The organism is Stenotrophomonas sp. YJH_SMC_6 (assembly GCF_059371335.1).
On sequence record NZ_JCAFUM010000015.1, the window covers coordinates 111,089 to 168,132 of the forward strand.

Sequence of the window (57,044 nt, forward strand, 5' to 3'; positions counted from 1 at the left end):
GCCGAGGATGGACTGCAGCTGGTCCGCGACCAGGTGCCGCAGCTGGTGCTGATGGACGTGGTACTGCCCGGCATGAGCGGCTTCCAGGCCACCCGCGCGATGGCCCGTGATGCGGCGATCAAGCACATCCCGGTGATCATCGTCAGTACCAAGGCGATGGAAACCGACAAGGCATGGGGCCTGCGCCAGGGCGCGGCCGATTACATCGTCAAGCCGCCGCGCGAGGATGAACTGATCGCGCGGATCAACGAACTGGTGGCCTGATGCGCTCGCCCTTCGACATTCTCGAAGCCTACGAACGGCGCAGCCTGGCCCATGCGGTGCAGCTGCCCGAGCGGCAGTTCGCCCAGGACCTCTGGCGTGGCGTGGGTTACCGCGTCGGCCAGCGCCGGCTGGTGTCCGATTTCCGCGAAGTGGTGGAAATCGTGCCGATGCCGCCGGTGACCCCGGTGCCGTGCGCGCAGCCGTGGCTGCTGGGCGTGGGCAATCTGCGCGGCAACCTGTTCCCGGTGGTCGACCTGAAGTACTTCCTGGAAGGCACGCGTACCGTGCAGCAGGAAGGCCAGCGCGTGCTGATCATGCGCCAGGCCGGCGGCGACGTCGCCCTGACCATCGATGAACTGTTCGGCCAGCGCAGCTTTGAACTGGACCAGCAGATCGCGGCCGGCACGCTGGCCGAAGGGCGCTACGGCCACTTCGTCGATCGCGCCTTCCACGCCGACGGCCACGACTGGGGCGTGTTCTCCCTCTCGCTGCTGTCGCGTACCCCTGAATTCCGGCAAGCCGCGGCCTGAGGCCGGGCATTGCCCCCTGCATTGAAGATCGAGGTTGAACGATGAGTACTGCTTCGGACGCCACCAAGACCGGCAAGCTGCGGCTGGGCGGCAGCAACCTCTGGCTGTTCCTGCTGCTGGCATCGATGATCCTGTTCGGCGTCAACACCGGCGTCGCCACCTGGCAGGGCAGTCGCCTGGCCGATGCCGGTTCCAAGGCGGCCGACCTGCAGGTGCTGTCGCAGCAGCTGGCCAACCAGGGCCGTGACGCGGTGGGCGGCAACGCGCAGGCGTTCACCGCCTTCAAGGCGACCCGCAACGCGATCGAACAGAACGTGTCGACACTGCAGGGGCGCTACGGCAAGGAGCCGGGCGTGTCCGGTGCCATCGCCACCCTGGGCGAGACCTGGGCGCCGCTGGGCAAGCAGGCCGGGCAGCTGGTCGCCAGTGAACCGGCGGTGCTGGCGCTGGCTGGCAACGCCAACAACTTCACCGGTGCGGTGCCGGGCCTGCAGGCCCAGCTGAACGAGCTGGTGCGTGCGATGTCGGCCTCCGGCGCGCCGTCGTCGCAGGTGTACAGCGCCCTGCAGCAGGTGGTGGTGGCCGGCTCCATGGCCCGTCGCGTGACCGAAATGCGCGCCGGTGGCAGCGCCGCAGCGACGTCCGGCGATGCACTGGCACGCGACATCACCGTGTTCTCGCAGGTGCTCGACGGCCTGCGCAACGGCAACGAGGAACTGGGTATCACCGCCGTGCGCGGTGCTGCCGCCGTGGCCGCGCTGGAGCAGTCGCAGCAGAAGTGGGAAGCGATGAAGCAGGACGCCGACGCGATCCTGGCCAGCTCGCGCCAGCTGTTCGCCGCGCAGTCCGCAGCCACCGCGCTGGGCCAGGGCTCGGCGCACATGCTGGACGACAGCCGCAAGCTGTTCGACGCGTTCTCCTCGTTCGGCTCGGTGTCCGATACCCGCCTGTTCCCGAACTTCTGGATCGGCGTGGTGTCCGGCGCACTGTCGCTGATCGCGATCATCGGCTTCGTCTCCACCAACGTGCGCAGCCGCTCGCGCGAGCAGGAACTGCGCTACCAGACCCAGGTGGAGTTCAACAGCCGAAACCAGCAGGCGATCATGCGGCTGCTGGACGAAATCTCCTCGCTGGGTGAGGGCGACCTGACTGTGAAGGCCTCGGTGACCGAGGACATGACCGGCGCCATCGCCGACGCGATCAACTACGCCGTCGACGAGCTGCGACACCTGGTGACCACCATCAACGACACCTCGGCCAAGGTCGCGCTGTCCACCCAGGAAACCCAGGCCACCGCCATGCAGCTGGCAGAGGCGGCGGGCCACCAGGCCAACCAGATCACCTCGGCGTCGGACCGCATCGGCGAAATCGCGGCGAGCATCGAACAGGTGTCGCGCAACTCGGCCGAGTCGGCCGACGTGGCACAACGTTCGGTGGTGATCGCCGCCGAAGGTGCCGGCGTGGTGCGCGAGACCATCCAGGGCATGGACCAGATCCGTGACCAGATCCAGGAAACCTCCAAGCGCATCAAGCGCCTGGGTGAGTCGTCGCAGGAAATCGGCTCGATCGTGGAACTGATCAACGACATTTCCGAACAGACCAACATCCTGGCGTTGAACGCGGCAGTGCAGGCGGCGTCGGCAGGTGAAGCAGGCCGCGGTTTCGCGGTCGTGGCCGACGAAGTGCAGCGCCTGGCAGAACGTACCTCCGGCGCGACCCGACGCATCGAGAACCTGGTGCAGGCCATTCAGGCCGATACCAACGAAGCGGTCACCTCGATGGAACAGACCACCGCCGAAGTGGTGTCCGGTGCACGTCTGGCCGAGGACGCCGGCACCGCGCTGACCGAGATCGAGCGCGTGTCCAATGCACTGAACACCCTCATCAAGAACATCTCCATCGCCGCCCAGCAGCAGTCGGCTGCGGCCTCGGACATCACCCGCACCATGGGCGTGATCCGGCAGATCACCGGCCAGACCTCGCAGGGTGCCGGGCAGACCGCCGAATCGATCGGCCACCTCGCGCAGCTGGCGGCCGACCTGCGTCGTTCGGTCGCCGACTTCAAGCTGCCGGCGTGACGCGGGCAGGGCGGCGAGCAAGGAACCAGTCGATGAAGCATTTCCATTCCCCACGCCAGAACTCGCGCGGCTTCCGCGCGGCGGCGAACGGAGCGCGTCCATGAGCAGTCTGCGCGATGCGATGAGCCACGCAGCGCTGGGCTGGGTCAAGCCCGAGCTGGACGAGACCCTGCGCCAGGTGCGCAACGAAGTCGAGTACTACGCGGAAGACCCGACCGACGCCAGCCGCATGCGCATCTGCGCCGGCTACCTGCACCAGGTACAGGGCACCCTGCGCATGGTCGAGCTGTACGCCCCGGCCATGGTGGCCGAGGAGCTGGAACAGCTGGCCAATGCCATCGGCGCCGGTGGCGTGGCCGATCGGGATGAAGCCTGCGCGACCCTGATGCGTGGCAGCGTGCTGCTGCCCGATTACCTGGAGCGCCTGCAGAACGGTCACCGTGACATCCCGATCGTGCTGATGCCGCTGCTGAACGAGATCCGTGCCGCACGTGGCGAAGAGGGCGTGCATGACAGCGTGCTGCTGGCATTCGCACCGGACAGCGTCACCGCCACCGAGGCCGAGCTGGACCATGCCCGTGGCAGCCTGAGCGGGCGCAACCGCGAGCTGCTCGATACCGTGGGCAGTGCAGTGAAGGAAGAATTGCTGCGCATCAAGGATGCGCTGGACCTGCACCTGCGTACCGGCGGTGCGCCGGAGCAACTGCAGACCCAGGCCAACGAGCTCGGTGCGGTCGCCGATACGCTGGGCATGATGGGCCTGGGCGTGGCCCGCGGCGTGGTCGTGCAGCAACGTGATGCCCTGCGTGGCGTGGTCGAGGGCCGCCAGCAGATCGACGAAAACCTGCTGCTGGATATCGCCGGGGCGCTGCTCTACGTGGATGCGTCGCTGGATGACCAGGTCGCCCACCTGGGCGCCGGCGGCAGTGGCCAGGACGATCCGAGCGCAGTGGAGAACCGGCGCACGGTAGAGGTGCTGGCGCACGAGGCCATCGCCAACTTCGCCGCCGCGCGCGAGCACTTCGTCGCGTTCATTGAAACCAGCTGGAACCATGCCGAGCTGCACGACGTGCCGCGCCTGCTGGGCGATGTGTCCGGTGCGCTGCGCATGCTCGACCTGGGTACCGCCGCCGATTACCTGCGCGGTGTGCAGCAGTACATCGAAGCCGAGCTGATCGGTCGCCAGCGCGTGCCGAGTGGCCGCCAGCTGGACACGCTGGCCGACGCCATGGCCAGCCTGGAGTACTACCTGGAAGCCCTGCGCGACCGTCGTCCGGGTCGCGAGGACATCCTCGACATCACCCGCAGCAGCCTTGAGGCGCTGCGCTATTGGCCGTTGCCGGACCACGATGCGGCTGAGCCGGCAGCGTCCGTGCCGCAGTCGATCGAGCGTGAGCCGGTCGTGCTGCAGGGCGAGGCACTGCAGCCAGAGCACATCGAGATCCCGGTACAGTCGGCCGCGCCGGCACCCGGTGAGGTGCCGGTACCGCTGCCGGACTTCACCTTCGATCCGCCACCGGCCACGCCTTCGCCGGCAGCGGCGGACAACAGCTTGATGTTCGGTGGGCTGGGATCCGTCGCCTCCGCGCCGCTTGCGCTGCGTGACGAGTCGGATGCACCGCTGGTCTTTGCCGCCTCCAGTGCACCTGCACCCGAGGTCCCGCAATGGGATCTGGCACCGTTCCATCCTGAGACCGATCCGCTCGCTCCAGCGGACGATGAGCGCAGTCCGACGTTTGCCAGCTTCGATCCGGTCAGTTTCGAACAGCTCGATGCAGGGCAGGGCGCCGCCGCCCATTGGACGCTGTCGGAGGCGGCTCTGCCAGTGCAGTCCGATGCGACAAGCGGCCTGGACGTAGAGGACGCCGCCGATGCCTCGCTGTCCATCGAGACCGGCGCGCATGCCGCACCGGGGTTCGACCCGGTGGCCGCCGAACATGACGCGGTTTCTGCAAGTGACGACGTCGTGTTCCGTTTCGATGCCGATGCGCTGGACAATGCCGACGACGTGTTGTCGCTGCATGCGATGGAGGCATTGTCGCTGGAGGACGCTGCCGGGCTGCATCCGTCGCTGGAGAGCGTCGATGCCACTGCCCCTACGGTGGTGGAAGAGAGCCCGGCTGCCGCAGAACCGGACATCACCCCCGTGGATGTGCCGGTGGAAGCGCCCGCACCGCTTGCCGATGTGCCGGCAGCGGCGGTGTCGATGATCGACATCGACACCATCGCACCGATTGATTTCAGCGAAGCCGACGCGCAGTTCTTTGCCGAGCTGAGCGCTGCCGCCGCGGACTTCAATCCGCAGGCGACCCCGACGCCGGCCGATGCGGAAGCGCCAGTCGCCGTGGGCAGCGCGGAAGATGCAGACGCCGGCTTCGAGGCCGGCTTCGACGACGATGCCGAGAACATCGACGAGGACATCCGCGAGGTGTTCCTGGAAGAGTTCGACGACGAACTGGCCAACCTCGGAACGTTGCTGCCGGCATGGCGCATGCAGCCGGACAACATGGACCGTCTGCGTCCCATCCGCCGCATCTTCCATACGCTCAAGGGCAGTGGCCGACTGGTCGGTGCACGCACCCTGGGCGAATTTGCGTGGAAGATCGAGGGCATGCTCAACCGCGTGCTCGACGGCAGCCGCCCGGCGACGCCAGCCGTGCTGGCCATGGTCGACAACGCGCATGCCGCGCTGCCGCAGCTGAACGCCGCGTTGCGTCATGGCCAGCGGATCAGCGTGGACCTGCAGGCGATGCAGGCCATTGCCGATCGCGTCGGCGCGGGTGAGGAAACCTATTACGTACCGCTGCCGGTTGCGGCCGCTCCCGCCGCACCGGTGGTCGAAGCCGATGGCGAGGACGAGATCAGCCGCATCCTCGAAGCCGAAGCAATGGCGTCGGTGCAGGCTGAAGCCGATGCGGACCCGGCGCCCGAAGCACTGGGCACGCCGGCCAACATCGACAGCGTGCTGCGCGAGATCCTGGAAGCCGAAGTGGAAGTCCACCAAGCGACCCTGCAGGACTGGCTGCGCTCGGCGCAGCAGGCGCCGCAGCCGGTCAGCGACGCACTGCTGCGTGCGGTGCACACCATGAACGGCGCCTTCGCGATGACCGAAGTGCCGGAAATCACTGCCGTTACCGGCGGTGCCGAGTCCTACATCAAGCGCGCGCTGGCTGCAGACGTGGTGCCGGGCGACGAGGGCGTGGCCGCGCTGGATGCGACCGCGCAGGCGATCACCGCGACCATGGAAGCGCTGCAGGCCGAGCAGCCGCGCATCACGCCACAGGAAGCGCTGGTACAGCGCCTGCAGGCGCTGGCCGGTGAACTGCCGGAAGCGCGCTGGCCGATGGTCGGGCTGGAGGACGAGGATGAAGAGGGCATCGAGCTGGCGCCCGATGTCGGGCGGGCATCCGAAGCCGAAGCGCCGCTGGCCGGGCTGGACACGCTGGACGAAACCAGCATGGCGTCCGCTTTCGATGTGGCGCCCGATCTCATTGCCGAGCCGCAGCCGCTTGCCGAAGATGCGCTGGAACCGGTTCCAGCTGCAACCGACAGGCAACCGCTGGACATCGCGGCCGACAGCGGCCTGGACGTGGGCGAGCTGACCGCCAGCGACGATCTTTCGCGTTACTTCGACGCCGGCTGGCCGTCGGTGCCGGGCGAAGGTGAACCTGCCGTGGCGGACACCGGCGCGATTAAATCGATCCAGCCGGTCGAGAGTGCGCCTGTTGTCGAAGTGGCCGAAGCAGATGCCGTGCCCACGATCGCGACGGTCGACGACGCTGATCTGACCATGGCCGACGATCTGTCGCCCTACCTCGACGCCAGTGCGCTGCCGGTGGATGACCGCGACGCGGAAGAGCGGCCGGTATCTGCGGAAGTTGACGCGATCGACCTGAATACGCCGTTGTCCTTTGATTCGGGCAGTGGCGATGACAGCGTCATTGACGCCGCTGCTGCACTGCCACTCGACAGCGGGCTGTCGAGCCTGCAGGATGAAATGGCTGCGCCGGGTTTTGCAGAACCGGTCACGCTGGCAGCCGCGCTCGAGGCCGGCCTGCACGTGATCGAAGAAGAGCAGACCCTGGACGACGACGGGCAATGGCCCGTGCTCGGCCTCCAGGCCAGCGAACTCGCGCCGGGCGAGGCGGAAGCCTTTGCCGAGGATGCGGACGTCGGCGGGGAGGCGGCGGTCGGCGAAGGAGAGAGCGCCGATCAGCCGTCCCCGGCGACGGTGAACGAGGTGAGCGCTGCCGAAGCACTGCAGGCCACCGCCGAGCCGGTGCGGTTCTTCGAACTGGAAGAAGCGCCGGGGCAGGGCACGGCCGACGCCGATGCCGAACCTGCCGAGGCCGACGCCGGGGAGCGGGCGCCGCTCCACGATGAAGCCTCCACCCTGGAAGACACCGCGGATGGCGCCGATGCGCTCGACTTCAGTGTGTACGACCGCGAACTGGTCGACATCTTCGTCGAGGAAGGCAAGGACCTGCTCGACCACTGCGATGGCCTGATCAGCGAGCTTCGCAATGCGCCGCAGGATCGCGAGGTGCTGGCCGGCCTGCAGCGTGACCTGCATACCCTGAAGGGTGGCGCACGCATGGCCGGCATCAATGCCATCGGCGACCTTGGCCACAGCATCGAATCCCTGCTGGAAGCCGTGGCGGCCGGCCGCACCGAGATTGATCGCCGCGACGTGCAGCTGCTGGAGCGCGGCTTCGACCGCCTGCACCAGCTGCTGACGCGGACCGGTGCCCACCGCGTGGTGGCGCCTGCACAGGACCTGGTGGAGGCCTTTGAGCTTCGCACCACCACCGATATCGCGGCGGCCGCTGCGGCCGCGCGTGCGGCCAGCGAGGCCGAGGCCGTGCCGGCACAGGCTGTGGGCCCGCTGACGACGCCGGCCGATGCCCCGCTGTCGGCACCACTGCCGGCCGAAGGCGTGGCCGACGAAGATCCGCTGGCGCGTCCGCAGCAGGAGCAGGTGCGGGTGCGCGCCGACCTGCTCGACCGCCTGGTCAACCATGCCGGTGAAGTGGCGATCTATCGCTCGCGTCTGGAACAGCAGCTGGGTGCCTTCCGTGGTGCCATGGCCGAACTGGAGCGCACCAATGCGCGACTGCGCGACCAGCTGCGCCGACTCGACCTGGAAACCGAGGCGCAGATCGTCGCCCGCTACCAGCGCGAGCAGGACCAGGCGGACCAGAAGTTCGATCCGCTGGAACTGGACCGTTTCTCCACCCTGCAGCAGCTCAGCCGTGCGCTGAACGAGTCCGCCGCCGACCTTGGCGGCCTGCAGGGCGTCCTGGACGATCTGTCGCGCCAGTACGACTCCCTGCTGCAGCAGCAGTCGCGCGTAAGCTCGGAACTGCAGGATGGCCTGATGCGCGCGCGCATGGTGCCGTTCGACGGTCTGGTGCCGCGCCTGCGCCGCGTGGTCCGCCAGTCCGGCATGGATACCGGCAAGCAGGTCCACCTGACCCTGGAAGGTACCCACGGCGAACTGGACCGCAACGTCCTCGACCGCATGGTCGCGCCGCTGGAACACATGCTGCGCAACTCCGTGGCCCATGGCCTGGAGGCGCCGGAACAGCGCCGCGCCGCCGGCAAGCCGGAGGAGGGCGAGATCGCCATCCGCCTGCACCGCGAAGGCTCGGAAATCGTGCTGGAAGTGGCCGACGACGGCGCCGGCCTGGACCGCGAGGCGATCCGCCGCCGCGCCATCGACCGTGGCCTGCTGGCTGCCGATGCGCAGCCGAACGAGCAGGAACTGGACAACCTGATCTTCGCCTCTGGTTTCACCACCGCCGACCAGGTCAGCCAGCTGGCAGGCCGTGGCGTGGGCATGGACGTGGTGCGCAACGAAGTGCGCCAGCTGGGCGGTTCGGTCGATATCCAGTCAGTGCGTGGCCAGGGCGTGCGCTTCACCCTGCGCCTGCCGCAGACGCTGGCGGTCACCCAGGCGGTGTTCGTGCAGATCGGCGAAACCACCTTTGCGGTGCCGGTCGCATCGGTCAGTGGCATCGGCCGCCTGTCGCGCGAGCGTTTCGAAGCGGCCGACAGCAGCTATCGCTACAGCGGCGAGGACTATCCGCTGTACGACCTCGGCAGCCTGGTCGGGCAGGCCCCGGCGCGTGCCGATGGCCAGGACCAGGTACCGCTGCTGCTGGTCCGTGCTGGTGACCTGCGTGCCGCCGTGGCGATCGACCAGGTGCTGGGCAACCGCGAAATCGTGGTCAAGCCGGTCGGCCTGCAGATCGCTTCGGTACCGGGCATCTACGGTGCAACCATCACCGGCGATGGCCGCGTGGTGGTGATCCTGGACGTCGCGCCGCTGGTGCGCCGCTTCCTCGCCAACCCGACGCTGCCGGTGCTGGCCAACGCGCCACGCCAGGAGCGCCAGGTGCCGCTGGTGATGGTGGTGGACGATTCGCTGACCATGCGCAAGGTGACCGGGCGCATCCTCGAACGCCACAACTTCGAGGTCAGCGTCGCCCGCGACGGCGTGGAAGCACTGGAGCGCCTGGAAGAACGCGTGCCCGACCTGATGCTGCTGGACATCGAGATGCCGCGCATGGATGGCTACGAACTGGCCACCGCGATGCGTGCCGACCCGCGCTACAAGGACGTGCCGATCGTGATGATCACCTCGCGCAGCGGCGACAAGCACCGCCAGCGCGCCTTCGAGATCGGCGTGCAGCGCTACCTGGGCAAGCCGTACCAGGAGCTGGACCTGATGCGTAACGTGTACGACCTGCTGGGGATCGCCCGTGTCCGTGAGTGAAGCCCAGGCGGCCCCGGCCGTCGCCCTGCTGGCCCGTCCTGGCGCGGCGCGCGAGCGCCTGCGCGAGGCGTTGTCGCATGCCGATGTGCAGCTGGTGCTGGAAGACGATCCTAACGGCCTGGAGCCGCAGCTGCTGCAGGACGCGCGTCCACAGTTCGTGGTGATCGCGCTGGAAGCGGCCATCGAGGATGCTCTGGAGCGGCTTGAAGCGGTGCTGTCCGCACCAGGCCTGACCCTGGTCTTCGACGAAGCCGAGCTGGCGGCGCGCCGTGATGGCTGGGAGGCACAGCGCTGGGGCCGCCACCTGGCCGCCAAGCTGCACGGCCACCAGCAGGTGCTGCCGCCGGGTGCGGAAGACGAACCCGCCCTGCAGCTGGAACCGGGCCACCCGGCACCGCCGCCGGCACCACGGGAAGAAGCGCTCCAGCCGCATCTGGACCAGGCATTGAGCTGGGCCGACGAGGTACCGGCGGACAGCCTGTATGCGCCACCGGCGCACCTGCACGAACCGATCGCGCTGGAGCAGGCACTGGCCGCGCTGCAGCCGGTGGTGGCGGAGCCGCTGGAGGCAGCGCCGATGCAGCCGGTTGCCGCACCGGCAACGCCGCCGGTGTCCTTCGACCACACCGCGTGGTCGCTGGTCGAGGACGTAGCAGACGCACCCGCAGCCACCGGGTACAGCGCCGCGATGGAAGCCCCGCTGCCGTCCTTCGATACCGATCACCTCAGCCTGGTGGACCTGGACACTGCGGCGCCTGCGGGCGCACGTGCCGGCTCGCTGCTGGTGCTGGCCGGCATTGGTGGCCCGGATGCGCTGCGCCGCCTGCTCGGTGCGCTGCCGTCGTCGCTGAGCGTGCCGGTGCTGGTGCACATGCGCCTGGACGGTGGCCGCTACGGCAACCTGGTCAAGCAGATGGCACGCGTGTCGCCGCTGCCCGTGCAGCTGGCCGAAGCCTGCCAGCGTGCAACACCCGGTGAAGTGCACGTGCTGGCCGATGACATCGGCGTGCAGGCAGCCAGCGATGGCCTGCATTTCGTCAGCGACGCGCAAGGCATTTCGATTGCCGGGCTGCCGGCCGACCACACTGCGCTGGTCCTGCTCAGCGGCGCCGACCTTGCGCATGTGGGTCCGGCGCTGGATCTGGCCGCCGCCGGTGCCTGGGTGGCCGGGCAGGTCGGCGAGGGCTGCTATGACCCTGCCGCAGCCACGGCGGTGGTCGCCGCTGGCATGGTGGCGGGTGAGCCACAGGAACTGGCGCAGGCCATCGCCGCGCGCTGGGGCGTGGAAAACGATAACGGAGAGGCACCATGAGCTATGCCAGCAATGACGAAATCCGCGGCGTCCTGATCCAGGCCGGCAACGAGCGCGTGCTGCTGCCCAATGCCACCGTGGCCGAAATGATGTCGCGGGTGCCGGTGCAGCCGGTTTCCGACGCCCCGCGCTGGCTGGTCGGCGAAATCGGCTGGCACGGCTGGCAGGTGCCGCTGGTGTCGTTCGCGCGCCTTTCCGGCCTGGGCGAGGAAGCCGTGGGCGGCCACAACAAGGTCGTCGTGCTGAAGGCCCTCAGCGGCAACGCGCAGCGCCCCTACTACGCGCTGCTGACGCAGAATTTCCCGCAGTTGATCTCGGTGCCGCGCGATGGCCTGCTGGCCGATGCTTCCGAGGAAACCCTGCCGCAGATCGTGCACATGCGCGTGCTGCTGGGTGAGCAGAGCGCGCTGCTGCCGAACCTGGATGCGCTGGAAGCCGCGCTGGATTCGCTGGCGGCCTGATCGGCAATCCGCCGGTCGGGTTCCCGGTAGTGCCGGCCGCTGGCCGGCAACCTCATGATCCCTTGGATGCCGGCCAGCGGCCGACACTACCACCAATCAACCTTACCCCAGGTCGCCCAACCGCGCCTGCAATGCCGCGATCGCGGCCAGCCCGGCGGTCTCGGTACGCAGGATGCGCGGCCCCAGCTGCAGGCCCTGGAATCCTGCCGCTGCCAACTGATCCCGGTCGCGCGGCGACCAGCCCCCTTCCGGGCCGATCGCGATCACGATGCCGCCCGTCGGCGCCGCATCGAGCGTCGACAGGCGATGGGCACCGTGCGGGTCCAGCGTCAGCCGCAGCGTATCGGCTGGCAGCGTCGTCGCCGCCTGCGCCAGTGACACCGGCGAGGCAACCTGCGGAATGCGCGCGCGCCCGGACTGGCCGCAGGCCGAAGTCACCACGTTGTTCCAGTGCGCTACGCGCTTCTCCGCGCGCGCGGCATCCAGCTTCACTTCGGTGCGCTCGGCATTCACCGGAACGATGGCGCTCACGCCCAGCTCGGTGGCCTTCTGCAGGATCAGGTCCATCTTCTCGCCTCGGGCAATGCCCTGCAGCAGAGTGATCGCCAGCGGCGATTCGTTGTCCACCGCCTGCACCGCACCGATGCGCACCTGCACCTCGCGCTTGCCGGCGGCGGTCAGCGTGGCGCTGTAGTCGTGGCCATCGCCGTTGAACAGCACGCAGGTATCACCCTCGCGCAGGCGCATCACCCGCACCAGATGGTTGGCCGTCTCTTCCGGCAGGGTCACGGTCTGGCCGCTGTGCAGCGCCAGGTCGATGGGGCAGCGGGTCACGCGCATGCAATCGCCTCGTCAATCGCCGCCAGCGTGGTATGTGCCAGCAGCTCCAGTTGTTCGTCATCCACGCAGTAGGGTGGCATCCAGTACAGCACGTCGCCCAGCGGACGCAGCACCACGCCACGTTTCAGCGCAGCCTTGTAGGCGTGCAGGCCCAGTCGCAGCGCTGGATCGAACGGCGTGCGCTTGTTGCCATCACGCGACAGCTCGAAGGCCACCACCATGCCGGCCTGGCGGACGTCGGCCACGTGCGGATGGTCGCTCAATGGCGCAGCCAGCGCGCCCATCACCGAGGCGATGCCACGGTTACGGGCGATCACATCGTCGTCGCGGAAGATGTCCAGCGTCGCCAGCGCAGCCGCACAGGCCAGCGGGTTGCCGGTGTAACTGTGCGAATGCAGGAAGGCGCGCTCGCGCGAGTCATCAAGGAAGGCGTCGTACAGCGCCTGCGTGGCCAGCACCGCGGCCAGCGGCAGGAAGCCGCCGGTCAGGCCCTTGGACAGGCACATCAGGTCCGGCATCACCCCGGCCTGCTCGCAGGCGAACAGGGTGCCGGTGCGGCCGAAGCCTGTGGCGATCTCGTCGGCGATCATGAATGCGCCGTGCGCATCACACAGTTCGCGCACCCGCTGCAGGTACACCGGGTCATGCATGCGCATGCCGCCGGCGCACTGCAGGCGCGGCTCCAGGATCACCGCGCAGATCTCGCCGGGATGCTGGTCAAACAGGGTGGCCAGACCATCAGCGGCCTGGCGTGCGCGATCAGCCGCACTCTGGCCCGGCTCGGCCAGGTAGGCATCGGGCGAGGGCGCGAACAGGCCTTCGGCCAGCAGCGGCGCGTAGACGCGGCGGTACAGCGGAATGTCCGCCATCGCCAGCGCTCCAAGGGTCTCGCCGTGGTAACCGTTCTCCAGCGCGATGAAGCGCGTGCGCCGCGGCTCGCCGCGGTTCTGGAAGTACTGGAAGGCCATCTTCAGCGCGACTTCAACGCCGGCCGAGCCGTTGTCGGCATAGAACACCTTGGCCAGCGGCTCGCGGCCGGGCTGGCGTGGCGCCAGCGCCAGCAGGCGCTCGGCCAGGGTGATCGCCGGCTCATGGCCGAAGCCAGCCAGCATCACCTGTTCCAGCTGCCCGGCCTGCGCCGCGATGGCGCCGCCGATGCGCGGCTCGGCATGGCCGAACAGATTGGTCCACCAGCTGCTGACGGCGTCCAGATAGCGGTTGCCGTCGTGATCGATCAGCCATGCGCCTTCACCACGGGCGATCGGCACCAGCGGCAGGGTATGCGGGTGCTCACGCATCTGCGTGCACGGATGCCACAGCACCTGCAGGTCGCGTTGCCGCCAGTGCTGGGCCAGCGGGGAGGGGGTTGGGTCTGCTAGCATTTCGGGCTCATGAACATGTTGCTGCCTGCACATTCTATCGGCCCCGGCGCTGGCGCCGGCCGCCGCGGAGATTCCGCATGAACGATGACCGTGCCGGCCGGCGCTTGCCGATCATCCATCGGATCACCGATGAGGAGAACGGCCCCTTCCAGCGCCAGCACCTGGACCTGGAGTTCTCCAACGGTGAACGCCGCCGCTTCGAACGCCTGGTCAGCCGTGGCCATGGTGCGGTGGTGGTGGTGCCGATGCTCGATGACGAGACGGTGCTGCTGGTGCGTGAATACGCCGCCGGCATGCACCGCTATGAACTGGGCCTGGTCAAGGGCCGGATCGACGCCGGCGAAACCCCCGGGGAGGCCGCCGACCGCGAGCTGAAGGAAGAGGCCGGGTACGGTGCACGCCGGGTCGACGTGCTGCGCGCGATGACCCTGGCCCCCACCTACATGAGCCACCAGTCGTGGCTGGTGGTGGCACGCGACCTGTATCCGGAAAAGCTGGCCGGCGACGAGCCGGAAGAACTCGAGGTGGTGCCGTGGAAGCTGGCCGAACTGGACCAGCTGATGCTGCGCGAGGACTTCTCCGAGGGACGCTCGCTGGCGGCGCTGTTCATCGCTCGCCAGTGGCTGCAGGGAACGCGATGATCAAACTGACAACGGACCTGCGCGAGACCGCCATCGCCATCGCCCAGGAAGCCGGACAGGCCATCATGCAGGTATACGCCGATGGCTTCGAGGTGCAGATCAAGGACGACGACAGCCCGGTCACCGCCGCCGACCTGGCCGCCAACCAGGTCATCGAACTGGGCCTGCGCCAGCTGACCCCGGACCTGCCGATCCTGTCGGAGGAATCGGCGCAGGTGCCGTGGGAGCACCGCCGCCACTGGGGCGCGTACTGGCTGGTGGATCCGCTCGACGGCACCCGCGAGTTCGTCAAGCGCAATGGCGAGTTCAGCGTCAACATCGCGCTGATCTACCAGGGCGCACCTGCCTTCGGCGTGGTGTTGGCCCCGGTGACCGGCATCGTCTGGCATGCCATGCGTGGCGAGCTGGCCTATCGCCGGCAGGGCCTGCACGACACCGTGCTGCGCACCCGCACGCCGGCCACCGCCCCGCTGCGCGTCGCCGCCAGCCGCTCGCACCGCTCGCCGGAAACCGAGGCGCTGCTGGCGAGGATGGGCCGCATCGAGACCATCGCGCAGGGCTCGTCGCTGAAATTCTGCCGGATCGCCGAAGGTGGCCTGGATGTCTATCCGCGGCTGGGCCCGACCTCCGAATGGGATACCGCCGCCGGCCAGTGCGTACTGCACGCCGCCGGCGGTGCGGTACTGTCGGCTGCGACCGGCAAGCCGTTCCGCTACAACCGCCGCGAAACCCTGTTGAACGGCGATTTCATTGCCCTTGGTGATACCAGCCTGCCGTGGCGCGACTGGTTGTCCGACTGACCCTGGAGGCCGCATGAGCGCGCACGACACCCCCACCACCGGCAGCGCCGCCGCCCACGAGCTGGAGCGCCTGCTGGCGATCATGGCGCGCCTGCGCGACCCGCAGGGCGGCTGCCCGTGGGATCTGGAGCAGAACTTCGCAACCATCGCGCCGTATACCATCGAGGAAGCCTACGAGGTGGCCGATGCGATCGACCGTGGCGATCTCGACGATCTCTGTGACGAGCTGGGCGACCTGCTGCTGCAGGTGGTGTTCCATGCGCGCATGGCCGAAGAGCAGGGGGCCTTTGCCTTCGCCGAGGTCGCACGCGCGATCAGCGACAAGATGCAGCGCCGTCACCCGCACGTGTTCGCCGACGTGAGCGTCGACGATGCCGACGGCGTGACGCGCAACTGGGATGCGATCAAGCGTGCCGAGCGTGCCGCCAAGGGCGAGCAGGACACCTCCGCGCTGGCCGGCATTTCGCGCGGGCTGCCGGAATGGCAGCGGGCGGTGAAGCTGCAGTCGCGTGCGGCCAAGGTCGGCTTCGACTGGCCCGGCCCGTTACCGGTGCTGGACAAGGCGGCCGAGGAACTGCAGGAACTGCGCGAGGAGTTCGAACGCGGCGATATCGCCGGCAACAAGGCGCGGCTGCAGGAAGAACTGGGCGACCTGCTGTTCGTCTGCGCCAACCTGGCGCGCCATGCCGACATCGACCTGGGTGCGGCGCTGCGCGGGGCCAACCACAAATTCGAACGCCGCTTCCGCGCGATGGAAGCGCAGGCCGACGCGCAGGGTGGGGCGCTGGCTGCGATGGGCCTGGATGCGCAGGAAGCGTTGTGGCAGCACGCCAAGGCGGCGGAGAAGGCGTGAAGACACTCGGCCTGTTCCTGCTGACGGCGCTGGCCGAGATCGTTGGCTGCTACCTGCCGTGGTTGTGGCTGCGCAAGGGCGGCAGCATCTGGCTGCTGCTGCCGGCGGCCGCCAGCCTGGCCCTGTTCGCCTGGCTGCTGACCCTGCACCCGACCGCCAGTGGACGGGTCTATGCCGCCTACGGTGGCGTGTACATCGGCACCGCGCTGTTCTGGTTATGGCTGGTCGACGGCATCCGCCCCAGCCGCTGGGACCTGCTGGGCGCTGCGCTGTGCCTGGCCGGCATGGCGGTGATCATGTTCGGGCCGCGCACCTCATCAGGGTAGCGCCGGGCCATGCGTGGCTGCGCCTCCTTCCGACCGCGCTGGCGCGCGCAAGCCGGGCACGGCTCGGCGCCACAAGGTCAGCGATGGTGCATGATGGCGACGCCCCTGGTTCCCGGAGCACGCGCATGTCCCGCTTCGCCAGCTTCCGCGAGTTCTATCCGTTCTACCTCAGCGAGCATCGCCACCCGGTATCGCGCCGGCTGCACTTCATCGGCAGCTGTGGGGTACTGCTGCTGGTCGCGGCGGCGATCCTGCGTGGGCAGCCGGTGCTGCTGCTGGCTGCCCTGTTCTGCGGTTACGGCTTCGCCTGGGTTGGCCATTTCTTCTTCGAGAAGAACCGCCCGGCCACCTTCCAGCACCCGCTGTACTCGTTCATGGGCGACTGGGTGATGTTCGCCGACATCCTGCGCGGGCGCATGCCCTGGTAGCTCCGCTGTGCATGCGGCCTTCACGCGCTATGCTGGGGCCTGGACGTCATAGATAAGGAAAGCAAGATGTTCCCGACCATGTTCTTTACCGTGGTGCTGGCCTTCGTGGCCGTGGTGATCCTGTTCAAGGCGGTACGGATGGTGCCCCAGGGCTACGAGTGGACCGTCGAGCGCTTCGGGCGCTACACGCACACCATGACCCCCGGCCTGCACTTCCTGATTCCGATCGTGTACGGGGTCGGGCGCAAGGTGAACATGATGGAGCAGGTGCTGGATGTACCCAGCCAGGAAGTGATCACCAAGGACAACGCCGCCGTGCGCGTGGACGGCGTGGTGTTCTTCCAGGTACTGGATGCCGCCAAGGCTGCCTATGAGGTGGCCAACCTGGAAGTGGCGATGATCGCCCTGGTGCAGACCAACATCCGTACCGTGATCGGTTCGATGGACCTGGATGAATCGCTCAGCCAGCGCGAGGTGATCAATGCCCAGCTGCTGAGCGTGGTCGACCATGCCACCAACCCGTGGGGTGTGAAGGTCAACCGCATCGAGATCCGCGACATCCAGCCACCACGCGACCTGCTGGACGCGATGGCGCGGCAGATGAAGGCCGAGCGCGAGAAGCGCGCGCAGATCCTAGAGGCAGAGGGTTCCCGCCAGTCGGAGATCCTGCGCGCCGATGGCGAAAAGCAGGCCACCGTGCTGGAGGCCGAAGGCCGTCGCGAAGCTGCGTTCCGCGATGCCGAGGCGCGCGAGCGCCTGGCCGAGGCCGAAGCGATGGCGACCAAGGTGGTGTCGGCGGCGATTGCCGAGGGCGACGTGCAGGCGATCAACTACTTTGTTGCGCAGAAGTACGTGGAAGCGTTCAAGGAGCTGGCCAGTTCGCCGAACCAGAAGCTGGTGCTGATGCCGATGGAGGCCAGTGGCGTGATCGGTTCGATCGCCGGCGTGGCCGAACTGGCGAAGCAGGCGCTGGCCAGCCAGGACATCAAGGCCGCCGGCAAGCGGCCGCCGCCGCTCGGAGGCTGACATGCGCTGGGAAGTCGTCGGTTGGGGCGCGCTGGCGCTGCTGCTGTTTGCCGCCGAGGCGTTGGCGCCCGGGGCGTTCATGCTGTGGATCGGCATTGGCGCGGCGGCGGTGTTCGTACTGGTTGCGGTGTTCAGCGGCATTCCATTGCTGTGGCAGGTCGTTGCCTTCGTCGTGCTGAGCGTTGTCTCGATCCAGTGCTACCGGCGCTGGGGCAAGGCAAGGGCGCGACCCAGCGATGCACCGTTGCTCAACCGCCGCGCCGAACAACTGGTCGGACGGGTGGTGCCGTTGCAGCAGGGTATCGTTGGTGGGCAGGGCCGGGTCAGCATCGACGACGCGTACTGGCAGGTCAGCGGCCCGGAGTTGCCTGCAGGTACGTGGGTGCGGGTGCGCAGCGTGCAGGGCACGGTGCTGGTGGTCGAGGCGGTGGCCCAGGGCTGAGGCTGCGGTGGTTTGGCCGCGTCCGCGGGTCGTCAAGGCCAGCGGGCGCGGTCGCATGAGGTGTGCTTGCAGATGGCCGCTGCGCTGCGGCGCGACCTGCGGGCGACCGATCTGGGATAATGGGGATTCTTGTTTCCTCTGCTGCCGGACCCGGTCATGACCCAGAAGACGCTGCTCAACGATACCCACCGCGCCCTTGGCGCCAAGATGGTCGATTTCGGGGGTTGGGACATGCCCATCCACTACGGCTCGCAGCTGGACGAGCACCACCTGGTGCGTCGCGAGTCGGGTGTGTTCGACGTCAGCCACATGACCGTGGTCGACCTGCGCGGTGACCAGGTCAAGCCGTTCCTGCGCCGCCTGCTGGCCAACTCGGTCGACAAGCTGAAGGTGCCGGGCAAGGCGCTGTACTCGTGCATGCTGAATCCGCGCGGCGGCGTCATCGACGACCTGATCGTCTACTACCTGGGCGACGATTTCTTCCGCATGGTGGTCAACGCCTCCACCCGCGAAAAGGACCTGGCCTGGCTGCGCGAGCAGGCCGCGCCGTTCGGCGTCAGCGTCGAGCAGCGCCCGGACCTGGCCATCCTGGCCGTGCAGGGCCCGCAGGCGCGCGCGATCGTGATCGGCCTGGCCCGCGAATCCGAGCGCGAGGCGCTGACCAAGCTGGGCCGCTTTGCCGCCCTGCAGGTGCAGTCCGACGACGGCGTCGAGCTGTTCGTCGCCCGCACCGGTTACACCGGCGAAGACGGCTTCGAAATCCTGCTGCCGCAGGACGCGGTGGTCGCGTTCTGGAACCGCCTGCTGGCGGCGGGCGTGAAGCCGGCCGGTCTCGGCGCACGCGACACGTTGCGCCTGGAAGCCGGCATGAACCTGTACGGCCAGGACATGGACGAAGAGATCAGCCCGTACGAAGCGGCGCTGGCCTGGACGGTGTCGCTGGACGAAGGCCGCGACTTCATCGGTCGCGACGCGCTGGAAGGGCAGAAGGCTGCCGGCACAGCACGCCAGATGATCGGCCTGGTGATGGACGAGAAGGGCGTGCTGCGCCATGGCCAGGCGGTGACCACCGCTGGCGGCCAGGGCGAGATCCTGTCCGGCACCTTCTCGCCGACCCTGGCCAAGGGCATCGCTTTTGCCCGCGTGCCCGCCGGTGAACTCGGCGAGGTCACCGTCGACATCCGCGGCCGGCAGGTGCCGGTGCGCGTGGTCAAGTTCCCGTTCGTGCGCGAAGGCCAGGCCCAGCCCGGCGTGCTCGCCGACGCCTGATCCGGACATGCCGGTCGTCACTGACAGCAGTGGCGGCCGGTTGGTTACACTAGCCCCGTTTTTTCCACCCCTGCATATCTCTGGAGCAGTCCCATGAGCGAGATCCCCGGCGACCTCAAGTTCCTCAAGTCCCATGAGTGGGCCCGTGTCGAAGGCAACGGCCGCGTCACCGTCGGTATTTCCGACCATGCCCAGGGCCTGCTGGGTGACCTGGTCTACGTCGAACTGCCGGAAGTCGGCGCCGACGCCAAGGCCGGCGAACAGATCGCCGTCGTCGAGTCGGTGAAGGCCGCCTCGGACGTCTACAGCCCGATCAGCGGCAAGGTTGTCGAGGTCAACTCGGCCCTGTCCGACAAGCCGGAAACCATCAACGAAGATGCCTACGGCGAAGGTTGGATGTTCGTGGTCGAACTGACCAACGCTGAAGAGGTCAACGAGCTGCTGGACCCGGACGCGTACGCCGAAGCCCTGGAGAACGACGACCACTGAGTCGTCGTTTCCGGGTTCTGCAACGGCCACCTTCGGGTGGCCGTTTTTGTTTTGGCGAGTACGTCGGCTCATGACGCAGGGTTTGCTGCGCGCCCTCGACGCGGCATCAGCAGACCCGCGAACGGTACCGAGGGGCGTGCGCAGTTTTGCGCAAATCCGCGTTTCCGCCCCGCGCCGACGCGTCCGGATGTGAAAACTTTTCGCCCCCCGTTGCGGTGCCGTTGTGCTGGCGCTGATGCCGGCGCCGGCCGGTGCCGGCGTTGCGTGCATGCAGTGGCCGCCAACATGCATGCATCTGCGCAGAGTGCCTATTTCAAGTGGTTTTTGTTCAACGCTTGCGTTGTTGTTGCTGCAGGCAACGCGCGTGCGTGGTGCATTGTTGGTCGTCGAGGGCGGAGCGTCGCGACCGTGCAGGCAACACCGCGGATGGCGCGGATGTGAAAATTTTTCGCGGGGGTTGTTGACAGTAAAAAAAACCGTGATTAGGTTTCGCCTCAGCAGACCTTGCCTGCCAAACCGAGTGCGCAGAATCAATCGTCCGATGCGAAGCAGCCCCTTCAAGACCACCGCGACCCAGATGACGGTGGACATGGCCCCGCTTCCCCCGGAGAAATGCAAGGCACCTCCCGTTCCGATGCCCGCTCCGCCGATCGAGGCGGGCATTGCCGCATCCGTAACGGCGCGCTTGACGCGCCGGCGGTCCCCGCACGCAGCATCCGCGGGTTTGATCCACCTGGGCGTTTCAACTCCCTATCACTGACGAGGAGCCATCCCATGGCAACCAAGAAAGCTGCGAAGAAAAAGCCCGCCGCCAAGAAGGCGGTGAAGAAGGTCGCGAAGAAGGCCGCTGCCAAGAAGGCAGTGAAGAAGGTCGCGAAGAAGGCGACCGCCAAGAAGGCAGTGAAGAAGGCTGCGAAGAAGGTCGCCAAGAAGGCCACTGCGAAGAAGGCAGTGAAGAAGGCGGCGAAGAAGGTAGCCAAGAAGTCTCCTGCCAAGAAGACCGCGAAGAAGGCCGTCAAGAAGGTAGCCAAGAAGGCCACCAAGAAGACTGCCAAGAAGGCAACGGCCCGCAAGCCGGCCAAGAAGGTCGCGAAGAAGGCGACTGCCAAGAAGGCCGTCAAGAAGACCGCCAAGAAGGCAGTGAAGAAGACCGCGAAGAAGGCCACCAAGAAGGCTGCCCCGAAGAAGGCAGCGAAGAAGGTTGCCAAGCGCAAGCCGGCCGCCCGCAAGAAGAAGGCCGCTCCGGTCGCTCTGCCGGCAACCCCGGCGCCGCTGATCTAAGTACTTCCCGATAGCCGCATCCTGAAACCCCTTCCCTGGCTGCCCAGCGGGGAGGGGGTTTTTTTATGGGCCATTGGTAGCGTCGAGCCATGCTCGACCGCCTTGCTGACGGTCGATGCTAGCGGTGCGGCGCCGGTGGAAAGCGCTCCACCAGGAAATCGATGAAGCTGCGCAGGCGGGTCGATGGGTAGCGGTCGTGGGCGTAGACCACGTGCATCGGCCGCCCCGCGTGGCCGTGTTCGGGAAACAGCTGCACCAACCGCCCAGCCTCGACATCCGCGGCCAGAAGCAGTGCCGATTGCAGCACGATGCCCAGCCCATGCAGCGCCGCTGTACGCAGCGCTTCGCCGTTGTTGATCTGCAGCCGACCTGTGGGCACATGGCCGAGCCCGCCAGCATCGGCCTGCAGCCACTGCGCCAGCGCGCTGGGTTCGAAGGACAGGCATTGGTGCCGGGCAAGCGCCAGCAGGTCGGAGGGCGTACCGTGCCGGGCGAGGTATCCGGGCGAGGCGCACATCATCAAGCGATACGGTGCCAATGCACGCGCCACCAGCACGCTGCTGTCGGCCAGCGTGCCGATGCGCAGGGCTGCTTCGAAACCCTCCTCTGCGAGGTCGACCACGCGGTCGGTCAGCACCGCGTCGACACGCACGTCGGGGTAGCGCGCCATGTAATCGGCCAACGCCGGTACCAGCGCATGCGTGCCGAAGATCACCGGCGCGCTGATGCGCAGCGTGCCTGCAGGTGCAAGGTGCTGGTACTGGGCCTGAGCATCGGTTTCCTCCACCAGCCGCAGGATCTCCCGGCAGCGGGCGTAGTAGTCCTCCCCGAACGGCGTCATGTGCTGGCGCCGGGTGGTACGACTGAGCAACTGCATGCCCAGCCGCGCCTCCAACGCACGCAGGTGCTTGCCGGCCATCGTCGGGGAGATGGCCAGTGCTGCCGCCGCAGCGCTGAGGCTGCCCTTGTCCACGATCAGCACGTAGACCTGCATGCTTTCCAGCAGGTTCATCTGACACTCCGGGTGTTGAATGCTGAAACTTTTGCGGAGTTTATCAATCACGGGTGATCAAACAGCATGCACTGCAGGGGCCGGATCCACCGGCCGTGCTGAAAGGAGAACACGATGGATTTGAATCTTGAGGGACGCACAGCGCTGGTCACCGGGGCGGGCAGTGGCATCGGTGCCGCTGTCGCCAGGCAACTGGCCGCGCAGGGCGTACGTGTTGCCATCTCGTCACGGCGGCAGGCACCGCTGCAGGCGCTGGCGGCAGGGATCGAAGCGGCGGGCGCACCCGCGCCGATCATCCTGCTGGGCGATGTCACTGACGCCGGGGACGTGCGACGCATTGCTGACGCGTCGCTGGCGGCGTTGCAGCGGGTGGACATCCTGGTCAACGCGGCTGGCGGTTCGCGGCCAACGACCGTCGATGCAGCCGACACGATCTGGGAGGAGGCATTGGCGCTGAACTTCTCTGCCGCACGACGGCTGACCCAGGCACTGCTGCCGGCGATGCAGGCGCAGGGATGGGGGGCGGGTGATCAACTTCAGCGGTTCGATGGAGCCCCGTTCGGTGAATGCCGCCACCGCGGCGAAGGCAGCGCTGCATCTGTGGAGCAAGGGGCTGTCGTCGGAGGTGGCTGGGCAGGGCATCACGGTGAATGCCATTGCGCCGGGTCGGATCAACAGCCCGCAGATCCTGGACCGCCTGCATCCCACCGAGGAAAGCCGACGCGCGTTCATCGCCAGTAACATCCCGAGCGGGCGCTTCGGTGAGCCGGAAGAAGTGGCGCCGCTGGTGGCATTCCTCGCCTCGCCGCTGGCCGGTTACATCACCGGTGCGGTGATTCCGGTGGACGGCGGCATGCACTACTTCGCGCATTAGCCCTCCGTTTGTAGAGTCGAGCGCGGCTCGATTCCACAACAGCCAACAAAAAGGGCGGCCTGCAGGCCGCACTTCATGCTCACGGTCGCGCCCGCCTGATCAGCGCGGCGACGCCACCGCGCGGTTGCTCGAAGCGCCCTTGCCCTTGCGCTTGTCCTGCTGCGCCGGGCTCGCGCCTTCGGCCATCAGGTTGTCGCTGCCGAAGTCGGTGTCCACATCCAGCCAGCGCTGTGCCGGCAGGCCGAGCGCGGAATCGAGCACGGTCGGCAGCAGGCCGCTGGGCAGGCCGCTCTCGCCATTCCACATGATGGCGATGCCGAGATCGCGTTCGGGGACCAGCGCGACCAGGCCGCGGTAGCCCTGTACGGCACCGGCATGGAACACCACGTCGTGGCCGGCGTAGTCGAAGGTGCGCCAGCCCAGCGCGTAGCCGGCCGAGTGCAGGCGCTCGCGGCGCCAGCCCGAACGCATCTCGCCGGGGGTGTTGATCAGGCTCGAATGCAGGGTAGCCAGCAACGGTGCCGGCAGCACATCGGGGCGATGGCCGGTGTGCGCCAGCAGCCACTGCGCCATGTCGCTGGCGCTGGCGTTGACGCCGGCCGCCGGGGCAACACGGTAGTAGGTCGGCTTCGGTGTCAGCGACACCCAGCCGTTGCGGCTGCGCACGTGCGGGCGCGCCCAGCGCGAGCTGGCCTGGATGCCGGCCAGGCCGAGGCTGGCATCGTTCATGCCCAGCGGCTTGAAGATGCGGCGCTCGACCGACTGCTCGTAGAAGCTGCCGGAGGCGGCATAGACGACGTCGCCGATCAGGCTGAAGGCCACGTTCTGGTAGGCGTAGCAGTCGCCCGGCAGGCACTTCAGGCTGGTGTTGGCCAGCTTCTGGGTCAGCGCGTAGTACTCGGCGTTGCCTTCGATGTCGCGGTCGTAGGCGTTGTAGGGCAGGCCGACGCGGTGGCTGAGCACATCGGCCACGGTCAGGCGGTCGGTGGCTTCGGGCGAGTTGAGGCGGAAGCCCGGCACGTAGTCGGTGACCTTGCTGTCCCAGCGCAGCGTGCCGTCGTTGACCAGCAGTCCGGCCATGGTGCCGGCGAAGGCCTTGGACAGCGAAGCCAGGCGGAACACGGTGTGGGCGTCGACCGGCAGCGGATTGTTGACGTCAGTGACGCCATAGCCGCGCGCGCTGAGGATGCGGCCGCCCTGCACGATGGCCACGGCCATGCCCGGCACGCGCTCGCCATAGGTGAGCTGCTGCGCCATCGATTCGATATTGGCGACGTTGAAGCCTGCGGCGGGCGCCTGCACCTGCGGCACCAGCCCGGTACGGTAGGCCGCCGGCTGGGTGTGGGCAACGGCGGTGGCCGCAGCGGACTCGATGTTGGCCGGCATCGGCGGCAACGGCGGCGGGGTCTGCGCGGTGGTGGACAAGGCAACAGGCATCAACATGCCCAGCAAACCGGTGGCCGCCGAACGGATCGGACGACGCAGGCTGTTCTTTTTCATCGGTGGGACCCGTGCGCGACTGCTGATGGCGATTCTAGCGCCGCTTTTCCTCTGTGCACAAACAAAGCGAAGATGAATGCGCATCTCGTTGAAAAAGTTGGGATTTTGAGGCCTCGAAAGCGTGTATCGGAACGTGTCATCCGGACCCGGTCATGACACCGCGTTGCGGCCTTCAAACGGCTACCTGCTGGCGATGTTGCAGTGCATTGGATAACGTACGCGCTTCACCGCCCCGGAGCCTGCCATGCCGCTGTCCAACCGCCGTCATCTGGCGAGGGACGCCGCGTGAGCGCGGTACGAGGGAAAGGCCCGCTGCAGGGGCTGATGGCGGCACTGCGCGAGTCCCCGGCGCTGTGGTGGTCGTTCCTGTACTTCTTCTGCCTGCTCAGCGGCTACTACGTGCTGCGTCCGGTGCGTGAAGCCATGGCCGCCTCGGCGGACCTGGAAACGGTGTTCCCGCCCGTGCTGATTGCCTGGTTCGCCAGTCACGGCGTCGCGCTGAAGGACTTCGTCCTGCAGTTCCTGTTCTCCTGCGTGTTCGTGATCATGCTGGTGCTGCAGCCGGTGTACGGCTGGCTGGTCAGCCGCTTCCCGCGACGGGTGTTCCTGCCGGCGGTGTACGGGTTCTTCATCGTGACCCTGCTTGGCTTCTACATGATGTTCGACAGCGGCGTGCCTGGCCGCGGCATGGCCTTCTTCTTCTGGATCACCGTCTTCAACCTGTTCGCGGTGGCGGTGTTCTGGAGTTTCATGGCCGACGTGTTCTCCAACGCGCAGGCGCGGGCGTATTACGGCTACATCGGCGCGGCGGGCACCGTCGGCGCGTTCCTTGGTCCGGTCATCACCAGTGCGCTGGTGCAGCGTGTGGGCATCGCCAACCTGATGCTGGTGTCGGCCGGTTTCCTGGCGATCTGCTTGTTCTGCATCTGGCGCCTGCGGCACTGGGCGGTGCTGCGCGAGCAGGAGCAGCAGTTGGTATCGGGTGAGAAGCCGATGGGCGGCAGCGTGCTGGATGGCCTGAAACTGATCGTGCGCGAGCCGTTGCTGCGCTGGCTGGCGATCATGGTGGTGTTCGGCGTGGGCGTGGGGACGCTGCTCTACAACCAGCAGGCTGCGATCGTGCGTGCGGCGTTCACTGACCCGGCGGCCAGTACCGCGTTCTTCTCGCGCATCGACCTGGCGGTGAACGCGCTGGCGCTGCTGATGCAGGTGGGCCTGACCCGCTGGCTGCTGTCGCGCCACGGCATCGCGCCGGCGCTGCTGATTCCCGGTTTCGCGATCCTGATCGGCTTCTCGGTGCTGGCAGCCTCGCCGATGCCGTTGATGGTCGCGGTGGTGCAGGTGATGACCCGCGCCAGCGAATTTGCACTGGCCAAGCCGGCGCGCGAGACCATCTACACGCGCGTGGACCGGCAGTGGCGCTACAAGGCCGGCGCAGCGATCGACACCGTGGTCTACCGCGGTGCGGACCTGAGCTTTGCCTGGGTGCACAAGGGCCTGTCATTGTTCGGCTCGCACGTGGTGTTCATCGGCGGCATGCTGGTGGCCGCGTGCATGACCGCAGCCGCGTTCGGTGTACTGCGCGAAGAAAAGAAACTGCCGCGCGACCGCTGATTTTCCGGGGCCCGATCCCCATCCCTGTCCAAGGAACTGCCCATGTACTGGATCGCACTCACCCTGACGTTGCTCGTCGCCTTGCTGCACGTTTATTTCCTGGTGCTGGAGATGTTCCTGTGGACCCGCCCGCTGGGCCTGAAGACCTTCCGCAACACGCCGGAGAAGGCGGAGACCACGCGGGTGCTGGCGGCCAACCAGGGCCTCTACAACGGCTTCCTGGCGGCGGGCATCGGGGTGGGGCTGGTGATCGGGCAGCCGGTGCTGGTGACGTTCTCGCTGGCCTGCGTGGTGGTGGCAGGGTGCTATGGCGCCTACAGCGTGAGCCGCCGCATTTTCATGATCCAGGCGGTGCCGGCGATCCTGGCGCTGGTGTTTCGCGCGCTGGCGTAGTTTCCAGCCAACGGCGCAGCCCCTCGTGGGTTGGTCGCGGAATGCTTGTCATGGGGTTGGGCGGGCGGGTTGGGTTCGCGGGGGACGCCGCAAGTACGTCCCTGTAGGCTTGGCCGCGGCATCCATGCCGCGGACACCCCCGCGAACCCAACCCGCCCGGCCCCTGACAGGTTCCGTGTGCGGCCAGCCCACGGAGAAGGAAAAAGAAGATCAAGGGCAACAGCGGGTCGCTGCGCTCGTGGGTTCTGCGCGCATGAAAAAAGCGGCCGAAGGGCCGCTTTTGCTTTTGCTCTTGCTCTTCTTTTTCTCTTCCGTGGGTGGACCCCACAGAGATCTGTCAGAGGTCGGAGGGGTGGGGCCGGGCGGGGTATCCGCGCCATGGATGGCGCGGCTAAGCCTACACGGACGTACTTGCGGCGTCCCCGCCCGGCCCCACCCCTCCGGCCCAGCCGATAAACCGCATTTCGCGACCCACCCACGAGGGGCTGCGCCGTTCGCGGGAACTTACTTCGCCGGCGACATCCACATGTCGATGACCGCGCTGAACACCTCCGTCCCCGCGCGGTCGCGCACACTCACCGTCACCGGCAGTGCATAGCCCTCGGCAGCGGCCACGATCGGCTGGGCCGGCAATGCCACCGCCTGCAGCGTGCCCTGTGCCTTGGCCAGGTACTGCACCTGCATCCCCTTCGGAATCCAGCGCATGCCCTTCGGCAGCGAGGCGTCGACCATCAGCCCGGCGGTCAGTTCGGCCAGGTTGCACATCGCGATCGCGTGCACCGTGCCGATGTGGTTGCGCACCCTGCGGCGGTCGGCCAGCGTGCCTTCGCAGCGGCCGTGTTCCAGGCGGGTGATGCGCGGCGCGATGCTGGCGAAGTAGGGCGCCTTGAAGCAGACCGCGCGCGAGAACAGCCAGGTGCCGGCAGGCCAGCGTTGCAGCCGGTGGTAGAGCGAGAGCAGAGGCGTGGACATGGTCGATGTTCCGGTCGTCGGATAGAGCGACGGCGGGCCGAGGCCCGCCGTCGAAGGCAACGCGTATCGCGGGCGATCAGGCGGCCTGCGAATGCGGATCCTTGTGCTGGCGGTCGTAGTAGCTGGCCGCCCGCAGTTCGTGGGTGTCGAAGTCGTCCACGGTGATCGTATCCAGGGTCAGCGTGCGCAGCTCTTCCAGCAGGCTGCGCTCGTCCTGGGTGATCACGCCCTCGGCCACGGCTTCGTCCAGCTGGCTCTTGAAGTCCAGCGCCTCGATGCCCTTGCTCTTCAGCGCCTTCAGGAACTTGCGTTCCACCGGCTCGGCCATGATCGCCTTGCTCAGGTAGCTGTTGATGCGGCCACCCGGGTTGTTCTCGCACGGGGTCAGGAACACGCCACTGGCCAGGCGGTCGCGGGCTTCGTTCGGCGCCATCAGCAGGGCGGCGACGCGGCGGCTCAGGCGGTCGCCCGGGGCCTCGGCACGACGGCCCAGCGGGAAGATCAGCGCCCACATCAGCCAGCCGATCGGACGGATCGGGAAGTTGCGCAGGGCCGCCGACAGCGATTCCTCGATCTTGTGCACGCTGTCATGGAAGGCCCAGGCCAGCAGCGGCTGGTCGGCCTGCGGTGCGCCCTCGTCGTGGTAGCGCTTGAGCATGGCGCTGGTCATGTAGACGTGGCTCAGCACGTCGCCCAGGCGGCCGGACAGCGATTCCTTGAACTTCAGCTTGCCGCCGAGGGTCATCATCGAGATGTCGGCCATCAGCGCCAGGTTGGCCGAGTAACGGTCCAGCTTGCGGAAGTAGCGGCGGGTGTAGGCGTCACCCGGGGCGGCACCGAAGCGTGCCCCGGTCAGGCCGAACCAGAACGAACGCACGGCATTGGAGATGCCATAGCGGATGTGGCCGAACAGGCTGCGGTCGAAGTCCTGCAGGCCGGCACGGGTATCCGGATCCTGCGCGGCCTTCATTTCCTTCAGTACCCATGGGTGGCAGAGGATCGCACCCTGGCCGAAGATCAGCAGGCTGCGGGTCATGATGTTGGCGCCTTCCACGGTGATCGCGATCGGCGCGGCCTGCCAGCTGCGGCCGGCGAAGTTGCGCGGCCCCAGGATGATGCCCTTGCCGCCGATCACGTCCATCATGTCCGAGATCACTTCGCGGCTCATGGTGGTGCAGTGGTACTTGGCGATCGCCGACGGTACCGACGGCACGTCACCACGGTCGACTGCAGCAGCGGTGGCCTGCGACAGCGCGCTGATCTTGTACGCCTTGCCGCCGATGCGGGCCAGCGCTTCTTCCACGCCTTCGAAGCGGCCGACCGACAGACCGAACTGCTTGCGGATGCGTGCATAGGCGCCGGTCACGGCGGCACCGGCCTTGGCACCGCCGCTGGCGGTGGACGGCAGGGTGATCGAACGGCCCACGGCCAGGCACTCGTTGAGCATGTTCCAGCCCTTGCCGGCCATGGCCGCGCCACCGATCAGCTGGGTCAGCGGAATGAACACGTCCTTGCCGCGGATCGGGCCGTTCTGGAACGTCGAGTTCAGCGGGAAGTGGCGACGGCCGATTTCAACGCCGGCGGTGTCGCGCGGCAGCAGGCCCAGGGTGATGCCGATGTCGCGGGTGTCGCCGATCAGGCCATCCGGGTCGTACATGCGGAAGGCCAGGCCGATCAGCGAAGCGACCGGGGCCAGGGTGATGTAACGCTTGTCGAAGGTCAGCTTGACGCCGAGCACCTGCTCGCCGTTCCACTCGCCCCTGCAGACGATGCCGTAGTCCGGAATCGAGGTGGCGTCGGAGCCGGCGAACGGACCGGTCAGGCCGAAGCAGGGCACTTCGCGGCCATCGGCCAGGCGCGGCAGGTACTGGTCCTTCTGTTCCTGGGTGCCGTAATGCACCAGCAGTTCACCCGGGCCCAGCGAGTTGGGCACACCGACGGTGGAGCTGACCACCGAGGACACCGAGGCCAGCTTCTGGATCACCTTGTGGTGGGCCAGCGCAGAGAAGCCCAGGCCGCCATATTCCTTCGGGATGATCATGCCGAAGAACTTGTTCTTCTTGATGAAGGCCCACAGCTCCGGCGGCAGGTCAGCGTGGACGTGGGTGATTTCCCAGTCGTTGACCATCGTGCACAGCTCTTCGACCGGGCCATCGAGGAAGGCCTGTTCTTCGGCGGTCAGCTGCGGCTTGGGGTAATTGAGCAGGATGTTCCAGTCCGGATCACCGGTGAACAGTTCGCCCTCGAAGCCAACCGAGCCGGTTTCCAGCGCGATGCGCTCGGTCTGCGACAGCGGCGGCAGCACCTTGCGGAACACCTTCATCATCGGGCCGGTCAGCAGCGGCTTGCGGATGAACGGCAGCAGCAGCGGCACGGCGATGACGGCCAATATGGCGGCAGCCACGATCGTGGCGGTCTGGTTGACGTAGGGAATGAACCAGCAGGCGACCAGCAGGGCCACGCTGATCAGCGTCCAGGTAACCAGCCGCATGCGGTGGTAGGCGACGAACGCGCCTGCCAGCAGCAGGGCGAGGAAGGGAAGAACGATGCTCATGAGCGTGCTCCGGTGACGTGCTCGTTTGTGGCGGACGAAGCTGCAGCATCCGCTGCGGGCAACACGTCCAGATAGTCCAACACAGTAGCGGTAAAGGCGTCGTTGTCATCGCCGGCGACCATGTGCGTGGCCTGCGGCAGCTGTACATGACGCGCGTGCGGCGCCAACGCCAGGAATTCGGCCACGGTCTGTGGCGTGACCAGGTCGCTTCGGCCGCCGCTGACCAGCAGCAGCGGGCACTTCACCTGGCGTGCGGCCTCGGCCAGTGCATCCTGGTGCTGCTCGCTGTCGCGCGCCAGTTCGGCCACCAGGCGCGGGTCCCAGTGCCAACGCCAGCGGCCGTGGCCGTCCTCGCGCAGCAGTGCGCGCAGCGACTGCTCGGATTTGCGCGGACGGTGCGGCATGTAGGCCGAGATCACATCGGCGGCCTGGGTGAGCGAGGCAAAGCCGTCGGGATGGGCGGTCATGAAGGCCAGAATGCGTTCAACACCGGCGGTATCCCAACGCGGGGTGATGTCCACCAGCACCATCGCCGAGAACAGGCCCGGCCAGCGCGATTCGGCCAGCAGGCCGAACAGGCCGCCCATCGAGGCTGCGACCAGCACCGGCGGGCGTGGCTGTTCCCCGGCCAGCACGATCAGGTCATCAGCGAACTGCTCGCCGTGATAGGGCAGTTCGGCAGAATTCCAGTCCGAATCGCCGTGGCCACGGGCGTCGTAGGCCAGCGTCTGCAGCCCCGCCGCAGACAGGGCCCGCGCGGTGGCGTTCCATGCGTGCCGGGTCTGGCCGAAGCCGTGCGCGAACAACACGCGGCCACGGCGGCCGTGGTCGCTGGCGGTTGCGGCCAGGCGTGCGCCATGGGCGGCCTCCAGGCGAAGATCATGGAACGCAGCGGGAGTAGGGGACGTAACCATACTTGCTAGTATGGATCGCTTGTGAGGGAAGTCAATACTGCACGGTATGGTGCGCTGCGGCAGGTGCCCAGGCGGGCGTCGCGACGGTTTCGGCCGCAACCGCGTACTGCAACGAACCCCGGCGTATGGTTAAATCAGCCCATGAATCAACCTGACGCTTCCGCCGGCGAACCGCGCGCCGGCCGCAACAGCCGCCTGAGTGCCGAAGACTGGGCCCAGGCCGCTCTCGATCTGATTGCTGAACAAGGTGTGGGGGCCGTCGCGGTGGAACCGTTGGCGCGGCGCCTGGGTGTGACCAAGGGCAGTTTCTACTGGCACTTCCCCTCGCGTGATGCACTGCTGCAGGCGGCGCTGGAACGCTGGGAACTGTTCGAACAGGAACAGGTGTTCGGCAGCCTGGAGGACGTGCCGGATCCGCGCGTGCGCCTGCGCCAGCTGTTCCAGATGGTCGCGCACGAAGTGCAGCCGCACATCATCTACAGCGAACTGCTGAAGGCGCTGGACCACCCGATGGTGCGCCCGGTGATCGACCGCGTTTCGCAGCGCCGGCTCGACTATTTGGTTGCTTCGTTCCGCCAGGCCGGGCTCAGCTCCACCGATGCACGGCATCGCGCGCGCCTGGCCTATGCCGCCTACGTCGGCTTCCTGCAGCTGTCGCTGCAGCTGCAGCAACCCAAGCAGGCCCGCGAGGATTTCGAGGCCTATGTCGAGCATCTGATCGAGACGCTCATTCCCAGCTGAATGGGAGAATGGCGCCCTGCAAGTGCCGAATGCGCCTTGCAGGCGACCTCAATGCGCCAACGTATGTCGTGGTGAGGCTGGTTTCACGCGATTTGGGCATTTTCTTAACGACTCTTTAATTCCAGATCAAGTGTGGCTACTATCGGGTCACCAGCCGTTTTTTGTGCCTCCCTTTTGGGGCACGTCGGTTGGACTCAGCACACAACCCAAGATCCATGGAGAGAGAGCCCATGAAGTTGAACAGCAACAAGCTGCGCGATGCAGTGTGCGTTGCGCTGGCCGCCAGCGCCGCATCCGTTGCCGGTACCGGGGTGGCGTCTGCCCAGACCGCCACCAACCTGGACCGCATCGAAGTCACCGGTTCGCGCATCCGTACCGTCGACGTCGAAACCGCCCAGCCGGTCCTGACCCTCAACCGCGCTGACATCGAGAAGCAGGGCTTCTCGTCGGTCGCTGACATCCTGCAGAACATCAGCGCCGTGGGTACGCCGCCGATCAGCCGTGCCCAGCCGCTGTCCTCGGGCGAAGCCGTCGGCGGCACCTACATCAGCCTGCGTGACCTGGGCGCCACCCGCACCCTGGTGCTGCTCAACGGCAAGCGCCTGGGCATCACCACCGGTGGCCTGCAGGACATCTCGACCGTGCCGGTCTCGGCCATCGAGCGCATCGAAGTGCTGAAGGACGGCGCTTCGTCGATCTACGGTTCCGATGCCATCGCCGGCGTCATCAACATCATCACCCGTACCAACTTCGAAGGCGCCACCGGCAGCGTCTACTACGGCCAGTACAGTGAAGGCGACGGTGCCACCCGCACCATGGACTTCACCATGGGCGTGAAGGGTGAGCGCGGTTCGCTGACCATCGGTGCCGAGTACGCCAAGGAAGACAAGGTGCGGGCGGCCGATCGTCCGTACGGTGCGTTCCCGCGCAGCTCCAACCACCCGGACTTCGGCTGGACCACCGTCGGTGAGTTCGGCGGTTTCGTCAGCCGTCCGGCCGATGGCCTGCCGGGCGTCACCTATCCGGCCGCCAGCGCATCCAACCCGAACCGCGAAGTGCGCGTGATCCTGCGTGAGGGTGGCAACGCGAACAACAAGGCCGACTACGTCGCGCAGAACGTCAACAGCTTCTCCACCAAGGACAAGACCAACACCAACCTGCAGACCGACCTGCGTACCCCGCAGGAACGCCGTGCAGTGTTCGTCGATGGCATCTACGACCTGACCGACAACGTGCGCCTGCGCACCAACATGCTGTACAGCTTCCGCGATTCGAACCGCCAGATCGCCGGCTACCCGTACGGCGCACTGGCCTTCGGTTCGCCGATTTCGGCCAGCAGTGCGTTCAATCCGCTGGGTGCTGACATCGCCAACTGGTGGCGTCGTACTTCGGAAGTGCCGCGCAACACCCGCGCCGAGCTGACCACCTTCCGCTTCAGCGGCGGCCTGGAAGGCAGCTTCGAGTTCTCCGACCGCCTGTTCGACTGGGATGTCGGCTACCTGTACAACAACAACAAGCTGGTCCAGACCAGCACCGGCGACCTCAACCTGACCGCGCTGCGTGCGGCGGTGGGTCCGTCCTTCATCAACAGCAGCGGCGTGGCGCAGTGCGGTACCGTGGCCAACCCGATCGGGCTGAACCAGTGCGTGCCGTACAACCCGTTCCTGCACGCCGGCATCCAGAGCAACGGCGCCAACGGCGCATTGACCGGCAACACCGCCCTGCAGAACCTGCTGTTCCCGTCCGCGCACTCCACCGCCGAGACCACCACCAAGGTCATCACCGCCAACCTGGCCGGCAGCCTGTTCACCCTGCCTGCCGGCGACCTGGGCTTCGCCGTGGGTGTCGAGCACCGCAAGGAAACCGGCAGCTTCAGCCCGGACGCGCTGGTGCAGTCGGGCAACACCTCCGGCCTGGCCAACTTCCCCACCGGTGGTGGCTACAAGGTTGACGAAGTCTATGCCGAGTTCAACGTGCCGATCCTGGCCGACCTGCCGGGCGCCCGCGAGCTGAGCCTCAACGCGGCCACCCGCCATTCGGACTACGACACCTTCGGCACCACGCTGAACAGCAAGTTCGGCTTCAAGTGGAAGCCGATCGACTCGCTGCTCATCCGCGGTACCTGGGCGGAAGGCTTCCGTGCCCCGACCATCGCCGACCTGTACAGCGGCGGTTCGCAGTCGTTCGACTTCTTCACCGATCCGTGCGACGTGGTCTACGGTGCTTCGCGCACCAACGCTGCGGTGCGTGCCCGTTGCGCCGCCGCACTGCCGGCCGGCGTAAATGCAGCCAACTTCCGCCAGCAGCAGCAGGGCTTCACCCCGACCACCGCTGCATCGTCGCAGACCCCGCTGGCCTTCGTCTCCGGCTCCAACGACCAGCTGACCCCGGAAACCTCGACGTCCAAGACCCTGGGCTTCGTCTGGAGCCCGGGTTTCATCCAGAACTTCAACATGTCGCTGGACTGGTGGGAAATCCGCGTCGAGAACACCATCATCTCGGACACGGCCAACCTGATCCTCAACGACTGCTACATCAACGACATCGCGGCACGCTGCTCGGCGTTCACGCGTGACCCGGTGACCGGCATCGTCAACAACCTCAAGCGCACCGGCATCAACGCCGGTTACCGCGAGGTGGAAGGCTTCGACCTGGATGTCAGCTACCGCCTGCCGACCGATCGTTTCGGCAACTTCAGCGCGCAGTGGACCAGCACCTACACCTCGCGTGATGACCTGGTCACCACCAAGAACGCGGTCACCCACCCGAACCCCCGCACCGGCGTGGGCTGGGCTGGCTACGCCTTCCGCGTGCGTTCGAACCTGAACCTGGGTTGGGAAATGGGTGACTTCGGCGCCAGCTGGACCGTCCGTTACTTCTCCGGCATGAAGGAAGCGTGCCTGAGTGCCGTGACGTTCCCGGAAGAGTGCAACCTGCCGAACTACGCTTCGCCGAACAACCAGGGCGTGGCGGTGGGCAGCGCGACCAACCAGCGTGGCGCGACCGTGTTCAACGACGTCCAGCTGCGCTGGAACGCACCGTGGAATGCGACCGTGGCCGTGGGTGCCAACAACGTGTTCGGCCGCGTGGGCCCGACCATGTACAGCCAGCCGAGCGCGAACGTCTCCTACTACGGTGGCTTCGACATCGGTCGCTTCCTGTACATGAAGTACACCCAGCGCTTCTGATCGCGGCGTAATATGTATGTGTGACATGGCCACGCCCCGAAAGGGGCGTGGCTTTTTTCATGGGGCAGCCAGGCTTGATGGCGCAGGCCTTTGCGCAGCCGTGCTGGACCAGGCCGCGCACAGGCGCTTGCGCATCGCCGCGTGGTGGCGGCGAGGTGTCATTACGGGGATGGGCGAAGGGAGCGCGCGCGGAAACGTCGCGGTGAGGCAGCAGGGAGCTTACAGGTCCTGCTCGTAGCGCACGTACGGCACGGTGCCGTCGTCGTTGCTTTCGTTGCGTGGCGAGAACGGATTCTTGCCGCGGCTGATCACGTTCTCGGCGCCCACGGTGAGCTGGCCGGACCATGGCGTGCGCCAGGTCAGGCCGATACCCAGGCCTTCCCACTTGCCGGGCTTGCCGGGCACGTCGATGACGCGGCCGATGATGCTGCCGGTGAAATTGCCGTAGCCGGCGCCGATGCTCAGGCTCTTGCTGTCCCAGCGGTCGGCAATGGCCGGCGAGGCGTCGGCCAGCGGTACCAGGCGGGCCTTGGCGTAGGTGCCGGCGATGGACACGAAGCCTTCGCGGCCGATGTTCTTCTGTGCGAACACGGTCAGGTCATTCTGCTCGGCGCGCAGCGAAGGGGTCTTGTTCGGGCCTGTCAGCCATGCCGGCAGGGTTTCACGGCCGGTGCCGGCGGTGATGCCGAGGCGGCTGCTGCCACGGTTCAATGCGGCGGTGCCGGTGAAACGCCGGCTGTTGAGGTCGTCCTCGTCGCCGAGGCTGGCCAGCATGCAGTGGCTGGCCAGACCGCTCATGCTGGTCCCGCTGCTGCTGCAGAGCAAGCCCAGCGAATCGCCGGAGGACAGGCCAAAGGCCGCATCCAGCGAGTTGCGGCCGAAATGCCAACGCGCCCCGGCCGCCTGCTCACCGGTCGGCTCCAGGTACAGCAGAGCCTCGACCTTGCCGCTGCCCTTGTTCCATACCGGCAGCACGGTGCGGGTGTCCTTGCTCTGCGCATGCACGCCCGTGATCGCGCCAAGGGCGATCATCATGGCCAGCGGTAGACGCAGGAAGGTACGCATCGGACCAGTTCAGACAGGGACGGACAACGGAAGTTCCCGTGGGGACGGGAACTTGATGCTAGGGTGTTTATGAATTCTTAACAAGCCTTGATCCTCCCCAGGTACAAGACTGCCGTTCATTGAAGCCGTTCAGGCGCCGGTACAGCCCCCTGGGCGCCGTGGAACAGTATGCCGAACTCCGTCAATGGAAAGTGATACTCACGCCCGCAGAATTCGCAACGGACCTCGACGGCGCCGGTGTCTGCAGCCGCTGCACGGGCCTCTTCCTCACCCAGCGACTGCAGCATCGCCGCCACCCGCTCGCGGGAACAGGAGCAGGCAAAGGACAGCGGCTTTTCGCCCATCAGCGCCGGCTTCTCCTCGTGGAACAGGCGGTGCAGCAGCTGCTCGGCCGGGGTGGCCAGCAGTTCAGCCTTGCCAAGGGTCTCGAACAGGGCGCTGGCGCGCGCCCAGCCGTCCTCGTCGCCCTCGTCGCCCGGCAGCTTCTGCAGCAGCAGGCCGGCGGCACCATTGCGGTCGGCCGCCAGCAGCAGGCGGGTCGGCAGCTGCTCGGACTGGCGGAAGTAGTCCTCGAAGGCCTCGTCCAGTTCCGGTGCGGTCAGTCCGACCAGGCTCTGGTAGCGCTGCGGTTCACGCGGGTCCAGGCCGGGGTTCTCGATGGTGATGGCGAGGATCGCGTCATCGCCCAGGCTGGACAGGTCGCGCGGCGCGTCGCCGCCTTCGCTGAGCTGGGCGATGCCGCGCAGGGTGCCGGCGGCGGTGCATTCGGCGAACAGGGTGCGCAGGGCAGTGCTGCTGCGCAGCTGGATCGACAGGCGTCCATCGATCTTGGTATGGCCGGTGAACAGCGCCGAGGCCACGCAGGCCTCGCCGAGCAGTTCGGCGGCGGTATCCGGGTACTCGGCGTGGGACAGGATTTCCTGCCAGGTGGCCTGCAGGTGCACGTGGACGCCGCGGACGCCGGCGTCGGGGAGCAGGAAGCGGATCAGGGAATCGGAGTTGGCGGTCATCGGCTCACATCGCGCGTAAACGGGGGCAGTTGCCGGATAATGCGCCGACAACCAGATAGAAGAAGGATGCACCAGTAATGGGGGCAGGGGGAGAGCAGCACAAGGTGGAAGCTGTCGTAGAAGGCCCGCGCCGCAGGCGCTGGCGCTGGAAACGGCTGCTGTGGCTGCCGGTGCTGCTGGCTGCTTTCAGCTGCCTGCAGGTCCTGGTGCTGCGGTTCATCGACCCGCCCGTGTCCATGGTGATGCTGTGGCGCTATGGCGAGGCGCTGGGCGAGGCCGATTGGTCCTATCGCCTGCATTACCAGTGGCGCGACCTTGACCAGATGGCGCCGAGCCTGCCCATTTCGCTGGTGGCCGCCGAGGACCAGCGTTTCCCCGACCACAACGGCTTCGACCTGCAGGCCATCGAGAAGGCCCGCGACCACAATGCCAAGGGCGGGCGGCTGCGTGGCGCCAGCACGATCAGCCAGCAGGTCGCCAAGAACCTGTTCCTCTGGCAGGGCCGCAGCTGGATCCGCAAGGGGCTGGAGGTCTGGTACACCGTGCTGATCGAAGCGCTGTGGCCAAAGGAGCGCATCCTGGAAATGTACGCCAACATCGCCGAGTTCGGTGATGGCGTGTACGGAGCTCAGGCGGCGGCGCAGAAGTTCTGGGGCAAGGACGCGGCCAGGTTGGGCCCGGCCGATAGCGCGCGGTTGGCGGCGGTGCTGCCGGCACCGCGGCGCTACAACGCCGCAAAGCCAGGGCCGTACGTGCAGCGGCGCGCCGCCTGGATCCAGCGCCAGGCACGGCAGCTGGGCGGGGCCGCGTACCTTTCGGAAGAGTGAGCGCGCGCCGCCTGATCTACGGCCGGCGGCAACGTACAATCCGGGCATGACCCGCGAACGGCTCACTTTTGTCATCGCCGCCTACAACGAGGCCCTGGCACTGCCGTTGCTGTATCCGCGGTTGTGCGCGGTGCTCGACGCGCTGCCCGACATCGACGGCCACATTCTGTACGTGGACGACGGCAGCCATGACGGGACCTGGGAGGTGATCGCCCGCCTGGCCCAATCCGACGCGCGGGTCTCCGCGCTGAAGCTGTCGCGCAATTTCGGCAAGGAAGCCGCACTGACCGCTGGCCTGGACCTGGTGCGCGAAGGGGCGGCGATGATCCTGGATGCCGATGGCCAGGACCCGCCGGAGCTTGTGCCGCAGTTCGTCGCGCGCTGGCGCGAGGGCCATGACAACGTCTATGGCACGCGTCTGGCGCGCGATGGCGAGGCCTGGATCAAGCGTGCCACGGCGGCGATCTTCTACCGGGTGATGGGGCGCCTTTCGCGTACGCCGATCCCGGCCGACACCGGGGATTTCCGCCTGCTGTCACCACGCGCGCTGAGTGCGCTGCGCGAGATGCGTGAGCGCCATCGTTTCATGAAGGGGCTTTTCAGCTGGGTGGGTTTCAAGCGCGTGGCGGTGCCCTATCACCGCCACGCACGCGTGGCCGGCACCAGCAAGTTCAGCCTGTGGCGGCTGTGGAACTTCGCCCTGGAAGGCATTACCGGGTTCTCGACCGTGCCTCTGCGCGCGGCGACCTACCTGGGGCTGGCAACCGCGGCGGTGGCCTTCGTGTTCGGCATGTGGGTGATCGTCAAGGCCGCGCTGTACGGCGACCGGGTGGCGGGCTGGCCGACGATGATGGCGGTGATCCTGTTCCTGGGCGGGGTGCAGTTGATCGCGCTGGGCCTGATCGGTGAGTACCTGGGGCGCCTGTACGAAGAGTCCAAGCAGCGGCCGTTGTACCTGGTTGACGCGTGGCTAGCATCCGCCGTGGCAGACTCGGCCCTGCAACCCACCCTCGGAGGGCAGGCAGATGACCACGGTACGGCAACTGTTGGACGGCAAGTCTCCTGAAGTACATGCGGTCGCGCCGGATGCGGCGGTGATCGATGCGATCCGGTTGATGGCGGAAAAGGGCATTGGCGCGGTCCTGGTGATGGATGGGCCGCGGTTGGTCGGGATCCTCTCGGAGCGCGATTACGCGCGCAAGATCGTGTTGCGTGATCGTTCTTCGCGCGATACGGCGGTGGCCGAGATCATGACGACGCAGGTGGTGACGGTGTCGCCGGGCGAACAGGTGGAGCATTGCCTGCAGCTGGTGACCGACTACCGCATCCGCCACCTGCCGGTGGTGGAAGGCGCGCAGGTGCTGGGGGTGATTTCCATTGGCGACCTGGTGAAGTCGGTGATCGATGCGCAGCGTAGGGAGCTGGATCAGCTGCAGCAGTACATCGTGGCGGGATGAATTTTTTGCTGGCGGGCCTGCGGCCCGCCAGCCCGCTTTTCGAGGCTCAAAGCCAAAGCCAAAGCCAAAGCCAAAGCCAAAGCACCGCCTTCCTGATGCGGGGGGAGGCTGAGGGCATGGGCGTGTCCTGCCTGGGTCACCCGTCCCCCTCAAACCACGATCAATCCAGGCGCCACGAACGAACGCTCCTACTTCGCATACTGCCCACCGCAGTCGGCATCCTTGCCCGGCCCCAGTTCAATCGTAGCCAGCAGCGCTGCCGGCGGGACAATGCTGCCCAGTGCCAGGGCCACCGCGCCGCGAATACCCAACGCCTTGAAGTCCGGGCGGAACGACGGGTCCTTGAACGTGCCGCTGATATGCAACGGTGACCGCAGTACCAGGATGCTCTTGTCCTTCGGGCGCGGTTTCAGCAGCAGGTCCAGGGTCTCGTCGCGCAGGCTGACCGTGCCTTCGCCGATGAGGATGGTATCGGTGGTGTCCACCGCCAGTGCCTGGCTGGTCATCAGGCCGTCCTGCACACCGAAGTCGGCGAAGGCGCAGCGCAGCGGAATCTGCTTGTCACCGGTCACCAGGAATTTCAGCGACTCGGTGATATCCAGCCCGGCCAGTTCCATCACCAGGTTGCCGACATGGCCACGGCCCATCGCCAGCCCGACCTTGCCGCTGCTGCTGCCGAGCATGGCGGCGATCGAGTTGCCGCGCCCGCTCAGGTCCACTTCGCCGCCGATGCCGCCCTTGGCCTGCTCGGCCAGCTTCGCATCCGGGAAAAGCTGGCCCAGCTGCACGCCGCGTACGCTGGCCCTCAACGCAGTGCGAATCTGCGCCTGGCGTGCATCCATGCGGATCGTGCTGCGGATATCGCCGCCGGCCACGCCGAAGTTCAGCGGGTCCAGCCGCAGCACGCCGTCATCCAGCAGCAGGTGCGCGTCCATGTCGTCCAGTGGCAACGAGGGCGCGTTGATGCGGTGGGCCTTCCAGCGCACGTCGGCATCCATCGCACGCAGTTTGCCCAGATTGTAGGGCGTGTCGGGCAATACCCGGCTGCTGGCGGCGATGCGGGCGGCCTGTGCCTTTTGTTCCGCATTCGCGGTTTCGCCGCCGCCGGTCTTCGGTGGCGCTCCCACGAAGCCGGCCAGGTCATCGAAGTCCAGGCGCCTGGATTCCAGTGTCGCGGTCAGCCGTGGACGGTCGCGTCCCACCTCGAACTGCAGGTTGCCAGCGAGGTCGCTGTCACCGACCTTCCCGGTGAAGCTGTCGTAGCGCCAGACGTTGTGGTCGCGCTTCAGCCGTCCGTCCAAGGCGTAGGGCGGTGAGGGCGGGATGGCAATGCCGAGCAGCGGGTACAGGTCCGACAGGTCCTGCCCGCTGAGTGCGAACTGCAGGTCGAACACCCGCAGCTGGAACGGATTGGTCAGCGTGCCACTGGCCACCGCGTGGGTAGCGCCGGCGCGACCGTCGAGGTGGATGCGGAACGGGTGGTCGCTGTCGGTCAGTTCCAGCGGAGATTCGGTGCCACCGCGCAGGGTGAACGGGTTGCCTTGCCAGTGGCCTTTGCCCTGCACCAGCAGCGGCAGTGAGGCATCGGCCTGTTTCGGCTGACCGCTGCGCACGCCCACGCGGATGTCGGTGCGGCCCAGTGCATCGATGAACTGCAGCCGACCATCGTCGATGCGCAGGCGTTTGAGCTGCGGGCTTGTGCCGCCGGCGCTGTCACCGAGGAAGTCCCAGTTGCCCGGCTCGCCCTTGCGCGGGGCGGTTTCCAGCAGCACGTCCGGCCGGGTCAGGCGCACCTCGGGCAGCTGCACGCTGCCGCGCAGCAGGGGCCAGACCCGCACGTCGATCTCGACGCGGTCTGCGCTGGCCATCTCAGGTTGTTTCGCCCAGCTGGCATTGGCGAAGGTGATCGCATCGGCGCGGATCGTGCTGGTGCGGCCGAGGTCGACATCAAGGTTCCCGATGCGCAGCACTCGGCCGGTGCGTGCCTGTACCGCGCGCTCCACCGGTCCCTTGAACCAGTTCCAGTCCCACAACGCGAGCAGTATCAGGATCGCCGCCAGCAGGAAGACCAGGATCGTGAGCCAGCGCCGGCCTCGTGGGCCGGGGCGGCGGAGGCGCCAACGGGACGTGCGCTTTGCGGCAGGGGAGGCGGCAGCATTCACGCTGCCATGGTTGCCCCCTGTTCGTGGACAGGGCGCGAAGCGACCATGTGCATGGCGTGCACACGCCGCCCTCGAGCGGCCGTTTACAGCACCTGCATGGTGACCGCGACGAAGTGGCAGACGCTGCCGCCGATCACGAACAGGTGCCAGATGGCATGCGAGTACGGGATCGATTCACGGTGGTAGAAGTAGGTCCCCAGCGTGTACGACAGGCCGCCGGCGAACAGCCAGGTGAGGGTGCCGCCATCGATCGAGGCCCACATCGGCTTGATCGCCACGACCACCAGCCAGCCCATGGCGATGTAGATCACCGTTGAGAGCACCTTGAAACGGCCGGTGTAGAACAGCTTGAACACCACGCCGCCCAGCGCCAGCGCCCAGATCGCGGTGAACAGGCCCCAGCCCCACGGACCGCGCAGGCCGATCAGCGTGAACGGGGTATAGGTGCCCGCGATCAGCACATAGATCGCGCAGTGGTCGAATACCTTCAACCGGCCCTTGGCGACCGGATGCTGGATGGCGTGGTACAGCGTGGAGGCGGTGTACAGCAGCAACAGCGCGATGCCGAACACGATCGCGCTGGCCAGCTGCCAGCCGTCGCCGTAGATCGCAGCCAGGGTGATCAACACCGCGCTGGCGGCCAGGGCGAATACCGCGCCCAGGCCATGGGTCAGGGCGCTGGCGATTTCTTCACGGATCGAAGCAATGGACGTCGTGGACATGGCGTAGGCATTGTTCGCGGGGAGGGGGACCCGCACCCCCTTATCATCGCCGCGATGGGCGATACGTGCACGCCTGTCACCGTATGGTGGGTGAATGCCTGCCTTGCGTTGGCTGAGGTCAGAGCCCTTTCCTGCCGGAAAGGGATCCGACCCCGTGGCATCAGCCCACCGAAACGGTATGGGCCGCTTCGCGGGTGGCCGAGAAACGCACGTCCGGCGAGCGTTCCTGCGCCAGCTGCAGGTTGACCCGGGTCGGTGCCAGGTAGACCAGGTGGCCGGCTGCATCCAGTGCCAGGTTCAGCGCATTCTTTTCGCGGAACTCTTCCAGCTTCTTCTCGTTGCTGCAGTGGACCCAACGCGCGGTGGTCACGCTGACCGGCTCGAAGGTGGCTTCCACGCCGTACTCGTCCTTCAGGCGATAGGCCGCCACGTCGAACTGCAGCACACCCACCGCACCCAGGATCAGGTCGTTGCTGGTGAGAGGGCGGAAGAACTGGGTCGCGCCTTCTTCGGACAGCTGGGCCAGTCCCTTCTGCAGCTGCTTGAGCTTGAGCGGATCGCGCAGGCGCGCGCGGCGGAACAGTTCCGGGGCGAAGTTGGGGATGCCGGTGAAGGTGACCGCTTCGCCTTCGGTAAAGGTATCGCCGATGGAAATGGTGCCGTGGTTGTGGATGCCGATCACATCGCCCGGCCAGGCTTCGGCGGCGATTTCACGATCGCTGGCCATGAAGGTCAGTGCGTTGGCCAGCTTCATTTCCTTGCCGGTGCGCACGTGGAAGGTCTTCATGCCAGCGCTGAAGCGGCCCGAGCAGACGCGCATGAACGCGACGCGGTCGCGGTGCTGCGGGTCCATGTTGGCCTGGATCTTGAATACGAAGCCGGTCAGCTTGTTTTCTTCCGGGGCGATCTCGCGGCCGGTGGTGGAGCGGGCCTGTGGCGACGGCGCATGCTCGACGAAGAAGTCCAGCAGCGGCTGCACGCCGAAGTTGTTCACGCCCGAGCCGAAGAACACCGGGGTCTGCTTGCCGGCGCGGTAGGCCTCCAGGTCGAACGGATGGCTGGCGCCCTGCACCAGTTCCAGTTCGTCGCGCAGGTCGGCCAGCATCTGTGCACCGATCTTCTCGGCCAGGCCGGGGGCATCGATGGACGGGAAGATGGTCGAATCCTGGCGGGTGAAGTTGCGGCCCGGCTCGTACAGGTGCACTTCGCCGGTGAGCAGGTGGACCACGCCCTTCAGGCGCTGGCCCATGCCGATCGGCCAGGTGACCGGCGCGCACTGGATGCCCAGCACGGTTTCCACTTCATCCAGCAGCTCGATCGGGTCCTTGCCCTCGCGGTCGAGCTTGTTGATGAAGGTCATGATCGGGGTATCGCGCAGGCGGCACACTTCCATCAGCTTGATGGTGCGCTCTTCCACGCCCTTGGCCACGTCGATCACCATCAGCGCCGAGTCCACCGCAGTCAGCACGCGGTAGGTGTCCTCGCCGAAGTCGGCGTGGCCGGGGGTGTCGAGCAGGTTGACGATCTTGTCTTCGTACGGGAACTGCATCACCGAAGAGGTGACGGAGATGCCGCGTTCCTTTTCCAATGCCATCCAGTCGGAGGTGGCGTGGCGGGCGGCCTTGCGGCCCTTGACCGAACCGGCCATCTGGATCGCGCCTCCGAACAGCAGCAGCTTTTCGGTCAGCGTGGTCTTGCCGGCGTCAGGGTGGGAAATGATGGCGAAGGTGCGGCGACGCGACGCTTCGTTGGCGACTTCGGACATGGCAGTGGCGCCCGCCCGGGGCGCTTTTCAAAGAGATAAGCGCCCGATTATACCGGCCGGGGCCGTTCAGCGCCCGATGCCGCCCTCGGCCTCGCCCTGGCGGGCGAACTGCAGCTGGCCCTGCTCGGCGAAGATGCGTGCCGGCACCGAACGCAGGCCCATGCCGCGGTTGACCTGCACCACGAAGTGCAGGTGCGGTGCGCTGCTGAAGCCGCTGTTGCCGGACAGGCCGATGGGCTGCCCGGCGCCCACCGCCTGGCCGCGACGCACGCGCATGCCGCCGGACTGCAGGTGGCCGTACAGGGCCATGCTGCCGTCGCTGTGCAGCACGCGGATGAAGTTGGCGCGGGCACCATCACGTTCGCGGTCCTGGCTGTTGCCTCGGAAGCCATCCTGGATCTGCATCACCGTGCCCTCGCGCGCGGCCAGCACCAGTGTGCCCTCCGGCAGTGCGAAGTCGACCGCGTCGCGGTTTTCCTCGTCGTCGTGGCTGATCCGGCCCTGCGGCGCCTGGTCCACGCGCGGGCGTGCATCATCGAAGGGCAGGCGGTAGGCCACATCCTCGGCCTGTGCGGCGGGGTTGCCTGGTACCGACTGCAGGCGCAGGTCCAGCATCCGGCCGTTGACCGGCGCGGGGAGGTGGCCGACGACCAGACTGCTGTCGCCCTGTATCAGTGACTGCACCGGCAAGCCGTCGACCGGGTGCCCAGGGGCGGCGCGCAGTTCGATCTGCAACGGCCCGGCCAGGGTGTTGTCGATCCGGGCCTGCCACTGTTCGCCGATCGACTGCAGGCGCAGCTGGGCCATCGGAAGGGGGGCCTTCGCCTCCGCGCTGGCGGGGGCAGGCGCCTTCGGCAGCATCCCCCAGCCCTGGCGCCAGTCGCTGGCGCCGGCAGAGGCGCTGGCCAGCAGCGGTAGGAGCAGGCAGGTCAAGGGCAGGCGTGGCATCAGCGGATTCAGGAAAACGGACCGTCCGGACTGTACCCGATCCTGAACGGAGCGACCGCGACGCCTCTCGCATACCTGTCGCGAAAATATTCATCGCTTTATCCGCATGAAGGGATTGACAGCGCCCGGAAGCGCTGGCATCGTGGCCTCACCATCGAGACCGGCAGAGGGACAGGCCCTTTGAAGCCGGGGCAGCCCGCGGATGCGAAAGCGTTCGCGTAGGTGCCAAATCCTGCGGGGACCGTGGCGTCCACCGAAAGATGGTTCGATCCATGCACCGCACGTGCATCTCGAACGCGAGCCCCGCGAAGGCTCGATGGCCGATTCCCCAACCGGATCCCGCCATGAGCTTCGCTGCCAGTACCGCCGTTCGCCCCGAACCCTTTGTCCCCGTCAGCGTGCCGGTCGAAGACCGCGTGCATGCCGAGCGCGGTGAGTTCGCCGCGGTGCTGTCGATGCGTCACGCTGGCCCCAGCCCGGTGCGCCTGCGCTATGAGTGGGTCGGCCCGGCCAATGCGCCGGTGGTGGTGCTGGCCGGCGGCATTTCCGCCCATCGCCATGTGGCGTCCAACGCACAGTTCAGCGAGAAGGGCTGGGCCGAAGACCTGGTCGGCAGTGGTCGCACGCTGGATCCGCAGCAGTTGCGCGTACTGGCGTTCGACTTCATCGGGGCCGACGGTGCGTTGGACGTGCCGATCGATACCGCTGACCAGGCCGATGCGCTGGCACTGCTGCTGGATCATCTGGGTATCCGCACGCTGAAGGCCTTCGTCGGCTACTCGTATGGCGCGCTGGTCGGCCAGCAGTTCGCGATCCGTCATCGAGCCCGGGTGCGCCAGCTGGTGCTGGCCAGCGGCGCGCATCGTCCGCACCCGTATGCCGCGGCCTGGCGCGCACTGCAGCGCCGCGCCGTCGCCCTCGGCCAACTGCAGTGCGGCGAAGACCACGGCCTGGCGCTGGCCCGGCAGTTCGCCATGCTCAGCTACCGCACCCCGGAAGAGTTCGGCGAGCGCTTCGACGCCGCGCCGGAAGTGATCAACGGCCGCGTGCGGGTCGCCGCCGAGGACTATCTCGACGCCGCCGGCGCGCAGTACGTCGCGCGCACGCCGGTGACCGCCTACCTGCGCCTGTCCGAATCGATCGACCTGCACCGCGTGGACCCCGCCGCCATCCTGCCGCCGACCGTGGTGGTCGCGGTGGAGGGTGACCGCTTGGTGCCGCTGGCCGACCTGGTCGGCCTGGTCGAGGGGCTGGGGCCGCGCGGAAGCCTGCGCGTGCTGCGCTCGCCCTACGGCCACGACGCCTTCCTCAAAGAAACCGATCGCATCGACGCGATCCTCGCCACCGCCTTCCGCACCTCTGGAGAGTCCGCATGAGCCTGCACGCCAACGAGCCGTCCTGTAGCCGCACCACTGCCGCCGTCCGTGCCGGCATCGATCGGGACACCGCGCATGGCGCGGTCACGCCGCCGATCGTGCTGTCGTCGAACTTCAGTTTTGAAGGCTTCGGCAACAAGCGCCAGTACGACTACACGCGCAGTGGCAACCCGACCCGCGACCTGTTGGGTGAAGCGCTGGCCGAGCTGGAAGGCGGCGCGGGCGGCGTGATCACCGCCACCGGCATGGGCGCGATCAACCTGGTGCTGAACGCGCTGCTTCAGCCGGGCGATACCCTGGTCGTGCCGCACGACGCGTACGGTGGCAGCTGGCGGCTGTTCAATGCGCTGGCGAAGAAGGGCCATTTCGAACTGGTCACCGCCGACCTGACCGATCCGCGCGCGCTGTCGCAGGCGCTGGCCACCCAGCCGAAGCTGGTGCTGGTGGAAACGCCGTCCAATCCGCTGCTGCGCATCACCGACCTGCGCTTCGTCATCGATGCCGCGCACAAGGCAGGTGCTCTGGTTGTGGTCGACAACACCTTCCTGTCGCCGGCCCTGCAGCAACCACTGTCGTTCGGTGCGGATCTGGTGCTGCATTCCACCACCAAGTACATCAACGGCCACAGCGACGTGGTGGGCGGTGCGGTCGTCGCGCGCGATCCGGCACTGCATGAGCAGCTGGTGTGGTGGGGCAACGCGCTGGGCCTGACGGGTTCGCCGTTTGATGCCTTCCTGACCCTGCGCGGCCTGCGCACGCTGGATGCGCGCCTGCGCGTGCATCAGGAGAACACCACGTCGATCGTTGCGCTGCTGGACCAGCATCCGGCGGTCGGCCGCGTCTATTATCCGGGCCTGGCCGATCACCCGGGCCACTCCATCGCTGCTCGCCAGCAGAGTGGCTTCGGCGCGATGCTGTCGTTCGAACTGGCGCACTGCGCGGGTGATGATCCGCACGCGGCGGTGCGCGCGTTCGTCGATGGCCTGCGCTGTTTCACCCTGGCCGAATCGCTGGGCGGCGTCGAAAGCCTGATCGCGCACCCCGCCACCATGACCCATGCGGCGATGACCGCCGAAGCGCGTGCTGCGGCCGGCATCAGCGAAGGCCTGCTGCGCCTGTCGGTTGGCATCGAGGCCGAGCGTGACCTGTTGGCCGATCTCGGCGCCGCGCTGCAGCGTGCCGAAGCGGTGATTGATGCGGCTGCGCGCCGCAAACAGGTGGTGGATGCATGAGCGCGCTCGCCGCAGAAATTCCTGCTCTGGGCGTGGGACGCTTGGCGCTGCTGGGCACCGGCACGGTCGGCTCGGCCTTCGTACAGCGTTACCAGGCATTGCGGGCGCGTGGGCTGGAACTGCCCAGCGTGCAGTGGCTGGCCAATTCACGCACTGCGCTGGAGATCGATCGTGACCTGGCCTTGCCGCTGGAACTGGCACAGCGTGCACCGCGCGATGGCCAGAGTTCGCCACCGTGGGCGAGTGCCGAAGGACTGGAGCGTGGCGACGTGGTGGTCGACGCCACCGCCAGTGAAGACGTGGCCGCGCGCCACGTGCAGTGGCTGGCGCGGGGCGTGCATGTGGTGACCGCCAACAAGCTGGGGCGTGGTGCGCAGCTGGCCCGCGCGCAGGCCATTGCGGAAAGCTGTGCCGACAGTGGCGCACGCTATGGCGACAGCGCGACGGTGGGCGCGGGCCTGCCGCTGTTGAGCAGCCTGCGTGCACTGGTGGCCGGTGGCGATCACATCCATGCCATCGAAGGCGTGCTGTCCGGTTCGCTGGCGTGGCTGTTCCATCGTTATGACGGCCAGTCGCCGTTCTCGGCGGCGGTGCGCGAGGCGCTGGCTGCCGGCTACACCGAGCCCGATCCGCGTCTGGACCTTTCCGGTGAAGACGTGCGTCGCAAGCTGCTGATCCTCGCCCGCAGCAGCGGGTTGGCGCTGGATGCGTCGCAGGTAGAGGTGGATTCACTGGTGCCTGAAGCGCTGGCAGCGCTGCCGCTGGAGGATGCGGTGGCGGCGCTTGAGCAGCTGGATGCGCCGTTGCAGGCGCGCTGGCAGCAGGCGCATGACAATGGCCGCGTGCTGCGTTTCGTTGGCCGTGTCGATGGCGAGGGTGCGCAGGTGGGCCTGCGTGAGTTGCCTGCCGATCACCCGTTGGCGCAGGGCGCGGGCACCGACAACCGCGTGGCCATCCACAGCGATCGCTATCACCGCCAGCCGTTGTTGATCCAGGGCCCGGGCGCGGGCGCGGAAGTCACCGCCGCCGCGCTGCTGGATGACGTGCTGCGGATCGTCGGCTGATCGCACTGCTTCTGTAGAGCCGAGCCCATGCTCGGCTGCTACTGGCGAGATCCCTCTTGCTGGATAAGCCGAGCATGGCTCGACTCTACAGGGGAGGGCTGCCGTTCAATGCGCCTTCAATGCCTTCAGCAACGCCGCGTTGAACTGCTTCGGGTCCTGCACCTGCGGCGAATGGCCCAGTTCGGCGAACTCGATCAGCGTCGCGCCGGGAATCGCCGCGGCTGCCGCCTTCCCGAGCACCGGATAGTTGCCCAGCGTCGCCTTCACCGCTGGTGGCGCCAGGTCGCGACCGATCGCGGTGCGGTCCTTCTGGCCGATGAACAGCGTGGTCGGCACCTGAACATTCTTGAGTTCGTAGACCACCGGCTGGTTGAACACCATGTCCGAGGCCAGTGCCTGGCTCCATGCAACGGCCTGCTTGCCGGGCCCTTCGTACATGCCCGACTGCATCCGTGCCCACGGTTCATACGCCGGCTTCCATTTTCCGTCGTAGTACACGTCCAGCTGGTAGCGGCGGATGCTGTCATAGCTGATGTTCATTTCGCCGGCGAACCACGCGTCCACGCTGCGCCAGGGAACACCCAGCGCCTTCCAGTCTTCCAGCCCGATCGGGTTGACCAGTGACAGGCTGCGCAGGTCCTGCGGGAACATCAGCGCATAGCGCACCGCCAGCATGCCGCCCATCGAATGACCGACCAGGTGCACCGGGACATCACCCAGTTGCAGCTGTTGCAGCAGGGCATGGGTGTTGGCGGCCAGCTGCGCGAACGAATACTGGTAACGCTCGGGCTTGCTGGATTTGCAGAAGCCCACCTGGTCCGGGGCGATCACCCGATAGCCGGCGGCAACCAGTGGCTTGATCGATTCCTTCCAGGTGGCGGCACAGAAGTTCTTGCCGTGCAGCAGCACCACCACGCCGATGGGTGCCTTCTTCGGCGCTATGTCGAGGTAGGCCATTTCCAGCGGCTGCCGCTGCGATTCCAGCGCGAAGGTCTTCACCGGATAGCCGTAGTCGAAACCCTCCAGCCGCGGCCCGTAAGTGGGCGCGGCCAGCGCAGGCAGTGGAAGGCAGGCAAGCAGGGCGGCAGCGATCACGCGCATGGGGCAGTCCGGGGCGAGGGAGCCCCGAGCCTAACCGGAACGCAGTGACGGTGTCGTCCGACCGGGCAAGGGCGACGAGGTAGAGTCGACTGGGTAGAGTCGACGGTTAGTCGACTACCTTCCCCACAACGAGCGAAAATCCCGCGCCGCGCGCGATAGTCGACCAACGGTCGACTCTACCTGTGGCCCGGCGCCATCGCGCCGGGACCGGTCGACCTCAACACTCGATGACGTTCACCGCCAGGCCACCGCGGCTGGTTTCCTTGTACTTGTCCTGCATGTCGCGGCCGGTATCGCGCATGGTCTTGATCACCTTGTCCAGCGACACTTTGTGCTTGCCGTCGCCACGCATCGCCATACGTGAGGCGTTGATCGCCTTCACCGCGCCCATCGCATTGCGTTCGATGCAGGGGATCTGCACCAGCCCGCCGATCGGGTCACAGGTCAGGCCGAGGTTGTGTTCCATGCCGATTTCCGCGGCATTCTCGATCTGGCTCGGGTTGCCACCCAGCGCTGCGACCAGGCCACCGGCCGCCATCGAGCAGGCCACGCCCACTTCGCCCTGGCAGCCCACTTCGGCGCCGGAGATCGAGGCGTTTTCCTTGTACAGGATGCCGATCGCTGCCGAGGTCAGCAGGAAGTCGAATACGCGCTGTTCGTTGGCGCCGGGGCAGAAACGGTCGAAGTAATGCAGCACCGCCGGCAGCACGCCGGCAGCGCCGTTGGTCGGCGCAGTCACCACACGACCACCGGCGGCGTTCTCTTCGTTCACCGCCAGCGCGTACAGGTTGACCCAGTCCAGCGTGGTCAGCGGATCGCGCATCGCTGCTTCCGGCTTCGACGACAGCTCGCGGTACAGCGCCGGTGCACGACGGCCGACCTTCAGGCCACCCGGCAGCACGCCTTCCTCGCGGATGCCGCGCGCCACGCACGACTGCATCGCACTCCAGATCTCGCGCAGGTTGGCGCGGATCTCGTCTTCGCTGCGCCAGCACTTCTCGTTCTCGAACATCAGCTGGGCAATACTCAGGCCGCTGCGCGCGGTCTGCGCCAGCAGCTCGTCGCCGCTCTTGAACGGGTAGGGCAGCGGGGTCTCGTCGGGCACGATGCGGTCATCGGCCGCGTCGTCCTGGTTGACCACGAAGCCGCCACCGACCGAGTAATAGTCACGGGTGGCGATCACCTCGTCCTCGGCGTTGTACGCGGTGAAGCGCATGCCGTTGGTGTGGTACGGCAGCTTCTGGCGCTTGTTCATGCCGAGGTCGCGCTTCTCATCGAAGGCGATCTCGTGCTGGCCCATCAGCTGGATGCGCTTGCTGCTGCGGATGCGCTCCAGGGTGGCCGGAATGATGTCCGGATCGATCAGGTTCGGCCGCTGGCCTTCCAGGCCCAGCAGGATCGCCTTGTCGGTGCCATGGCCGCGGCCGGTCAGCGCCAGCGAGCCATAGACATCGGCGCGGATGCGCGCGACTTCGTTCAGGCGACCCGGGTCGAGCAGCCAGCGATGGATGAATCGCTCGGCGGCCTTCATCGGCCCGACGGTGTGCGAGGAGCTCGGGCCAATGCCGATCTTGAAAACGTCGAACGTGCTGACAGCCATGGTTGCCGTACTGCGGGTACCGGAGGAGACCGCTATTCTAGCGGTTCATGCCGCACTTCCATGGCTGCGGCGCAGCATTTCGGCAGAGGGAGCAAAACCGGTGTTGACCCTGTTCCAGCGCGATGACTGCCACCTGTGCGACATGGCCCTGGCCGAGCTGGCCAAGGCGCGGGCACCGGAGTTCGAATCGGTGTTCCTGGATGACCAGCCTGCGCTGGAAGGGCGCTACGGCGCGCGGGTGCCGGTGCTGCGCGACGAGCGCGGCGACCGTGAGCTGGACTGGCCGTTCGACGCGGCCACGGTCCAGGCCTGGCTGGCCGTCGACCGGTAGTGCCGGCCGTTGGCCGGCAACCCCGCGATGCCCGGTGATGCCGGCCAGCGGCCGGCACTACCAGAGGCGGTTTATTTCGCGTCGAACTTCACGATCGTGCTGATCGCGGTTTCGTCCGGGATGGTCTTGGTGTCGGCCCAGTCGCCGCCGCCGACGCCGAAGTCCAGCCGCTTGACCGTGGCCTTGCCGCTCAGCACCGGCTGGGTGCCCGGCTTCCAGGTGAAGGTGAGGGTGACCGGCTTGCTGACGCCTCGCAGTTCCAGTGTGCCATCGGCGGCGAACTGGTCATTGCCCACCGCGCGGAAGCCCTTGGCGGTGTAGCGTGCGGTGGCGAACTTGCCAACATTGAAGAAGTCGGCGGTCTGCAGGGTCGAGTCACGGTCGCTGTTGCCGCTCTTGGCGCCGGCCAGCGGGATCACCACGTCCAGCGAACCGGCGGCAGGATTGGCCGGGTCGAAGCTGAGCTTGGTGGCAAAGCCCGGGAAGCTGCCGGTAAACACTTCGCCGTCGTACTTGGTGGCGAACACCAGGATCGAGCCGGCGCCGGGCGCCTGTGCGTAGTCGGCGGCGAACACCGGGGTGGTGGCCAGCATGCCGGCCAGGGCGGCGGCCACGGCGGCCGGAGTGGTCAGTTTCAGGTTCATCGGTCAGTCCTTCTGAGGGGAGGCAAGCCAGCCGCGCGGCAACATGCGGGACAAGGTCGCATCGCGCTGGAACAGGTGGTGGTAGAAGGCAGCGCCGGCATGGGCCAGCACCACCGCGATCAACAGCCAGAAGCCGTACTCGTGGATGGCATGCGATACCGCGACCACCTGCGGGTCGGGGGCGCTCAGCTTGGGCACGTCGACCAGGCCGAACCAGCGGAACGGGCGCAGGCCGCTGGCCGAGTCGTACAGCCAGCCCGACAGCGGGATGGCGAACATCAGCACGTAGAGCAGCACGTGGGTGGCACTGGCGATGCGTTCCTGCCAGCTGGGCACGCCCGGCACCGGCTTGGGGGCACCGGCATACAGGCGCCAGCCGAGGCGGAAGAGCACGAGCGCCAGCACGGTGATGCCGATCGATTTGTGCGCGGTATAGACCCAGAAATACTTGGGGGTCTTGGGCAGTTCGCCCATGGTCAGGCCGACCACGCCCAGGGCGAGGATCAGCAATGCGATCAACCAATGCAGGATCTGGCTGACACTCCCCCAGGCGGCGGGGGTGTTCTTGGCGGTCATGAAGGGTCCTCTAGGGGGCCGTCTTGGGGTCGGAGTGTGGAACGGGAGCGGGAGTTCCCGGGGCGTCGCTGCGGTCGAGGGTGGCTTCGGCCTCGATCCTCAGCTGTACTGCATCACCGATGACGCCCGGCCAAGCGGTGATGCCGAACGCGCGCCGGCTCAGCGTGGTGCTGGCGGAAAAACCGGCGGTGCGTCGGAACGGGGGGAGGGGGTAGCGCTTGATGGCGTTGAGGGTCACGTCCAGCGTGATCTCCTGGCTGACCCCGCGCAGGGTCAGGGTGCCGATCACGTGGGCGCGCCTGGCATCGATCGGTTCGACCCGGCTGGAGACGAAATGTGCCTTCGGGAAACGCTCGCCATCCAGAAGGCTGCGGGCCAGCGTGGCCTGGTTCCATTTGGCATCGCCAAGGTCCAATCGCGACACGGGGACCTCGACATCCAGTGTGGCCTCGCGCCAGTTGTCGGGATCGAACTGCAGGCGGCCCTCACTGCCGGAGACCGTGCCCATCGCCTGCGAGTAGCCCGCGTGGTCGATGCTGAACAGCACACGCGTGTGCACCGGATCGAGGCGATAGGTATCTGCATCCGCCCAGGCGGGAGCGGTGGCGAGCAGCATCGGCAGCAGGGCCAGGCAGGGACGCATCGATGGCGGGCTCCGGAAGGGGGACGCTGTGATCATACGCACAGGCCCCTGCCAAGGATGCGTGCATGGCTGCAACAGTTCGTGGTGGTCCTGCCCCGGCAACAGGCTGTTGCAGCCATGACCCCGGCCCTGTGTGACAATCGGGACAGGACAGGGGGTTCAGGATGACGAGCAGCTGGCGCCTGTGGTGCCTGGGCATCGCGGCAACGGGGCTGCTGCTGTTGGCGTCTGCCACGGCGGCTGCAGCCCTGGACATGGCAGAAACACCACGCCTGCGGCGCTTCGGTGCCGCCGAAGGCATGCCTTCGCGCATGGTGCTGGCGCTGGCCGAGGACCGCCAGGGCCATGTCTGGGCCGCAACCGATGGCGGTCTGGTGCGCTACGACGGCAGCTCGCTGCGGGTCTGGGAACATGACCCGGAACAGCCCGGTTCGTTGCCCGGCAACGAGATCGAGACCCTGCTGGTCGATCCGCTGGACCGTGTGTGGGTGGGCATCAATGGCAAGGGCGTGGCCCGCCTGGATGCCGACCGCGAGCGGTTCAAGACCTTCGATGCGGTCAATGGTCCGTGCCTGGGCCAGTTCTGGACGCTGGCCTACGCCGGGGATGCGTTGTGGATCGGCACCAGCAGCCAGGGTATCTGCCGGTTCGGGGAGGACGGCAGTCTGCGCTTCTTCAAGCACGACCCGGCCCGTGCCGACGGCCTGCCCAGCAACACCATCTACAGCAGTCTGGTCGATGCGCGGGGGCGCCTGTGGATCGGTACCGAGGCCGGCGTCGCACGCTGGAATGGCCGTGACTTCGAGCCCGTGGCACCGCACGCGCTGGGCGCATTGAGCGTGCTGCGGATGAGCCGCGATCCGGATGGCTCGATCTGGGTCGGCAGCCAGAACGATGGCCTGTACCGCATCGATGCGCAGGACCGGGTCAGTCGTCCGCGCTGGAGCGACAGCGCCGGCCTGCGCTCGGCGCTGGTGCTGGCCGATCGACAGGGCGGGTACTGGGCGGGCACGTCCGATGGCCTGCTGCGTGGCGACGCAAGTGCGCTATGGCGACTCGACGGCGACCGCGGCAGTGGGTTCCTCACTGCACAGAGCGGTGTGCTCGATCTGCTGCAGGACCATGAGGGCGGATTGTGGGTCGCCCTGCTGACCCAGGGACTGGCCTACCTCCCGCCGGACTGGCGCCGCTTCTCGATCTGGAACCAGCTCGATGGCAAGCCGCTGGACAGCCAGTACCTGCTGGGCGCGGCCAGTGATGGCCAGAACTACTACGTGGGTTCGGCGCACGGCGTGTATCAGCTGGACGCGCATGGCACGTTGCGCCTGCTGGCCAGCGACCGCGAGATCGGCAGCGGTGCGGTGTGGTCGGTACTGCCGCGGTCGGACGGGCGCCTGTGGCTGGGGCGTGCCGGCCGCATCAGCGTGTATGACCCGGCCACCCGCGCGCTGCACGACTGGCACATCGGTGGAGGCGCCGATCTGCGCCAGCGCATCGACTTGATGCGGCAGGCACCCGATGGCACGGTCTGGCTTTCGGTGATGAACCTGGGCCTGCAGCAGCGCAGTGCGGAGGGCCGGGTGCTGCGCAGCTATCCTCTCGACGATTTCCGCAAGGCGGCCGACTCACCCATCGAGCAGATCCGCTTCGATGCCCATGGCAAGGCATGGGTGATGGGCGATATGGGCATCTGGCGTGAGCAGGCCGGTCGCTTCGAAGCGGTGCCGGGGGTCTCGCGCGGGCTGATCTACGACCTGGTGTGGGTGGATCCGCAGCAGTTGTGGCTGGCCCGCCAGGGCGCGCTGGAGCGCTACCAGTGGGATGGCATGAGCCTGCGCCTGATCCAGCGCATTGATGGAAGCGCCGGTGTGCCGCCGGTCAGCATGGGGGGTCTGGCATTGGCCGACAATGGCCGGGTGTGGGCGACCACGCCGCGCGGCCTGCTGCGCTGGGACCCGAAAGCACGACGCCTGCAGTTGTTCAATGAACGCGATGGCCTGTCCGATGCCGAGTTCACCAGCCGGCCGCCAGCGGTGAATGCTGATGGTCGCGTTCTGGCCGTCGCCCAGACCGGCCTGGTTGCATTCGACGTGAATGCCGACGACGTGGTGCTGCCCGGGTCGTCGCTGGTGATTGCCGAGGTGCGCGTGCGCCGCGACGATGCACGCGGCTGGCAGCCGCTGCCGAACACCGGCACCCTGCTGCTGGGACCGGATGATCGCGACCTGCAGATCGATGCACGGTTGTTGTCGTATGCCAATCCCCAGGGCAACCGCTACCGCTTCCGGGTACGCGGGTATGACCAGAACTGGGTGGAGCAGGGCGGCGACGGCCAGCGCACGCTGTCGCGACTGCCGACGGGCAGCTACGTCATCGAAGTGCAGGCGGCCACCGCCAATGGTGCATGGACGCCTTCGCAGCAGCTGCAGGTGAAGGTGCTGCCACCCTGGTGGCGCAGCGGCATGGCGATCTTCGGCTACATCCTGATCGGTTCGCTGCTGCTGCTCGTCCTGGTCTGGTCGATCCGTGCGCGCCTGCGCCGTCGCCAGCAATGGCAGCTGACCGTGCACAAGCAGGAGCTGGCCGAACAGGCCTCGCAGGCCAAGAGCCGGTTCCTGGCCACGCTGGGGCATGAAGTCCGCACGCCGATGACCGGCGTGCTTGGCATGAGCGAGTTGCTGCTGGCCACACCGCTGGACCCGGTGCAGCGCAGCTATGCCGGCTCCATCCAGCAGGCCGGCAGCCATCTGCTGCGGTTGGTCAACGATGCGCTGGACCTCGCGCGCATCGAAGCCGGTCGACTGGAGCTGGATCTGCGTCCGTTCGACCTGGCCGGCCTGCTCGACCAGGTGCAGGCGCTGATGCAGCCCATGGCGAAACAGCGCAAGCTGGATTTCCAGCGTGGCGACGATCCGCCCGGCCCGATCAGCGTCAGTGGCGACGAGATGCGCGTGCGGCAGATCCTGCTCAACCTGCTGGGCAATGCCATCAAGTTCACCGAGCGCGGTCATGTCGGCCTGGCCGTGTACCTGGAAGAGAACGGCGGCGGTCTCTGCTTCGAAGTGCACGACAGTGGTCCGGGTATCAATGCCGAGCAGCAGGAGCGGCTGTTCCACCGATTCGAACAGGCGGAGGGGCCGCGCACGGCCTCGCGCTATGGTGGAAGCGGGCTGGGCCTGGCGATCTGCCAGGAGCTGGCCGTGGCGATGGGCGGGCGCATTGAAGTGGACAGCCAGCCAGGCAAGGGCGCGCGTTTCCGGGTGCGGTTGCCGCTGCCCTGGACCCGGCAGGCAGCCGCCACGGGCGAAGCGCCGGCACTGCCGATGCTGCCGCCACTGCGCATCCTGCTGGTGGAGGACGATGCCACCGTGGCCGAGGTCATCGCCGGCCTGCTGCGCAGCCGCGGCCATGAGGTGGTGCATGTGCTGCATGGCCTGGGGGCTTTGTCGGAGATCGCTACCGACGGCTTCGATGTCGGCCTGCTCGATCTCGACCTGCCTGCGCTGGACGGCACTGCGATCGCCCGCCAGCTGCGCACCCTGGGCTACGAACTGCCACT

Annotated in this window: 47 protein-coding genes, 1 pseudogene and 1 riboswitch (2 of these 49 running past the window's edge); of the genes and pseudogenes, 30 read left to right on the forward strand and 18 right to left on the reverse strand. The window is 67.2% G+C overall.

Features of this window, described 5'->3' with window-relative positions; all coding sequences use genetic code 11:
- The 6 genes from AC5P9N_RS17550 to AC5P9N_RS17575 form a co-directional block, all read left to right on the forward strand.
- Window positions 1–264 carry the 3' portion of a response regulator gene (locus AC5P9N_RS17550; protein ID WP_005410717.1) on the forward strand. The gene continues 99 nt to the left of window position 1, outside the view, so only the last 264 of its 363 coding nucleotides appear in the window; the start codon falls outside the window, past its left edge; its stop codon occupies window positions 262–264.
- On the forward strand, window positions 264–794 hold the full coding sequence (locus AC5P9N_RS17555; protein WP_005410716.1) for a chemotaxis protein CheW: 531 nt from the start codon (window positions 264–266) through the stop codon (window positions 792–794). The genes AC5P9N_RS17550 and AC5P9N_RS17555 overlap by 1 nt, the downstream gene beginning before the upstream one ends.
- 41 nt (window positions 795–835) lie before the next feature.
- A complete protein-coding gene (locus tag AC5P9N_RS17560) occupies window positions 836–2,872 on the forward strand; it encodes a methyl-accepting chemotaxis protein (protein ID WP_005410715.1) in 2,037 nt (678 codons plus the stop codon).
- Between the two features lie 100 nt (window positions 2,873–2,972).
- Window positions 2,973–9,650, forward strand: coding sequence for an Hpt domain-containing protein (locus AC5P9N_RS17565; RefSeq protein ID WP_099485016.1), 6,678 nt, complete (start codon window positions 2,973–2,975; stop codon window positions 9,648–9,650).
- On the forward strand, window positions 9,637–10,962 hold the full coding sequence (locus AC5P9N_RS17570; protein ID WP_076739148.1) for a chemotaxis protein CheB: 1,326 nt from the start codon (window positions 9,637–9,639) through the stop codon (window positions 10,960–10,962). Before AC5P9N_RS17565 ends, AC5P9N_RS17570 begins: the two co-directional genes overlap by 14 nt.
- Complete coding sequence (locus AC5P9N_RS17575; protein WP_005410712.1) at window positions 10,959–11,423, forward strand: chemotaxis protein CheW; 465 nt, start codon at window positions 10,959–10,961, stop codon at window positions 11,421–11,423. The genes AC5P9N_RS17570 and AC5P9N_RS17575 overlap by 4 nt, the downstream gene beginning before the upstream one ends.
- A gap of 102 nt (window positions 11,424–11,525) precedes the next feature.
- Here AC5P9N_RS17575 and AC5P9N_RS17580 read toward each other — a convergent pair whose 3' ends face one another.
- Both AC5P9N_RS17580 and bioA read right to left on the reverse strand, forming a co-directional pair.
- Window positions 11,526–12,263 (reverse strand): 16S rRNA (uracil(1498)-N(3))-methyltransferase, encoded by a 738-nt coding sequence (locus AC5P9N_RS17580; protein ID WP_060380381.1) that lies wholly within the window; start codon window positions 12,261–12,263, stop codon window positions 11,526–11,528.
- Complete coding sequence (bioA, locus tag AC5P9N_RS17585; protein ID WP_033833434.1) at window positions 12,254–13,645, reverse strand: adenosylmethionine--8-amino-7-oxononanoate transaminase; 1,392 nt, start codon at window positions 13,643–13,645, stop codon at window positions 12,254–12,256. Before bioA ends, AC5P9N_RS17580 begins: the two co-directional genes overlap by 10 nt.
- Before the next feature lie 77 nt (window positions 13,646–13,722).
- On the opposite strand from bioA, the gene nudE reads away from it, so the two are divergent.
- The 10 genes from nudE to AC5P9N_RS17635 all read left to right on the forward strand — a co-directional run bounded on the left by nudE (window position 13,723) and on the right by AC5P9N_RS17635 (window position 21,200).
- Window positions 13,723–14,286 carry an ADP compounds hydrolase NudE gene (nudE, locus tag AC5P9N_RS17590; RefSeq protein ID WP_005414246.1) on the forward strand — a complete coding sequence of 188 codons (564 nt, stop codon included), beginning with the start codon at window positions 13,723–13,725 and terminating at the stop codon, window positions 14,284–14,286.
- Window positions 14,283–15,086 carry a 3'(2'),5'-bisphosphate nucleotidase CysQ gene (gene cysQ, locus AC5P9N_RS17595; RefSeq protein ID WP_005410708.1) on the forward strand — a complete coding sequence of 268 codons (804 nt, stop codon included), beginning with the start codon at window positions 14,283–14,285 and terminating at the stop codon, window positions 15,084–15,086. Before nudE ends, cysQ begins: the two co-directional genes overlap by 4 nt.
- A gap of 13 nt (window positions 15,087–15,099) precedes the next feature.
- Window positions 15,100–15,939: a nucleoside triphosphate pyrophosphohydrolase gene (mazG, locus tag AC5P9N_RS17600; RefSeq protein WP_049450690.1), complete on the forward strand. Its 840-nt coding sequence runs from the start codon at window positions 15,100–15,102 to the stop codon at window positions 15,937–15,939.
- The gene (locus AC5P9N_RS17605) at window positions 15,936–16,265 is read left to right on the forward strand and encodes a YnfA family protein (protein ID WP_060380757.1); all 330 of its coding nucleotides are present in this window, start codon (window positions 15,936–15,938) and stop codon (window positions 16,263–16,265) included. The genes mazG and AC5P9N_RS17605 overlap by 4 nt, the downstream gene beginning before the upstream one ends.
- A gap of 125 nt (window positions 16,266–16,390) precedes the next feature.
- Window positions 16,391–16,693 carry an Mpo1-like protein gene (locus AC5P9N_RS17610; RefSeq protein WP_044570725.1) on the forward strand — a complete coding sequence of 101 codons (303 nt, stop codon included), beginning with the start codon at window positions 16,391–16,393 and terminating at the stop codon, window positions 16,691–16,693.
- Window positions 16,694–16,759: 66 nt separating this feature from the next.
- On the forward strand, window positions 16,760–17,719 hold the full coding sequence (locus AC5P9N_RS17615; RefSeq protein WP_059035152.1) for an SPFH domain-containing protein: 960 nt from the start codon (window positions 16,760–16,762) through the stop codon (window positions 17,717–17,719).
- A 1-nt stretch (window position 17,720) separates the two neighbouring features.
- A complete protein-coding gene (locus tag AC5P9N_RS17620) occupies window positions 17,721–18,161 on the forward strand; it encodes an NfeD family protein (RefSeq protein WP_005410703.1) in 441 nt (146 codons plus the stop codon).
- 156 nt (window positions 18,162–18,317) lie between these two features.
- The gene (gene gcvT / locus AC5P9N_RS17625; RefSeq protein ID WP_099485014.1) at window positions 18,318–19,430 is read left to right on the forward strand and encodes a glycine cleavage system aminomethyltransferase GcvT; all 1,113 of its coding nucleotides are present in this window, start codon (window positions 18,318–18,320) and stop codon (window positions 19,428–19,430) included.
- Window positions 19,431–19,523: 93 nt separating this feature from the next.
- Complete coding sequence (gene gcvH / locus AC5P9N_RS17630) at window positions 19,524–19,919, forward strand: glycine cleavage system protein GcvH (RefSeq protein ID WP_005410701.1); 396 nt, start codon at window positions 19,524–19,526, stop codon at window positions 19,917–19,919.
- Between the two features lie 774 nt (window positions 19,920–20,693).
- Window positions 20,694–21,200 carry a hypothetical protein gene (locus AC5P9N_RS17635; RefSeq protein WP_005410700.1) on the forward strand — a complete coding sequence of 169 codons (507 nt, stop codon included), beginning with the start codon at window positions 20,694–20,696 and terminating at the stop codon, window positions 21,198–21,200.
- A 118-nt stretch (window positions 21,201–21,318) separates the two neighbouring features.
- Here the strand turns inward: AC5P9N_RS17635 and AC5P9N_RS17640 are convergent, their stop codons facing one another.
- Window positions 21,319–22,212 carry a LysR substrate-binding domain-containing protein gene (locus tag AC5P9N_RS17640; protein WP_005414244.1) on the reverse strand — a complete coding sequence of 298 codons (894 nt, stop codon included), beginning with the start codon at window positions 22,210–22,212 and terminating at the stop codon, window positions 21,319–21,321.
- Between the two features lie 114 nt (window positions 22,213–22,326).
- On the opposite strand from AC5P9N_RS17640, the pseudogene AC5P9N_RS17645 reads away from it, so the two are divergent.
- Both AC5P9N_RS17645 and AC5P9N_RS17650 read left to right on the forward strand, forming a co-directional pair.
- A pseudogene (locus AC5P9N_RS17645) lies at window positions 22,327–22,656 on the forward strand (SDR family NAD(P)-dependent oxidoreductase); the annotation flags it as partial.
- A 118-nt stretch (window positions 22,657–22,774) separates the two neighbouring features.
- On the forward strand, window positions 22,775–23,086 hold the full coding sequence (locus tag AC5P9N_RS17650; protein WP_239498944.1) for an SDR family NAD(P)-dependent oxidoreductase: 312 nt from the start codon (window positions 22,775–22,777) through the stop codon (window positions 23,084–23,086).
- 99 nt (window positions 23,087–23,185) lie between these two features.
- Here AC5P9N_RS17650 and AC5P9N_RS17655 read toward each other — a convergent pair whose 3' ends face one another.
- Entirely contained in the window at window positions 23,186–24,586 is a 1,401-nt protein-coding gene (locus AC5P9N_RS17655) for a serine hydrolase domain-containing protein (RefSeq protein WP_005410697.1), read from the reverse strand.
- Window positions 24,587–24,910: 324 nt separating this feature from the next.
- Here AC5P9N_RS17655 and AC5P9N_RS17660 point away from each other — a divergent pair, with 324 nt between their 5' ends.
- Complete coding sequence (locus tag AC5P9N_RS17660) at window positions 24,911–26,200, forward strand: NTP/NDP exchange transporter (RefSeq protein WP_180863567.1); 1,290 nt, start codon at window positions 24,911–24,913, stop codon at window positions 26,198–26,200.
- Window positions 26,201–26,242: 42 nt separating this feature from the next.
- Window positions 26,243–26,593, forward strand: a complete 351-nt coding sequence (locus tag AC5P9N_RS17665) for a DUF1304 domain-containing protein (RefSeq protein WP_012481032.1) — start codon at window positions 26,243–26,245, stop codon at window positions 26,591–26,593.
- A 504-nt stretch (window positions 26,594–27,097) separates the two neighbouring features.
- Here the strand turns inward: AC5P9N_RS17665 and AC5P9N_RS17670 are convergent.
- From AC5P9N_RS17670 to AC5P9N_RS17680, 3 genes are all read right to left on the reverse strand, one after another.
- Window positions 27,098–27,565, reverse strand: coding sequence for a hotdog fold domain-containing protein (locus AC5P9N_RS17670; RefSeq protein WP_043034501.1), 468 nt, complete (start codon window positions 27,563–27,565; stop codon window positions 27,098–27,100).
- 76 nt (window positions 27,566–27,641) lie between these two features.
- On the reverse strand, window positions 27,642–30,119 hold the full coding sequence (locus AC5P9N_RS17675; protein ID WP_024956326.1) for an acyl-CoA dehydrogenase: 2,478 nt from the start codon (window positions 30,117–30,119) through the stop codon (window positions 27,642–27,644).
- Window positions 30,116–31,033 carry an alpha/beta fold hydrolase gene (locus AC5P9N_RS17680; protein WP_005410691.1) on the reverse strand — a complete coding sequence of 306 codons (918 nt, stop codon included), beginning with the start codon at window positions 31,031–31,033 and terminating at the stop codon, window positions 30,116–30,118. The genes AC5P9N_RS17675 and AC5P9N_RS17680 overlap by 4 nt, the downstream gene beginning before the upstream one ends.
- A 141-nt stretch (window positions 31,034–31,174) precedes the next feature.
- Between AC5P9N_RS17680 and AC5P9N_RS17685 the strand changes: the two genes are divergently transcribed.
- Together AC5P9N_RS17685 and AC5P9N_RS17690 are read left to right on the forward strand one after the other, a co-directional pair.
- Entirely contained in the window at window positions 31,175–31,774 is a 600-nt protein-coding gene (locus AC5P9N_RS17685; RefSeq protein ID WP_005410690.1) for a TetR/AcrR family transcriptional regulator, read from the forward strand.
- A 230-nt stretch (window positions 31,775–32,004) separates the two neighbouring features.
- Complete coding sequence (locus AC5P9N_RS17690; RefSeq protein ID WP_088470635.1) at window positions 32,005–34,962, forward strand: TonB-dependent receptor domain-containing protein; 2,958 nt, start codon at window positions 32,005–32,007, stop codon at window positions 34,960–34,962.
- 219 nt (window positions 34,963–35,181) lie between these two features.
- Here the strand turns inward: AC5P9N_RS17690 and AC5P9N_RS17695 are convergent, their stop codons facing one another.
- Together AC5P9N_RS17695 and hslO are read right to left on the reverse strand one after the other, a co-directional pair.
- A complete protein-coding gene (locus tag AC5P9N_RS17695; protein WP_180863566.1) occupies window positions 35,182–35,994 on the reverse strand; it encodes an XOO1806 family protein in 813 nt (270 codons plus the stop codon).
- A gap of 149 nt (window positions 35,995–36,143) precedes the next feature.
- Window positions 36,144–37,037 (reverse strand): Hsp33 family molecular chaperone HslO, encoded by an 894-nt coding sequence (hslO, locus tag AC5P9N_RS17700; protein WP_005410687.1) that lies wholly within the window; start codon window positions 37,035–37,037, stop codon window positions 36,144–36,146.
- 77 nt (window positions 37,038–37,114) lie between these two features.
- Between hslO and mtgA the strand changes: the two genes are divergently transcribed.
- Genes mtgA through AC5P9N_RS17715 form a run of 3 tightly spaced genes read left to right on the forward strand, consistent with a single transcriptional unit; the run spans window position 37,115 to window position 39,321 of the window.
- On the forward strand, window positions 37,115–37,864 hold the full coding sequence (mtgA, locus tag AC5P9N_RS17705) for a monofunctional biosynthetic peptidoglycan transglycosylase (protein ID WP_099484054.1): 750 nt from the start codon (window positions 37,115–37,117) through the stop codon (window positions 37,862–37,864).
- 46 nt (window positions 37,865–37,910) lie between these two features.
- Entirely contained in the window at window positions 37,911–38,930 is a 1,020-nt protein-coding gene (locus tag AC5P9N_RS17710) for a glycosyltransferase family 2 protein (protein ID WP_099484053.1), read from the forward strand.
- Window positions 38,890–39,321 (forward strand): CBS domain-containing protein, encoded by a 432-nt coding sequence (locus tag AC5P9N_RS17715; RefSeq protein ID WP_005414236.1) that lies wholly within the window; start codon window positions 38,890–38,892, stop codon window positions 39,319–39,321. Before AC5P9N_RS17710 ends, AC5P9N_RS17715 begins: the two co-directional genes overlap by 41 nt.
- Window positions 39,322–39,509: 188 nt before the next feature.
- On the opposite strand, the gene AC5P9N_RS17720 is transcribed toward AC5P9N_RS17715, so the two are convergent.
- From AC5P9N_RS17720 to AC5P9N_RS17735, 4 genes are all read right to left on the reverse strand, one after another.
- On the reverse strand, window positions 39,510–41,483 hold the full coding sequence (locus AC5P9N_RS17720) for an AsmA family protein (protein ID WP_099484052.1): 1,974 nt from the start codon (window positions 41,481–41,483) through the stop codon (window positions 39,510–39,512).
- 83 nt (window positions 41,484–41,566) lie between these two features.
- Window positions 41,567–42,205 (reverse strand): PAQR family membrane homeostasis protein TrhA, encoded by a 639-nt coding sequence (gene trhA / locus AC5P9N_RS17725; protein WP_005410682.1) that lies wholly within the window; start codon window positions 42,203–42,205, stop codon window positions 41,567–41,569.
- A gap of 160 nt (window positions 42,206–42,365) precedes the next feature.
- Complete coding sequence (locus AC5P9N_RS17730) at window positions 42,366–43,970, reverse strand: peptide chain release factor 3 (RefSeq protein ID WP_005410681.1); 1,605 nt, start codon at window positions 43,968–43,970, stop codon at window positions 42,366–42,368.
- A 66-nt stretch (window positions 43,971–44,036) separates the two neighbouring features.
- Window positions 44,037–44,918 carry a M23 family metallopeptidase gene (locus tag AC5P9N_RS17735; protein ID WP_099484051.1) on the reverse strand — a complete coding sequence of 294 codons (882 nt, stop codon included), beginning with the start codon at window positions 44,916–44,918 and terminating at the stop codon, window positions 44,037–44,039.
- 148 nt (window positions 44,919–45,066) lie between these two features.
- Window positions 45,067–45,185: riboswitch (SAM riboswitch) on the forward strand.
- 77 nt (window positions 45,186–45,262) lie between these two features.
- Here AC5P9N_RS17735 and metX point away from each other — a divergent pair.
- From metX to AC5P9N_RS17750, 3 genes are read left to right on the forward strand one after another with little or no spacing between them, the layout of a single operon-like run.
- The gene (gene metX / locus AC5P9N_RS17740) at window positions 45,263–46,294 is read left to right on the forward strand and encodes a homoserine O-succinyltransferase MetX (protein WP_005410679.1); all 1,032 of its coding nucleotides are present in this window, start codon (window positions 45,263–45,265) and stop codon (window positions 46,292–46,294) included.
- A complete protein-coding gene (locus AC5P9N_RS17745; RefSeq protein ID WP_005410678.1) occupies window positions 46,291–47,526 on the forward strand; it encodes an O-succinylhomoserine (thiol)-lyase in 1,236 nt (411 codons plus the stop codon). Before metX ends, AC5P9N_RS17745 begins: the two co-directional genes overlap by 4 nt.
- Entirely contained in the window at window positions 47,523–48,590 is a 1,068-nt protein-coding gene (locus AC5P9N_RS17750) for a homoserine dehydrogenase family protein (protein WP_099484050.1), read from the forward strand. The genes AC5P9N_RS17745 and AC5P9N_RS17750 overlap by 4 nt, the downstream gene beginning before the upstream one ends.
- A gap of 105 nt (window positions 48,591–48,695) precedes the next feature.
- On the opposite strand, the gene AC5P9N_RS17755 is transcribed toward AC5P9N_RS17750, so the two are convergent.
- Both AC5P9N_RS17755 and AC5P9N_RS17760 read right to left on the reverse strand, forming a co-directional pair.
- Entirely contained in the window at window positions 48,696–49,691 is a 996-nt protein-coding gene (locus AC5P9N_RS17755) for an alpha/beta fold hydrolase (protein ID WP_099484049.1), read from the reverse strand.
- 217 nt (window positions 49,692–49,908) lie between these two features.
- On the reverse strand, window positions 49,909–51,291 hold the full coding sequence (locus tag AC5P9N_RS17760; protein WP_005410675.1) for an L-serine ammonia-lyase: 1,383 nt from the start codon (window positions 51,289–51,291) through the stop codon (window positions 49,909–49,911).
- A 100-nt stretch (window positions 51,292–51,391) separates the two neighbouring features.
- Here AC5P9N_RS17760 and AC5P9N_RS17765 point away from each other — a divergent pair, with 100 nt between their 5' ends.
- Window positions 51,392–51,622, forward strand: coding sequence for a glutaredoxin family protein (locus tag AC5P9N_RS17765; RefSeq protein WP_099484048.1), 231 nt, complete (start codon window positions 51,392–51,394; stop codon window positions 51,620–51,622).
- Between the two features lie 71 nt (window positions 51,623–51,693).
- Here the strand turns inward: AC5P9N_RS17765 and AC5P9N_RS17770 are convergent, their stop codons facing one another.
- The 3 genes from AC5P9N_RS17770 to AC5P9N_RS17780 are packed head-to-tail and all read right to left on the reverse strand — an operon-like array spanning window position 51,694 to window position 53,485.
- Window positions 51,694–52,266, reverse strand: a complete 573-nt coding sequence (locus AC5P9N_RS17770) for a YceI family protein (protein ID WP_099484047.1) — start codon at window positions 52,264–52,266, stop codon at window positions 51,694–51,696.
- 3 nt (window positions 52,267–52,269) lie between these two features.
- On the reverse strand, window positions 52,270–52,842 hold the full coding sequence (locus AC5P9N_RS17775; RefSeq protein WP_049396075.1) for a cytochrome b: 573 nt from the start codon (window positions 52,840–52,842) through the stop codon (window positions 52,270–52,272).
- Between the two features lie 10 nt (window positions 52,843–52,852).
- The gene (locus AC5P9N_RS17780; RefSeq protein ID WP_005410671.1) at window positions 52,853–53,485 is read right to left on the reverse strand and encodes a YceI family protein; all 633 of its coding nucleotides are present in this window, start codon (window positions 53,483–53,485) and stop codon (window positions 52,853–52,855) included.
- Between the two features lie 164 nt (window positions 53,486–53,649).
- Between AC5P9N_RS17780 and AC5P9N_RS17785 the strand changes: the two genes are divergently transcribed.
- A protein-coding gene (locus AC5P9N_RS17785; protein ID WP_049442109.1) for a sensor histidine kinase crosses the window boundary here: on the forward strand, window positions 53,650–57,044 show its 5' portion. 148 nt of this gene lie beyond the right edge of the window; the window shows 3,395 of its 3,543 coding nt (coding positions 1–3,395); the start codon lies at window positions 53,650–53,652; its stop codon lies beyond the right edge, outside the window.

Coding starts and splice junctions, on each gene's coding strand:
- AC5P9N_RS17675 (WP_024956326.1), bottom strand. CDS start 30,119: ATGAGCATCGTTCTTCCCTTCCTCGCCCTGCTGCTGGCAGGCGCGTTC.
- AC5P9N_RS17710 (WP_099484053.1), top strand. CDS start 37,911: ATGACCCGCGAACGGCTCACTTTTGTCATCGCCGCCTACAACGAGGCC.
- mtgA (WP_099484054.1), top strand. CDS start 37,115: ATGGGGGCAGGGGGAGAGCAGCACAAGGTGGAAGCTGTCGTAGAAGGC.
- AC5P9N_RS17680 (WP_005410691.1), bottom strand. CDS start 31,033: ATGGTTACGTCCCCTACTCCCGCTGCGTTCCATGATCTTCGCCTGGAG.
- AC5P9N_RS17615 (WP_059035152.1), top strand. CDS start 16,760: ATGTTCCCGACCATGTTCTTTACCGTGGTGCTGGCCTTCGTGGCCGTG.
- AC5P9N_RS17735 (WP_099484051.1), bottom strand. CDS start 44,918: ATGCCACGCCTGCCCTTGACCTGCCTGCTCCTACCGCTGCTGGCCAGC.
- AC5P9N_RS17635 (WP_005410700.1), top strand. CDS start 20,694: ATGGCAACCAAGAAAGCTGCGAAGAAAAAGCCCGCCGCCAAGAAGGCG.
- gcvT (WP_099485014.1), top strand. CDS start 18,318: ATGACCCAGAAGACGCTGCTCAACGATACCCACCGCGCCCTTGGCGCC.
- hslO (WP_005410687.1), bottom strand. CDS start 37,037: ATGACCGCCAACTCCGATTCCCTGATCCGCTTCCTGCTCCCCGACGCC.
- AC5P9N_RS17730 (WP_005410681.1), bottom strand. CDS start 43,970: ATGTCCGAAGTCGCCAACGAAGCGTCGCGTCGCCGCACCTTCGCCATC.
- gcvH (WP_005410701.1), top strand. CDS start 19,524: ATGAGCGAGATCCCCGGCGACCTCAAGTTCCTCAAGTCCCATGAGTGG.
- AC5P9N_RS17660 (WP_180863567.1), top strand. CDS start 24,911: ATGGCGGCACTGCGCGAGTCCCCGGCGCTGTGGTGGTCGTTCCTGTAC.
- AC5P9N_RS17560 (WP_005410715.1), top strand. CDS start 836: ATGAGTACTGCTTCGGACGCCACCAAGACCGGCAAGCTGCGGCTGGGC.
- AC5P9N_RS17695 (WP_180863566.1), bottom strand. CDS start 35,994: ATGATCGCCCTTGGCGCGATCACGGGCGTGCATGCGCAGAGCAAGGAC.
- AC5P9N_RS17690 (WP_088470635.1), top strand. CDS start 32,005: ATGAAGTTGAACAGCAACAAGCTGCGCGATGCAGTGTGCGTTGCGCTG.
- AC5P9N_RS17760 (WP_005410675.1), bottom strand. CDS start 51,291: ATGGCTGTCAGCACGTTCGACGTTTTCAAGATCGGCATTGGCCCGAGC.
- AC5P9N_RS17565 (WP_099485016.1), top strand. CDS start 2,973: ATGAGCAGTCTGCGCGATGCGATGAGCCACGCAGCGCTGGGCTGGGTC.
- bioA (WP_033833434.1), bottom strand. CDS start 13,645: ATGCTAGCAGACCCAACCCCCTCCCCGCTGGCCCAGCACTGGCGGCAA.
- AC5P9N_RS17685 (WP_005410690.1), top strand. CDS start 31,175: ATGAATCAACCTGACGCTTCCGCCGGCGAACCGCGCGCCGGCCGCAAC.
- AC5P9N_RS17715 (WP_005414236.1), top strand. CDS start 38,890: ATGACCACGGTACGGCAACTGTTGGACGGCAAGTCTCCTGAAGTACAT.
- AC5P9N_RS17620 (WP_005410703.1), top strand. CDS start 17,721: ATGCGCTGGGAAGTCGTCGGTTGGGGCGCGCTGGCGCTGCTGCTGTTT.
- AC5P9N_RS17665 (WP_012481032.1), top strand. CDS start 26,243: ATGTACTGGATCGCACTCACCCTGACGTTGCTCGTCGCCTTGCTGCAC.
- metX (WP_005410679.1), top strand. CDS start 45,263: ATGAGCTTCGCTGCCAGTACCGCCGTTCGCCCCGAACCCTTTGTCCCC.
- AC5P9N_RS17755 (WP_099484049.1), bottom strand. CDS start 49,691: ATGCGCGTGATCGCTGCCGCCCTGCTTGCCTGCCTTCCACTGCCTGCG.
- AC5P9N_RS17575 (WP_005410712.1), top strand. CDS start 10,959: ATGAGCTATGCCAGCAATGACGAAATCCGCGGCGTCCTGATCCAGGCC.
- AC5P9N_RS17580 (WP_060380381.1), bottom strand. CDS start 12,263: ATGCGCGTGACCCGCTGCCCCATCGACCTGGCGCTGCACAGCGGCCAG.
- mazG (WP_049450690.1), top strand. CDS start 15,100: ATGAGCGCGCACGACACCCCCACCACCGGCAGCGCCGCCGCCCACGAG.
- nudE (WP_005414246.1), top strand. CDS start 13,723: ATGAACGATGACCGTGCCGGCCGGCGCTTGCCGATCATCCATCGGATC.
- AC5P9N_RS17655 (WP_005410697.1), bottom strand. CDS start 24,586: ATGAAAAAGAACAGCCTGCGTCGTCCGATCCGTTCGGCGGCCACCGGT.
- AC5P9N_RS17670 (WP_043034501.1), bottom strand. CDS start 27,565: ATGTCCACGCCTCTGCTCTCGCTCTACCACCGGCTGCAACGCTGGCCT.
- AC5P9N_RS17640 (WP_005414244.1), bottom strand. CDS start 22,212: ATGAACCTGCTGGAAAGCATGCAGGTCTACGTGCTGATCGTGGACAAG.
- cysQ (WP_005410708.1), top strand. CDS start 14,283: ATGATCAAACTGACAACGGACCTGCGCGAGACCGCCATCGCCATCGCC.
- AC5P9N_RS17770 (WP_099484047.1), bottom strand. CDS start 52,266: ATGAACCTGAAACTGACCACTCCGGCCGCCGTGGCCGCCGCCCTGGCC.
- AC5P9N_RS17775 (WP_049396075.1), bottom strand. CDS start 52,842: ATGACCGCCAAGAACACCCCCGCCGCCTGGGGGAGTGTCAGCCAGATC.
- trhA (WP_005410682.1), bottom strand. CDS start 42,205: ATGTCCACGACGTCCATTGCTTCGATCCGTGAAGAAATCGCCAGCGCC.
- AC5P9N_RS17555 (WP_005410716.1), top strand. CDS start 264: ATGCGCTCGCCCTTCGACATTCTCGAAGCCTACGAACGGCGCAGCCTG.
- AC5P9N_RS17610 (WP_044570725.1), top strand. CDS start 16,391: ATGTCCCGCTTCGCCAGCTTCCGCGAGTTCTATCCGTTCTACCTCAGC.
- AC5P9N_RS17780 (WP_005410671.1), bottom strand. CDS start 53,485: ATGCGTCCCTGCCTGGCCCTGCTGCCGATGCTGCTCGCCACCGCTCCC.
- AC5P9N_RS17750 (WP_099484050.1), top strand. CDS start 47,523: ATGAGCGCGCTCGCCGCAGAAATTCCTGCTCTGGGCGTGGGACGCTTG.
- AC5P9N_RS17745 (WP_005410678.1), top strand. CDS start 46,291: ATGAGCCTGCACGCCAACGAGCCGTCCTGTAGCCGCACCACTGCCGCC.